A 56,262-nucleotide genomic window follows, 5' to 3' on the forward strand; every position below is an offset into this window, starting at 1 on the left:
CCGCCGCCCCGGTCGTCATGCCCCCGCCGATCGCCGCGAGCAGGACCACCTCGTCACGCTGGATCGGCGCGCGCTCGTGCTCGAGTCCGAGTGTCATCGGCACCGAGGCGGCGGCGGTGTTGCCGATCCGATCGCCGCTGACGGCGACCTTCTCCCGCGGGACGCCCATCTCGTCGGCCAGCGCCTCCACCAGCCGCACATTGCCCTGATGCAGCACGAACCGGTCGATCTCCCCGACGGTCACCCCGGCCTGATCGCACGCCTGCTGCACCGTTTTCGGGACCGTGGTCATCGCGTATTCCTTCACCGCGCGCCCGTTCATCACGAAGCGGTCCAAGCCCTCGTCCAGCGCCGCCTCGTCGATGGGACGCGCCGAACCGCCCGCGGGCACCTGCACGTATTCCGCCAGATCACCGGCGGAGGTCAGGCTGTGGCCGAGCAGCCCGTACCGGTCGGGCGTCCGGCCGATCACCGTCGCGCCGGCGCCGTCGCCGAACAACGGCACGGTCTTGCGGTCGCGGCGATCCATGATGCGCGAGTAGGTGTCCGCGCCGATGACGAGCGCCACCGCGCTGTCGTCGTGCTCGGGCAGCAGCCCGGTCGCGGCGATGAGCGCGTACAGGTAACCGCAGCAGACCGCGTTGACGTCGAACGCCGGAATCCCGTTGAGCCCCAACAGGTTCTGCACATGCGCGGCGGTCGCGGGCAGCGGCTTGTCGGGCGTGCTCGTCGCGACGACGAGGGCGTGCACCTGATCCGGGCTCAGCGCGAGGTTCGCCAGCGCGTTCCTGGCCGCCTCGGCGGCGAGATCGGAGGTGGTCTGCCCGGGCTCCGCGTAACGACGTGTGATCACCCCCGTGCGTTCGTGGATCCATTCTCGGTCGGTTTCACACCATCCCCCCACCTCGATATTGCCGACGATCCGCGGCGGCAACGCGGTTCCGGTGCCGAGTACACCAACGGACATTGTCTCTCCTTGATTGATACTCCCCTGAGAACGTCACCGTCTATCGGCGACATGAGTAACGATAAGAGAGGCGCAGTTACTAATCAACTCGTTTACAGGTAACGATGACGGGTATGGGGGCGTCGGCCGACGTTCCGGGTGAGCCCGAAAAACCTGCCTCACAAGGGATTTCATCGAAAGGCTGAGAGATTCCGAAGAAGCCGACTTTCGACGGCTCCGCGCGCACAGTCGGATTCACGGCCGGGCGCATGGCCTACGGCGAGAGATTCTGTGGCACAGGGGTTTCGGGGCTCGATCGGCATCACCGTCGGCGTTGATTGTCCGCACCGCCCCGGGAATTGCCGTGCGCCGCCGCGTCCTTTCGGGCTGAAACCCGTTCTGTGGAGATTCGGCGACGACCCGGTTCAAGGCCGGATGTGCGCGGAGGTCCTCATTCGGCGAGCGTGTTGTCGATGATGTCGTCCAGATCGTGCTCGGGCTGCCCGTAGCCGAAGATCGCGCGGAGGTACAGCGGTGCGACCAGTCGATCGAGCACCCGCGATAGGTCGGGGGTGTGCTCCCCGCGGGCGCGGGCCCGGTCGAGCATCTGCTCGATCAGTTCGGCGCGGGCCGCGGCGATGTCGGTGATCCGCTGAGCGCGGTCGGAGTCGGCGGCGGCGTCGGCGCGGGCGGCGACGGCCGCGTACACCAGCGAAAGCCCTTCGGGGGCAGCGAGTTCGGCGTTCATCCGCTCGGCCCAGCGCCGTAGATCGTGGCGGAGCGAACCGGTGTCGGGCAGGGGTTGCTCCTGGTTGAGCCGCGCGACGGCCACCGCCACGTCGAGCAGGAGATTGTCCAGGGTGCCCCAGCGCCGGTAGATCGTCGCTTCGTTGACGCCCGCGCGCTCGGCGACGTCGCGCCCGGTGAACCCGTCGCGACCGCGTTCCTCGAGCAGCGTGCGCACGGCTTCGTGCACCGCCGCACCGACGCGCGCGGTGCGGCCGCCGGGCCGGCGGGCCGGCCGTTCACCATGGGCATCGCCCGGCGACAGGTTCCGCGAAACCTTTGGGACAGGGCGGATTTCCGACGCACCCATGGGCTGATCACCGGGATCTGGGGCCTCGCTTTCGCGGGCCTCGCCGTCGCGTCGACCATCGTCCGGGTCGCCGAGCTCGGCGTCGCGGTCGGTCTGCCGGTGCGCCTGGTGGGCCTGGTGATCCCGTTCCTGCTCACCGTCCGTGCGGTGAAGGCGATCCGCGCCCGCACCGCGCCGACCGTATGACGGCTCGGACCGCACGATCGCCGCGATGCGACCGAAGACGTTGTGTCGCAGCGTGTTCGCCACAGCGGACGGTGTGTGGCGCCCGTCATCGGGGACGTTCGCCGATTTGACATCCGGCCGAGGGGGGATCAGCATTGCTGGGTCAGCACCTCGCTAGGTGAGGCTCCTGTACGAACACAGGCCACTGATCCGACGACGTCGAGAGACGCCCAGGGTTAGGACAGATCTCCCCGGACTAAGGGGTGATCCGAAGTGGCTTCCCGCAAGGGATTACGTCGTGCAGTGCCGAAGCTTTGACGAGAGGGGTGCCCGCTCGGACGGTCCGTTCGAGCCCCCCTTCGGTGTTCTGGCGTCGTATGTGGTGACGTGCGCGTCCTGGCGGCAAGGAGGTGAGGGACGACATGAACTCCGGCGATGGTCCGTATCCGAGTCCGGCTCGACAACACTCGTTCCCAGCTTGCTGCGGCACCGTGACCCCCTGACATCCCCGGCCGCGCGCCGTCGTCTGATCGCATCGGTGTGATGCGTGTCCTCGGGGTGCCTCGTCGTGCCCGGAATGCCTTGCAGCGGCTGATCTCTCACCCACCCGTACCTCGAATCGCTGTGCAGCGAGGCGAATGAAGAAGGGAGAGAACGGCGATGGCCTTCTTCTCCGGCGGCGCGATCCGCCGCGACACCACCACCGTCCCCGCACCCACGGCCCCGACGGGCGCGGTCATGGATTCCGCGCACGTCGGCGATATCGTCGGCGCGCTCGGCTCGATCGGCCGACACGACACCGTCGAGGGCCGTACCCGCCGGCAGAAGTTCCGGATGCTGCTCGCAGTCATCGGTCCGGGCCTTATCGTCATGGTCGGCGACAACGACGCCGGCGGCGTCGCCACCTATGCCCAGGCCGGGCAGAACTACGGCATGGCACTGATCTGGACGCTCGCACTGTTGATCCCGGTGCTCTACGTCAATCAGGAAATGGTCGTGCGGCTCGGCGCGGTCGCCGGGGTCGGGCACGCCCGGCTGATTTTCGATCGGTTCGGGAAGTTCTGGGGCGCGTTCAGCGTGGGCGACCTGTTCATCGTGAACGCGCTGACCATCGTCACCGAGTTCATCGGCGTCTCGATGGCGCTCGGCTATTTCGGTCTGCCCAAGGCGATTTCGGTGCCGTTGGCGGCGGTGCTGCTGTTCGCCGTGGTGGCGGGCGGCTCGTTCCGGCGCTGGGAGCGGTTCCTGTTCGGGCTCATCGCGATCAATGTCGTCATATTCCCGCTGGCGTTCCTGGTGCGTCCGCGGGCGGCGACGATCGGACACGGTCTGATCCCGTCGTTCCCGGGTGGGCTGAACTCGACGCTGCTGTTGTTGATCGTCGCCATCGTGGGCACCACCGTCGCTCCCTGGCAGCTGTTCTTCCAGCAGTCCAACATCGTCGACAAGCGCATCACCCCACGCTGGATCCGCTTCGAACGCATCGATCTGTGGGTGGGCATCGTCGTGGTCATGGCCGGAGCCATCGCGATCATGGCCGTGGCGGCGTCCGCGCCGATCGGGAGTTTCACCGACGCCGGCGCGGTCGCGCGGGGTCTGGGGGACACCATGGGGGAGGGCGCCGGAGCCCTGTTCGCCATCCTGCTGCTCGACGCCTCGCTGATCGGTGCGAACGCGGTCGGGCTGGCCACCACCTACGCTCTCGGCGACACTCTCGGCAAGCGGCACTCGCTGCATTGGAAGATCAGCGAGGCGCCCGCCTTCTACGCCGGTTACGCGACGCTGCTGACGCTGGCGGCGGCGGTGTCGTTCAGCCCCGACCACGTGCTGGGACTGCTCACCCAGGGCGTCCAGGCGCTCGCGGGGGTGCTGCTGCCCTCGGCCACGGTGTTCCTCGTGCTGCTCTGCAACGACAAGGCCGTGCTCGGGCCATGGGCGAACACCGTCAAGCAGAACATCATGGCCGGTGTCATCGTGTGGTCGCTGGTGCTGCTGTCGCTGGCCCTGACCGCCGCCACCTTCTTCCCCGAGCTGACCACGACGCAGTTGGAGATCGGCTTCGGTGTCGGGATCGGCGTCGGGCTGCTGGGCGGTGCGGTGATCGCTCTCGCCAAGCAGCGCGCCGACCGCCACGCGGCCCGGACGACCGCCGCCGAACTCGGCGGCCTGGACCCCGACCAGGTCGAGGAGCTCGACGCGACCCGGCTGTCACGGGCCGAGCGCAAGGCCATCCGCGACCGGGATCGCGACACCTGGCGCACCCCGGCCCTCGACACGCTCGAGCGCCCGGTGTTCTCGCCGTTGCGCACGGCGGGGATGGTCGCCCTGCGCGGCTATCTGCTCATCGCCGTGGTCCTGGTGGGTGTGCGGATCGTCCGATCCCTCACCGGCTGAACATGATTCGCGCCGAGGCCGTCCTCGGTGTCCGGTGCGGCGAGCCCGGACGCGATCGTCGACGCGGAGCGGTACCTCATGCGGGCGGTCGATCGCCGCGTCGCGGGATCCGTCGATCGCGTTCGGGCGGGTGGATACTTGCTGGCGTGGCTTGGGTTTCTGTTCCGTTGACCGTCGGCTCGGCGGTGACCTCGTGGCGGTGGGATCTGTCGACGCTCGTGGTGACCGCCGCGCTGGGTGGTGGGTACGGGGTGGCGCGAGTGCGGGGGCGGGCCGGGGTGCCGGGATGGCGGGTGGTCGTGTTCTCGGTGGTGGGGCTGGGGGTGTGGCTGATGGCCGGGATCGGGGTCGTGGGGGTGTATTCGGGGACCTTGTTCTGGGTGCGGGCCTTGCAGGTGGTGTTGCTGTTGTATGTGGTGCCGTTCGGGCTGGCCGCGGGGCGGCCGGTGACGGTGCTGCGCGCGGCGCTGGGGTCGGACGGGCGGGCGCGGCTGGACAGGGTCGTGAACTCCGCGCTCGCGCGGGCGGCGACCTATCCCCTCGTATCGTCGGTGGCGATCCTGGCCGCGCCGTGGCTGCTGTTCCTCACCCCGTGGTACGAACTGGTGCTGCGGAACGGGCTCGTCGACGCGGCGACTCGAATCATCCTGGTGGCCATCGGGTTCGGATACTTCTACTCCCGGTTGCAGATCGACCCGGTGCCGCGGCGTTATTCGCAGGGTGTGTCGTTGCTGATCACCATCGTCGAATCGCTCGCCGACGGCATCCTGGGTTTGGTGTTGTGGTTCGGGCCCCTGTGCGCGGCGGACTATTACCTCCAGATCGGCCGCGATTGGGGACCGGACCCGAGGCTGGATCAGATCATCGGCGCCGGGGTCCTATGGATCCTCGGTGACGTGCTGGGCTTGCCGTATCTGCTCACCCTGATGCGGTCCTGGGCCGCCGACGAACGCCGCGCGGCCCGCGACTCGGACGCCGAACTCGACGCGCTGGTCGGCAGTGATCCGCCCGGCGAGCAGCCGCTGCGGCAGGACGGATTGTGGTGGGAGAACGACCCCCAATTGCGGGCGCGGTTCCGCCGATGAGCCCGCACCGGATGAATTCGATTGCGCTGCTGGGTATTTCGGCTCTCGCGCTGGCCGCCTGCGGCACATCGAATCCCCACGCGACCGCGCACCCCACCCCGGCGCAACCGCCGCCGTCGATCCGGCTGGCCGAGTGCGCGGGAATGACCGCCGCGGACGTGGGCGCGGCGGCCGGGCTCGGCGCGGTCACCGCCGTCGCGAGCAACCCCCTGACGTGCCGGTGGGAACACGACCCCGCCGACGCGGTGACATTCAAATGGTTGCGCGGCAGCCCCATCGACGCCTATCGCACCGACCCCGGCCAGAGCCCCCGCGCACCCCTCGACGTGCGCGGGCACCGCGGCTATCGCTGGCAACAGGCCCACTCGTGCGAAGTCGCCGCGGAACTCGGCGCGGGCGAATTCCTCACCTGGACAATCGAATCCGCCCCCGACGCGACGACCGACCCGTGCGCGGGCGCGACGGCACTGGCGGCGGCCACCTTGGACAAGAGCTGACGCGATGACCCGGAAAACCTTCCTCACCCAGGCCGCCGCGGTGATCGTCGCGCTCACCTGCGTCGCGTGCGGCTCCGGCGGGCAGCCCGCGGCACCGCCCGCGCCGCCCCCCAACGGACTCGACGGCTGCGGACCCCTCTCGCCCGATCGGATCGCCGCCGCGGCCGGAATACGCCAGGCCCGGCAGCTGACCGCGCCGACCGTCTGCGCCTGGACGGGGGAGTCGACCCTCGCGGGCGGCGGCGCCGTCGACATCACCTACGGCTGGCTACGGAACAACTCGCTGCTGCTCGACCGCGACACCGCCGCCGCGCTCGGCTACCGCACCGAGAACACCGTCACCGCGAGTTTCGGCGGCTTCTACTGGCACGACCCGCGCGACCCCGGCGCGTGCGGTGTCTCGGCGGCCGACTCCGGAACGGTGACCTGGTGGATACGCCACCGCGATCACTCGCCCCGGCCCGATCCCTGCGCGGCGGCATGGCAATTGACCGCCGACACCGTCAAACTCGACGGCTGACCGATCTCGGCGGGGCGAGATTGTTCCTTCCCGCGAATGCGGCTCTGAGTGTCCGGTCACAAATATGTGACCGGCTTCGCGCTCGACCGGATCCGGTCGGGGCGACGAACCCGAACGCCGTGGAGCCGCGGCAATGCGGGTGAACGAGATCGCAAGTGGCAGAACCCGACACAACGACGTGGGGCGGGATCGGGCGAAGAACGACCACGGACGCCGGGCCGGGCGCTAGCGTGTAGGGCCTGCACATGGAAAGGACACCATGCACGCTCGTACCTGTGGTTCTGTCGTCGCAACCGCCATCCTCGGTGGCGCGCTGCTGGTGCAGGCCGCGTCGGCCTCCGCCGAGTCGCACACCGAGATGCCGACGCTGTCCGCGCAGTTCGACGGCGGCCTGTGCACGACGACCCTCAATGCCAAGGTCAATATCTTCGATGACAGCGACCAGGTCGCCCTCGGCTATCAGACCGCTGACATCGCGGGCACCGGCAGCGCCGGATGTGGATCGTCGCTGGTCGCGGTCGTCAACTGGCGCAATGTGGACAGTGGTGGGGTCGGCAGTGTGTCCCGGCGCGTGTTCCACAACGAGACCAACTCGATATCCTTCGCCCCCGGCCCGGGCCGGATCGCGATCGAGCTGACCACCCTCGGCGCCCATGTCCCCGACGCGTCCCGTGCCGAGGTGGTCATGCACGGCTGATCGCTGTCCGGGCCCGCGGTCACGTCCTCCTAGAAGGTGGCGGTCTCGAAGACCACCTCGTTGTTCTTGATGTGGTAGGTCTCGGTTCCGCTCCGGCCGTTCCCGAGATCGAAGGCGAGATAGACGTATTCGCCGATCGCCTCCTTGCGGGTGAAGGTCGGGGTGGCGGCGGTGTCGAAGGCGTCGGGGTTGTCGAGCAGACTCTTCAGGAAGGTCTTCATCGCGTTCTTGCCGACGAGGGGTTCGGGGGACAGCGTCGTGATGATGACGGTGTCCTCGGAATAGTCGGCGGCGATCGTGTCGACGTCGCCCGTGGCCATTGCCGCGATGTGCCGATCCACCACTGCCATCGACGCTTCGGCGATCTTGTCCATGAGTTCTCCTCTGTCCGTCACGGCTGAATCCGCGGCCGCGATGTCATGGAGTCTGCTGGGTTCCATCGGCGACGGATGTCCAGGAATCGGACACGGCCACCCGTCGGGTACCGGTTCGACGGCTCAGTGGAGAACTGGTCTGGGTGCGCTGAGTTCTCGTAGCGCGCCGAGGAACAGTTCGTCCATTCGGGGGCTCAGCTCGGCGAGGGTGGCCGCACCCGCGTAGCCGACCGGTCCGAAGACGCGTTCGAGCGCTTCGGTGTCGGGGCCGCCGCCGAGGGACAGGCACAGGCATCCGACACCGTCGCCGCGGAGTTCTTCGAGGGCCTTGCGGGCATCGGCTTCGGCGTATCGGCCTTCGTAGCCATCGTCGTAGGGGAACCCGTCCGACAGCACGAGCAGGAGCCGATTCGGTGTGCCCGCTTGGGTTTTGAGGATTTCTCCCGCGCCGCGGATGCCCGCGCCGAGACGCGTGTACCCGAAGGATTGGAGCTGATTGAGCCGGGCTCGCCCGACGGCGCCGAACCGCTGCCCGAACGTCTTGATCGCCGGGAGGTGCACCGCGTGACGGCCCTCGGAGCGGAAGGCGTAGACCGCGACCCGATCGCCGAGTTCTTCGAGGGTGACCGCGAGCGTGGCGGCGGCCCGGCGCTGGTGGTCGTGGACGGCGAGTCCGTCGGGGTCGGTGTCGGTGGCCGATCCGGAGGCGTCGAGCAGGATGAGGACACCGAGATCGCGGGCCAGCTTGCGGTGCTCACGATAGACGTGTTCGGGCGGCGAGTAACCGGAGCGCAGGTCGACGAACAGGTCGATGAGCGCCTCGAGATCGAGGTCCTCGCCGTCGGGGCGACCCCGAAAAGCCTTGGGCCCCAGACCGACCCGGGCCAGGCGTCGGGCCAGGACGTCGTCGGCCGCGACACCGGCGGCGGCGATGTCCGCGTCGGCGGTGAACGGAAAGTCGATCACCCGGCACCACCGCGGGCGGTATCGGCCTTGGTGGACATCCCATTCCGGATACAGGGCCCCGCCCACACCGACCGCGGCGCCCGGCTTGCCGTCGTCGGTGAACTGGATCCGGGTGGGCAGCGGCCGTGCCTGCGCTCCGATCACGCGCGCGCGGCGCACCGCCCGCACCGGCGCCTCGGCACCGGCGGGCCCGTCCCCGGCGGACCGTGTACTGCCGAACTGCTTGCGGAAGAAGTCCATCAGGATGCGTGAACCGAACAGCGGATTCTCGAACAGTTTCGCGATCTTGCTCTCCCCTGGCTGTTCTGCGTCGCCGTCGTCGGCTTCGGGCACGTCGAGGGGATCGAATTCCAGGCGCAACTCCCGGTCGGTGGGCCGGGTGCCCGCTCCGTCGGCCGATGCCACCAGCCGGGACGGTTTGATGACGCCGAACCAGTCCGGTGGATCGGCGACCGGGTTCCGGCCCCGAGCCACATCGAGCGAGTCGTCCGCAGTCGCGGTGCTCGGCTCATCGGCGGCCAGTTCGGCGACAAGGGGCACCAGCCGGGCGAGTTCGCCGAGCACCCTCCGCCCTTCGAGGGACAGGTAGCGGCGCGCGACCGCGGGCCGGGCCCGCAACGCCTCAACCCGGTGCGGCGCAAGGCTTCCCGCGCCGAGCAGCGCGGCCTGCACCAGCATTTCGCGGCGCTGCTCGGCGACGGACCCCGCCGTGACGAAGACGGCCTGCCCGTTGGTGTGCGCTGCCTGCCCGGCCGGTGCCGGGGCGACCTCGACGGCCCGACCGGCGAGGAAGGTGGCGAGCAGCCGGAACCGGTCGAGGCCGTGCGCGTCGGCCGTCATGATCGCGGCAGGACGGCGTCGACGAGTTCGCCGAGCGCGCGCACGACCTCGTGATCGTCCGACAGCGCCCGCACGATCGCGGACCGCGCGGCGCCGCGCAGACTCAGCCCTTCGGCGACCAGACCGGCGGCGAGGATCAGCATCCGGGTGGACGCCACCTCTCGCAGAGGTGACCCGTCCAGGGTGCGAACGGCGTTACCCAGCGTCACCAGCGCCCGCGCGGTGTCCTCGTCGACCCCGGCTTCGTAGGCGATCACCTCGGTCTCGATCTCGGCGGGCGGGAATCCGAGTTCGATGGCGACGAACCGCTGCCGGGTCGACTCCTTGAGGTTCTTCAGCACGCTCTGATAGCCCGGGTTGTAGGAGATCACGAGCTGGAATCCCGGCGCCGCGCGCAGCGTCGTGCCGAGTCGATCGACCGGGAGCTCGCGGCGGTGATCGGCCAGCGGATGGATGACCACCGTGGTGTCCTGACGCGCTTCCACCACCTCGTCCAGGTAGAAGATCGCGCCCGCCCGCACAGCGCGGGTCAGGGGACCGTCCACCCACACCGTCTCCCCGCCCTTCAGCAGGAACCGTCCCACCAGGTCCGCCGACGTCATATCCTCGTGTCCCGCGACAGTGATCAGCTCGCGGCCGAGTTCGGCGGCCATGGCCTCCACGAACCGTGTCTTCCCGCATCCGGTGGGACCTTTCAGCAAGACCGGCAGGCCGCGCCCCGCCGCGGCGCGGAAGACCTCCACCTCGTCGCCGACCGCTTTGTAGAACGGGGGCGCCGTCATCGGTTTCCCCGTTCGAACGGAACGATTTTCGGCAGCTCTTTCCCCTCGGGCAGCACGAGGTGTCCGTCGGGATCGATGTAGCCGGTGCCCTTGCCGGGTATCGGAAGCACCGGGTCCGGACACAGCCGCCCGGTCCCTTCGCCGCAGATGCCCATATCGAAGTACGACCGCTTCTGGATGTCCTCGGGCCAGGACTCCGCGTGCATGCCCAGCCACTGCGCGGGAACGTTGTAGAACACGAAGAAGAACATGCTGCACGCCGCGAAGATCGCCAGGAAACGCATGGTCTGCCGCTTCACGAATCCGCCCTGGATCCGTTCCAGCCCGCGTTCGACGAATGTCCGGCCCCGGTCGTCGGTGAAGTAGCGCAGCGCGCACAGGCCCGCCTGCACACCGCCCCACATCAACCCCTCGTACAGCGGCCACTGGTAGTAGGTGCCCGCGTTGATCGAAAGGGATTTGATGGCGCCGGGATAGGTGAACAGCCCCATCGGCATGAGGAACAGGCCCTCGATGACGAAGTCGAAGACGAACGTCCACGCGATGAGCACGCCGATCAACCCGTAGTTGTTGATCCTCGGCCGGAATGCCTTGGCGCGGCGCATGATCCAACAACCCAGGATCGTGCACAGCAGTACTCCGTAGGAGTAGCCGGGCGCGTTCATCAGGATCGGTTCGGCCATCATGTGACCCGGCTCCGCGTACGAGCGCCAGCCCGGGATGTACGGCACCCACGAGCCCATGTTCCACATCCACGTGTTGTAGGTGCTCCACGTGTTGAAGTAGTTCAGCAGCGGATCCTGGAACCACAGCAGCCCGCACGCCACCAGCAGCATCCCGTCGAGCGTGATGCGCCGCTCCCGCCGCCACGGCCGAACGATGAAGTAGTAGAGGCCGACCGGCAGGCCGACGATGATCACCACCGTCCATGTGATGAGCACCGCCTTCATCAACGTCGGCGGATCACTCGGCCCCGGCGGCACCCGCTCGAAATGCGGGCCCGTCACCCACCGGATCCACACGTACAGCTGAAAAGCCAGGATCAGGCCGCCGATCACCGCCCAGACCCGCACCGGGTTCGACTTCGACGGGGGCCGGGCGCCCAGCGCGGCCACCCGGGCGGCGGGTTCGGCGACAACGGGCACGGTCTTGCTGTCCGACGGTCCGCTCATGACACCGTCTCCTTCACGATCGTCGTGATGCAGCGCTCGCTGCCGACCCAGCCAATATACCCATGGGTATCTGGGTGACCAATCGTTTTCTCGGATTCCTTCGGTATGCTCGGGACATGGTTGAGCGGTGGACGGTGGAGCGGCGCCTCGAACACACCCGTTCGTTACTGCTGGACGCCGCGGAGGCGGTGTTCGCCGAAAAAGGTTTCATGTCAGCGACTCTCGACGACATCGCCCGCACGGCGGGCTACACCAAAGGCGCGATCTACAAGCACTTCTCCGCCAAGGAAGACCTCTTCCTAGCCGTGAACGACCGCTACTGGCGCCGCTACTTCGACACCTTCTCCGAGGTGATCGCCGCGGCCACCGAGGTCGGCGCGCACGAACTCGACGAGATCGCCCGCCGCTGGCGGCAACTCGGCGATGAGCGGGGCGCCGGGCAGGCCGCACTCGGCCACGAGTTCACCCTGTACCTGCTGCGCAACCCCGACGCGCGAGAACGAGTCGCGGCCAAGCGATCCGAGGTCGCCCGCGCGCTCGCCACCTTCGTCACCGAGGGCCTCGACCGCATCGGCGCCACGTTGTCGATCCCGGCCCTGACCTTCGCGCACGTCCTGATCGCCACCACCGACGCCGTCGAACTCGGCAGCCAGCTCGACGACCTCGACCTCTACCGGCCGATCCTCGAAATGTACGTCTCCGCAATCAAACTGCCGGACCGGTGAGCTAGGGCCGACCTGGCCGAACGGCAGCTGGTGCGGACTCCGTACCGCGATATACTGTGCCCCAACGGATCTCACGCGTTCGGCCGGGAGCCGGAGTTCGGGGAGGCGGTTGCGGTGAAGCGGGTGTTTTCCTTACTGGTCTTCGTCTGGTTGCTGGTGGGGTTGCTCTCCGCGGGGCAGCGCGGATATCTCACCTCGGTATCCGCCAGCTGCCGGGGATACTGGACCATCGTCTTGACCGTGGCGGCCGGTCCGGTGAACTACCTCGGTGTCCGTCCCTCGGTGTCCGGCTGCCACTTTCCCGATCCGACCCCGCCGTCGACGGGACGGTAGGGGTTACTTCTGCGGGGCGGGCGGGGGCTCGTTGATCGTGGTGAAGTACTGGATCGCGGCCATGATCGCGACGGGTGCGGTGATGAGCAGCTGGCCCGCGAGGGTGCCCAGGGCGCCGACCGCGATGATGCCGCCCAGGCAGCCGACGGCGGCCGCGGGGATGAACGCCCCGAACAGGCCGACGATGGCCGCGGCGGCGACCGTGGCGCCCGCGATACCGCCCAGCACGCATCCGACCGCGGCGCCGCCGATGCCGCCCACCAGCGAGCCGATCGTCGCGCCGGTGGTGATGGTCTGGAACATCCGGTTCCAGGCCGCCTGCTCACGGTCGTAGGGGGTCTTCCACGGGGCCGAGTCCTCGAAGGGGAGCGCGACGGGTTGATAGGTCGCGTGGGCGAGATCGAACCGCGGCGTGAGAGTGGCCGTGCGCCCGTGGATGTCGGCGGCGATCGGGAAGACGAAATCGTCGACGCGGAAGGACAATTGGGTTCCCGCCAGGACGGTGCCGTCCGGCGCCGCGATGGTGAACACCCCGTTGTCGGCGGACAGCGTTCCGGCGTCGGTGGTGACGGCCATGGCCGTGGGAGTGGTCTGCGCCTGGTAGTGGACCGGATCGGCCGACGCCGGATCCGCCGCCGCGGTACCCGCGGCTATTCCCACGATCGCCGCGACCGTGGCGGTGGTGCCGACGAATTTCCTCATCGTGATACTCCTTTGTACCGATCGGCCGACCGGTCTTCGCGCGCAAGGGATTTCGTCACGCGCCCGGCGGGCCGGTGTTCGATCCGAAGCCGGTTGTGCTGGATCACAGGGATGCTAGGAAGTCGCCGCCCCCGGCGGAACCGACGGTCCTGAACCGTAGGACGGGCCGGGCACGCCGACGAGACGGCGATCACAGCACTTGTGCCACTGAGTGGAACGCCGCGCGAGCCGCGCCACCCCCGCCGCCCACAGTGACACGTGTCAGTTCTCGCGCGGTTCGCGCGGCCTCTCGAAGGAGTTCCCCTTGGCCTCGACGACGACGCCACCGTCCCCCGGAAAACGACACCTCGCCGTTCTGGCGCTGGGGTCGGTGATCCTTTCCGTGGACGGGTACGACCTGTTCACCGTCGGCACGATCGGGCCCAGCTTGCTGCACGATCGCTCGTGGGGGGCCACGCCGTCGACCCTCGGCACACTGGGCAGCGTCACCGCGCTCGGTATGCCGTTCGGTTCCATCCTCGCCGGCTGGGCCGCCGATCGGTGGGGGCGGCGGCTGCCCCTGACGATCGTGATGGTGTGGATCTCGGCCGCCATGCTCGCCGCCGCGCTGGCGCCCGACCTCACGGCGCTGGGCCTGGCCCGATTCTGCACCGGCATCGGGATCGGCGCGCTGGCCCCGCTGGTCGGGGCGGCGGTCAGCGACGGGGCGCCGCCGCGGCGGCGGACCCTGCATCTGGCCATCGCGATGGGGTCCATCGGAATCGGCGGTACCGTGTCCGCGCTGCTGGGGCGAATCCTGTTGTCGCACGTGCATTTCCAGACGCTGTTCCTGATCGGCGCGCTGGCCGTCGTGCTGGCCCCGGTGATCTGGTGGGTGTTCCCCGCCGGGCTACCGCACCGCGACGACGAGCCGCGGCGGGTGCCCGCCCGTGAGTTGTTCACCGCGGACCGGCGCGGTCCGACGCTCCTGTTCTGGGTCGCGACCTTCGCCAGCATGGCCCTGGTGTACAGCACCACCGCCTGGCTGCCGACGGTGCTGGTCCGCAACGGATACAGCCTCAACTCCTCGCTGGAGTTCACGATCGTGTTCACCATCGGCGCGAGCGCGGGCGGGCTGCTCATGGCCGTGCCGTCCGATCGCGGGCACCTGAAGGGGGCGACGGTGTTCACCTTCGGCCTGGCCGCGGCCGCGCTGCTCGCGCTGAGCAGCAAGCAGCCGCACGCGGTGCTGCTGGTGGTCTCCGCGATGGCCGGGCTCGGCTCGCTGGGCTGTCAGAACATGATCATCTCGTACATGGCCCGCTACTATCCGCCTCGATTGCGCGGCACCGCACTGGGATTGGGGCTGGGGGTGGGGCGGCTCGGCTCGATCGTGGGACCGACGTATCTGTCGATCGCGACCTCGCTGAACGACTCCCCGCGGGCGGGTTTCGTCGCCTTCGTGGTGCCCGCGCTGCTGGGCGTCATCGTGGTGAGCTTCCTGCCCGCCACCCGCGGTCGTCCCGAACAATCCGCTCCCCCCGCCGTGGCCCCGATCGCCGTGGAACCGTTGTGACAGCGGCGATTTCGCGGACGAGCGCGGTCTCGGTGGCGCGCCCGGCGTTCGCGCCGGGCGGCTACCGCGGCCGCAACACCACCGCCGACCGCGCCCTGGACCTGTTGTCGCTGTTCACCGTCGACAAGCCGGTCTGGACGGCGAACGAGATCGCCGCCGCGCTCGGCGTGGCCCGTTCGACCGGATACCGGTACCTGCAGAGTCTGGTCGGTTCGGGCTTCGTCCAGGAGACCGACGGCGGATTTCGATTGGGCCACAAGATCTTCGAGCTGTACCGGGCCGCGCGGGCCGTCCCGGACCTGTCGGAGGTGGCCCTGCCGGTGATGCGGGCGCTGGCCGCGCGGTTCGAGGAGACGGTGGTGCTCACGCGGCGGTCGGGGCCGTGGGCGGTGTGCGTGGACACCGTCGAGTGGCGGCGACGGCCCCCCGTGTCCTACCGCGTCGGCGAGGTGCTGCCGATCAACGCCGGGGCGGCGGCGCAGGCGCTGCTGGCCTGGGCGGACCCCGACGAGCAGGCGGCGATCCTGCGGCGGGGGACCCTGCCGTCGTTCACCGCGCGCACCGTCACCGATCCCGCCGAACTGCGTAAACGCTTGGGCCGCATCCGCTCTCGTGGCGTCGCGGTGACCCACGGCGAACTCGACGAGCACATCGTCGGCGTGGCCGCGCCGATCCGCGACCGCGGCGGCGCCGTGCGCGCGGTGATCAGCCTCGCCGCCGCGGCCGGGCCGCGGACGCCCGCCGAATCGGCGCGCCTCGAGACCGCGGTGCGCGAGGCGGCGGCGGTCGTCGCGGCCCGGCTCGACGCCGACGCGCGGCGAGGTCAGTCCGACCAGCCCTTGCCCGCGTTCGCCGACGTCAGCTGGCGCGACACCGCGCGCGAGATCGCGATCACCGCCGGGCGCAGCGCGGCCGGTTCCACCCGGCCGGTGGGCGCGACGGCCGACAGCGCCGCGACCACGACGGAGCGGGCGCCGAAGACCGGCGCGGCGACCGATGTCATCGGTTCGGGGTAGGGGCGGCTCATGACCGCGATGCCGTCCTTGCGGACCCGTGCCAGGGTCCGCCGCAGATCCTCGGGGGAGAGGGTGTCGTGCTCGGGTTCCAGCCTCAGCTCTCCCCGCAGGATCGCCTCCTGCACCGCCGCGGGCGCGTTGGCGAGCAACGCCAGCCCGACGCCCGTGGCGTGCAACGGCATTCGCCCGCCCACCCGGAACATCACCCGGCCCGCGTCGTGAGCCGACAGTCGATCGATCAGCACCGCCTCGTATCCGTCGCGGACCGCCAGCAGCACATGTTGTCCGGTGGCCAGATGCAGATCCTCGAGGTACGGCAGGGCGATGCGGCGCAGCCGCTGACTGCGCGGGGCCATCGCGCCGATCTCGTAGAGCCGCAGTCCGATCACGTACTGCCCGTCGGGCGTGCGTTCCAGCGCGCCCAGCTCCACGAGCCGGGTCGCCAGGCGCAGCGCCGTGGATTTGGGCAGTCCGCTGCGCGCGCTCAGCGACGTCAGCGTGAGCCGTTCCTCGGCGGCGGTGAACGCCTCCAGGATTCGGAACGCGCGATCCAGCACCGGCTCCCCGCCGTTCTCACCCGCCACGGCCGTACCTCCGCCTGTGCCACTGAATGGAATCGACCGGGCGCGGTGCGATTCCCTTCCCCGACGATAGCGACACGGCCGGACCGCGTCCTCCGCGCCCCGGACGCGCACCGCGTCCGGCTCGGCGCGCCCTCGAATCCTCACTCGCACAAGGAGTTTCGACGCTCGTGACCACACATGTCCCCGTCCTCGTCGCCGGTGGCGGCCCGGTCGGGCTCGCGACCGCCCTGGAGCTCGCCCATCACGGGGTGCGCAGCCTCGTCGTGGAACCCCGCACGGAGGTGTCGTGGCTGCGCCCGCGCGCCAAGACCACCTCCGCCCGGACGATGGAGTTGTTCCGGCGCTGGGGGATCGCCGACGCGGTGCGCGCCGAGGCCCCGTTACCCGTGTCCTGGTCGGATCGGGTGGTGTTCACCACCGGCCTGCTGGGCCGCGAGATCACCTGGTTCGACCGGTGTTTCGGGCTCGACCTCGGCGGCGACGACCGCGCGGCCGAGGCGGGGCAGCAGATTCCGCAGCCCGTGCTCGAACAGGTACTCCGGGCGGAGGTGACCTCGAATCCGCTGACCACCCTGGCGACGGGCTGGACCCTGGCCGCCGTGGCCGAGGACCCGCACGGGGTGGCGGCGACGCTCACCGGCCCCGACACCGATGACCGCCGAGTGCGGGCCGACTATCTCGTCGGCGCGGACGGCGCGGCGAGCACCGTCCGGGCGGCGATCGGCGCGCGGTATGTCGGCAGCGCGGACGAACGACCCAATTACAACATCGTCTTCCGCGCTCCCGGTCTCGCCGAACAAGTTCCGCACGGTCCCGCGGTCCACTACTGGGTGCTCGGCGCGACGCAGCCGGGCATGCTCGGGCGGCTGGATCTGACCGACACCTGGTGGGCCATCGCGCAGGGCTTGTCCGCCGAGCGCGGCGACGCCGACCCGCTGCGCGTCGTGCGGAACCTGGTGGGCGCGGACATCGACGCCGAGATCCTGGCCACCGATCCGTGGACGGCCAAGATGCTGCTCGCCGACAGCTACGGCACCGACCGCGTCTTCCTCGCCGGGGACGCCGCGCACCTGAATCCGCCGTGGGGCGGCCACGGCTTCAACACCGGTATCGGCGACGCGGTCAACCTGGGCTGGAAACTCGCCGCCGTCGTGCACGGCTGGGCGCCGTCGACCCTGCTGAAAAGCTATGCCGCCGAACGCGAACCGATCGCGCGGCGCACCATCGCCGAGGCCGTCCGCAACATGGCCGTGCTGGGGCCCGAACTCGCCGATCCTCGACTGCACGGCAGCGCGGCCGAATTCGAGCTGGCCCGGCCGCTCGTGGCGCGGGCGGTCCAGGAGGCCAAGGACAGCGAGTTCCACAGTCTGGACCTGGTGCTGGACTACACCTATCGCGGCTCCCCGGTGCTCTGCGACAGCGGCGGACCCCGGCTGCCACACCGATGGCTGGGACCGGGGGATTCGCTCTACGACCATCTGGGCCCGGAGTTCACCCTCCTCGGCGACGCCCGCCATCCCCTGGTGCCGGAGTTCGCCGATGCCGCTGCCGCCCAAGGCATTCCGCTGACGGTGCTGCACCAGCCGGTGGGCGGACTCACCCTGGTGCGGCCCGACCAGCACGTGGCCTGGACGTCGGCGGACGGCGCGGACGCGGCCGCGGTGCTGCGCCGCGCCGTCGGCCACGCGGACCCGATCGACCCCTACGACGAGGAACCGAGATGACGAACGTCGACGAGCACCTGGAAGCCTTCCCGTTCGACCGGCCGCCCGTGGTGCTGCCCCGGCAGGAGGAACTGCTGCTGAGCGATCCGCTCCCGGCGGCCCGGAAACGGTATCGGGATCAACCGCCGCTCGAGGTGGTGCATTTCGACGCCGAATACGTCGAACGGGACTTCGCGCCGCCGCGCGGGGTGTACGAGAGCGACTTCCTGCGCGTGGAATGGCAGACCATGCACGGCCGTCAGCCCTTCTACCACCGCAACTGTGATGTCGACGAGCTGTCCTACGAGGTCACCGGCGAGCGGACCGTGCTCACCGAATGCGGCAGTGTGACAATGCGTCCCGGGGACTTCACCCGGATCCCGGTGGGCCGCGCGCACGACAACTACGGTCTGCGCGATATCCACGTCCTGTTCTACATCCCCGCGCCGGTGACCGAAACGGCTGTCGCGCACCGGGTTTCGGAATACCTGATGCCGCCGTTCGATGGCTGGGAACCGGCCACGGTCAACGAGATGATCACCGAATGCCTCGGCGGCGCCGGACACGACATCGTCATGGCACCGGCCGACGAGCGGACCCTGCTCGAACAGGCCACCCGCGACGCGGAGCGGATGGCCGTGCTGCGCCCGCCCCCGCACGCGCCCGGCACGACGTGGCTGTACTCGTCCTCGGACGTGCTGCTCGGGCGAACCTTCTTTGAGCGGTCCGCGGGCCGCGTCTATCGCCGGATCCGCAATGCCGAGGAGATCCACTATCAGCTCGCGGGCACCAGGACGCTGGTCACCCAGCGCGGCGTGGTCGAGCTCGAACCCGGCGACTTCGTCCGGATTCCGGTCGGGATCGCGTTCACCAGCATTCACGGCGAACCGAGCGCGCACCTCACCCTGGTGTCCGCCCGCCCGGTACCGCAGGTGGCGCCGGGCACCCGGCAGGCCGAACGACCGGTCCTCGCCCAGCTCGCGGCGCTGCGCGCGGCGGTGCGGGACTGAGCGCGAATTCCGCGCGGGCCGAGACCGATTCGCCCCGCGGCCATAGAATCGAGGGATGATCCGCCTCGGCGCGCACCGTTGTGCGGACCCGATGACCCGGCGCACGGCGTTCACCTTCCTCGTTCCGCACGGGTGGCGGGCGTCGTCGGAGGTGCGGTGGAACGGGCAGTCGCTGTTGAATCCCGTGACACCCACCGCGACCGCGCAGGCCCCCGACGGCAGCGCGTGGCTGGCGTTGTTCCCCAATGGCGCGTTCAGCTGGGTCGACGGCGGGCGGCGGGCCGAGGGGTCGATGGATTTCGGTGTGCCGATCCTGCGGCCCCGGCCCGCGGCGGAGATGGTGGCGACGGTGTTGTTTCCCTCGGTGCGGCCGGGCGTCGCGGATCTGCGGGTGGTGCGGGTCGAGGCCGAACCCGCGCCGCCGTGGCCGTCGCACCGGCAGCGGACGGTCGCGCCGGGCGACGACAGTGTGCGGGTGACCCTCGAATACACCATGGGCGGCCGGGCTTTTCGCGAGATCGTCGCCCTCGTGTCGCGGGTCGACGCGCCCACGCCGCTGCCGACGATGTGGGGTGTCGAGCAGCTGCGCTATTGGTTCACCTTCCCGGCCCTGTCCGTCGGTGCGGCGCTGGACCGGTGGGACGAGCACGCGCCGACCCTGGACGCCCTGCGCCGCACATTCCGTGTCGAGCCGGACTGGATCACCGCGCTGGAGACCGTGTTCCGGCAGCTGGCGGGCAATGCCCTGGATCAGCAGCAGGCGTGGTTCGCCGCGCAGCAGGCCGCGCACCGGGCGCAGGTGGCGTGGGGCGATCAGCTCGTGCAGCAGGGCCGGGAGCTCTCGGCCGCCGCCGACGCCGCTGTCGTCGGTGGCTGGGAGCAGCGCGAGCGGACCTACGACCGCGTCTACGACGACCAGTATCTGGCGACGATGGGCGTCGCGCGCTACGACGACCCCGCCCAGCCCGTGCCCGTCGAGTTGCCCTACGGCTACGACAGCGTGTGGAGCGACGGTCAGGGCGACTATGTGCTGTCGGAGGATCCGTCCTACGACCCCAATGTCGGCGCGGGGCCCGGACCGACATGGCAGCGGCTGCGCAAGGCCGACTGATCGGCGGGGGATTCGTCTCGGGTCCGGGTGTTCACCGCGACTCGTCGGGTGGTGGATTCCATGGCCCCAGTCCGGTCCGGAGGAGCCGGGCGGCGCGGTGGACGTCGGCGATCACCGCATCCGAAAGCTGTTGTGGGGGACAGTCTTCGAGAAGATGGCGATGCAGGCTGTCGCCTTGGACGCGCCACAGGCCGAGCAACGCGTGGGCGGCCAGGCGGGGTTCGGGGTCGGTCGGGGACAGGCCGACCCGGGCGGCGAGGGCGGTCGCGGCCGCGTCGGCGAAACGGTCCATCATGCTGCTCTGGTAGGCGCGCAGGGCCGGGGTGCCGCGCAGGAGTTCGCCGAAGCGCCGCAGTCGCGCGGCGGCCTCGCTGCCGCCGGTCGCGAATGTGGCTGTGAGACCGCGGATTTCCTGTTCGAGGATGCGGACGCAGGTGGCCACGGGGTCGTGATCGGGGTCGGCGAGGCCGTCGCGAATGGCGTCCACGGCGGTCTCCAGCCGGTCCAGAACCAGTGCCTCCTTGGCCGGGAAGTAGTTGAACACCGTCTTCTCCGAGACGCCGCACGCGGCGGCCACCTCGCACACCTTCACCGCGTCGAATCCGCGCTCGAGGAACAGGCGGGTCGCGGTGTCGGACAGTCGTTCCCGCGTCAGCCGCTTCTTGCGCTCGCGGACGCCCTCCTCGCGGGCAGTGTGACCTGGCATGGCACCAAGATTAGTACAGTCACTGAAAGTTTGGTGTTAGGATTTTTACAGTCAGTGAACTTTTCCGTTCCGAGGAGCTCGAATGAGCGACATCCACATCGTCCGCGACTACCCCTACTCCCCGATCCAGGTATGGCACGCGGTCACCGACCCGGACCTCGTTCCGTTGTGGACCAGCACCGGCCGAGGCGGCCGCCCGGTCGGCTTCCGGCCCGAGCCCGGAACCCGCTTCCGCTTCGTCGGGAAACCGACCCCGGGCTGGAACGGCGTGGTCGACTGCGAGGTCCTCGAGATCGACCCGCCCCGACTGTTCCGCTACACCTGGACCAGCGGCGAGGGCGGCCAACCCACCACGGTCACCTATCGGATCGAGCCGCACGGGGATGGCACCCGCTTCACCTACGAGCACACCGGCTACACCGGCTTCGGCGGTTTCCTGCTGTCCACGCTGCTGGGCCGGGTCCGCCGCCGGATGCTCTCGGTCGGCCTGCCCGCGGTATTGGCCGACCTCGACGCGGAGGGGCGTCTGCGGCCGGGGAGCACCCTGCGGCCGAAGGCGGTGTGAGGGCCGGGCCGCGGGGGGGGGGGGGCAGCGAACTGCCAGGGGTCGTTGCTGGGCGAGGACCCTCCTACTACCTCGATCCCGGAAACTTAACGGAGTCGGGCTTGCCGCGGTCGAGGCGGATCGCGTCGAGCAGCAACTGCCGCGCCTCGTCCTCCGACTTGTCGACGAGATCGAGGTACACCCGCGGGCCCAGCAATCCGGTCACATCGCAGCGTCGCACCATGACGGGTAGGAGCAGTCGGCTCTTGCCATCGGCGTCCTCGACGAACTTCGCTGTCCATTCGGCCTTCACCATCGGCCGGTCCCCGAGGTACGAGGGTGACAGCACCATGATCAAACGCGTTGCCCGGCGGCTGAATTCGTCCATCTGGACGACGAAGTTGGACCCGACGCCGATGTCCCATGCTTGGAGTCGGCACGAATGGCCTACCTTCTCCAAGGTATCGGCGATCCATTGCGCCCAGGCCGGGTCGGCATCGTCGTTGGCGTAGCTTATGAAGAAGTCCCACGGTGGTGCCATCGCTGGATTTTAGCGATGCAATGGATAGGAAACTCCAGGAGGCGCGGGCCTGTGCATGTCCTCGTCGTGTACGACTGGCGCGACACCGAGCAGAACAAGAAGGGGCTCTGGCTCGAGAGCTACCTGCGGTCGACAGGATATACCCCGCGCGAGTGGAACCGGGTGGGCGGCAACTGGATCGCCGAACTCGACGAGGCGACGGCGAAGTTCCGAGATCCGTGCTTCCTCGTCTTCACCCCCGGCGCCGATGCGGCGACTCCCGTCGCCGCCTCCTGGCACGCGATTCTCGCGGCGGGCGACGACCGGCTCGTCATCCCGGTGTGTTTCGGCGGGGCGCGTGTTCCCTCGCTTCTGGGTTCCCGGGTCCACGTCGAAATCGCCAGCGACGAGGGCAGTGTGGACGCCTCGGCCATTCTGAGCGCGGCGTTGGCGAAGGCCGGATTACAGGCTCCGATTCGCGCGGACACCACGACGGGCGGCCTCGATCCGCTGGCGATCGATCCCACCGGCGACCTGCCGCGGTTGCGTCGTCTCACCGACCTCGCGCTCCGGGATGCCGGGACCGTCGGGGAGCGGGTTTTCACCTGGGCGGTGAATTCCACCGGGCCTCGGCTGTATGTCAGCCGCGATGTGCAGGACGAAGTCGTGGCACGGCTGCGGGAACAGCGCCTGGTCGTGGTGAGTGGCGCGGCGGGCGCGGGTAAGACGAGCCTGTTGTGGGGCGTCGCTCAGGAGTTGTTGTCCGGCAACAACAATCAGGTGTTCTTTCTGCGGGCTTCGATGCTCACCGAGCGGGCCGGCCGGCCGCCGCTGATGACGGTGGATCGTATCCGTAACGCGGTGCGGGAGAGCCGGAAACTCGGTGCGCCCATCTTCCTGCTGATCGACACCGGGGACGTTCTCGTCAGCGATGACGAAGGCTATCTGACCCTCATGGACGTCATCGACATCATCGCCGCGGGCGGCGGCTCCACGCTGGTCGCGTCGCGCCCGATCGAGGCGAAACGGATCTCGGGTGGGGCGATCGAGCGACTGACTCTCGGTTCCTACGCGATGACGCCCGAAACGCCCGGGTTGCTCTCGGAATTCGAGCGAGCCGTCGCGTCGCATGCCATGGCCTACTGCCGCATGCCCGGCGACACCTCGGAACTCGCCGAACAGATCAGTTCGGCCGCTGTTCGCGAGCAGCCGCTCGGCGTCCTCGCGCAGCGTCCGCTGACCTTGCGGATGCTGTTCGAGTTGTACGCCCCCGCAATGGTTCCCAGCACCATCGACGCCACCGAACTCATGGAGCGGTTCTGGCATGACCGGGTGTTCCGGGACCGCCGGATATGGGCGACGTCCGCTGAGGAAAGCCGGGATTCCGATTTGACCGGCACGGCGATGCGGATCGCTCACCAGATGATCCGGACCGGTGTCCCCGAGGTTGTCGTGGCCGACATTCCCACACGAACGCCCGCCGACCGCGGATTGCTGGATGCGGAGGTGGAACAGCTGTGCTCGCGCGGGGTGGGACAACGGGGGGAGTTCGGGACATTCGCCTTCTTCCACCAAACCTTCTTCGAATTCGCCGCCGCCAAAGACCTACTCGCTCGGGAGGTTTCGCCGATGCCGATACTCGCGAAGCGGGTGCGCGAGTCACCGGACGACGCCGTTCTGCTGGCGATTCTGGAACAGACCTGGATCTGCGCCTATCGGTCCCCCGATCCTCATCGCAGCGCGGCCAGCGGCCTCACGACGGAGGTGCTGGCGGCGAACGACGACGACCGGCCGAACTCGCCGTTCGGCCTGCGGCGGTGCGCGATCGTGGTCGGCGCGCAGTCGGCCCTCGACACCGTGACTCGCACGGTGCTCGGCGACGCTTTGGGGCGTGAGCCCGACCCGGTCGTCGTGCGCGACTATCTCGCACTGCTGCCACGTCCGGGCAGACCCTGGACCGACGCGGACACGGCCCTGCTGCTTCGGTGCTGGGCGCGCGGGGATTCGAGTTGGCATTCGGCGGTGGATGTCCTGCGCAGGGTCGCGGCGGCCGAACCGGATCACGCGCTCGCCGCTGCCGAGACGACCGCGCGCCGCGCACTACCGGTCTCCCTGACGAGCGCAGACGCACTGCTACACAAGCAAACCCGCGATCTGTTGGCGATGCTGCTGCACGGGCACACCGGCCCGGTGTTGCGACTGTTGCGGCGGGCGGTGGACACGGATCCCACGGGGATGCGCAGGGTGGCCGTCCTGGAGAAGGTCTACGGAATGCTCGACGCGGAGTCGGATTCGCCCGCGGAGATCGTCGACTGGGTCCGGACCGTCACACCCAGCCAGCGCGCGACCTCCGTTCTGGTAGGCAAGGCGGCCCGGTTGTATCGACGCGCCGTGCTGGCCGTGCTGGACACCTCTCCGGGCGCCGACGTCGCGGACGACCTCTTGGAGCGGTTCGAGGCGGACCTCGACATCATCGAGGCGTCCCAGGGACATCCGCCGGTCCACGCCGCGGCGGCCTGCTGGGGTCTGGTGTCGGCGCTCGGAAGTGCTTCGGTGGCAGACGATTACGCCGCGCTGACGGACAGAGCGCTGGAAACTCTGCTGCGGTACGAGTCGCCGCGAGTTCACGAGCAGATCCACCACGGTTGGCTCGTCGACCTGGTGAACACGAGCGCGGCGACCCGGCGGTGGGTCGCCGACCGGTTGATCGCGGGATTGCCCGCGAGCCACAGCATTCCGACCGGCGGGACGCGGCGGTGGGCCGATTCGATGCGGCGTACCCTCGAACGCGCCGACATCGAACGCGCAGCGTTGGCCGTGATCGTCGAGTCCGTCGTCGACACGCCCTCGGAGCAATGGGACGTTTCGCGGGTCTGGACCGATCCGGATCTCCTGCTACGTCTGCTGTTGCCGAGCGCGTGTGCGGACCTGCGAGGGGCACGCGAGACCTTGGCGGCGATCGTCGCGGACTCTCTGCCCACGACGGCGGCTCAGAACCGAATTCTCGCCCAGCAGGCGCAACGGTTGCGACCGGCCGACGCCGCGGACGAGATGGTCGTCGAAATGCTCGTCCGGCGCACCGAATACGAGGAGCTGAAGCAGCTCTGCACGACAGCGCCGCCGCCCACCTGGAATTCCCACACCGCCGCGGTGGCTGTCTCGTCGGCACTCACCGACACGCTGTCGCACAAGCAGAAGGTTCGCCGTTCCGCCGCGAAGTTCCTCGCTTGTGCGACCGAGGCGGGGATTGCCCCGTTTCCGCCCTGGGACGCCATCGCGCGCTGCCTGAGCACGAGTACGGATGCGGTGGTCCGCGCCGACCTGGCCCAGATCGGCCACCATGCTGTGAACAATGGTGTGTTCGCGCCGGGGCCGCTGATCGGGTATCTGCGCACCCGCCTGGCACCGGCATTGGACACGGGAAGCGTGGGAGAGGACCACGAGATTCGCGTCATGCGGCGTTTGCAGGTGAGTCTGCTCGCGATGCACGGCACAGCATCGGATCGAGCCGAGATGATCGATCTGGCGTTCCTCCCCGACACCGAGACCAGCGCCATCGCCGGGCTGGCGGGATTGTTCGTGCCCAAGAATCGGCCCGGTGGCCCCGCTCCGATCGACCTCAGCGCCGATGTCCTCATCGAGGTCGGTCGACGACTCGCGGGCAACACCACCAGGGCCCCTCGCGACATCGCGGGCGCGTGGAAGAGTATTTTCGGCCAACTGCTCCACCAGGTCGACGAAGCGACCCTGCTTCGCATCATCTCGGCCATCCCCGCGATGGCTTCTCCCTACGCGGTCAACATCATTCATCGCCTCCCGGATCTCGACAGTGCGGAGATCGCACGCGGACTGGCCGAGATCGACGCGCAACCCTTGTCCGCGGAAGTGCGGCGGGCGGTCGAGTTCTATCGGAGGAGAGGGAATCTGCCCGCCGCGGGATGGCCGGAACTCGATCGTGACCTCGCCGAGTTCGGCAACGCCTAGGACCGACGCTCGGGACAGGACGGCAGCGCGGGCGTCGTTCTCGCGCGCGCAGTGGCGAGTCAGTGCATAATATTTAATGCTTAGACCGCCGCCTGCGGTGGTCTCGCGTCCCTGGCACGACATTGGAGTCCCATGGCAGCATCGAAGTCCGTCCGACGGGTCTGGGCGCTGGACGCCCCGACGCTCACCGTCGACTGCGGCATCCTCATGCTCGGCACCGGCGGTGCGCAGGAGACCATTCCGTCGCCGACGTTCCTGATCGAGCACGACGAGGGGCTGCTGGTCTTCGACTCCGGGTTGGCCACCCTCGGGGCGGGCGATCCGGCCGCGGCCTACGGGGAGATGGCGGCGGCGTTCCGGATCGAGTTCCCCGAGGCGTACCGGCTCGACCGGCAGATCGAGGCCCTCGGTTACACCGTCCGCGATGTCCGCCGAATCGTGTTGTCGCACATGCACTTCGACCACACCGGTGGACTCGATCTGTTCCCGCACGCGCAGGGCTTCATCGGTGCGGGCGAGCTGCGCTACGCCAGGACCCCCTCGAACCTGGATGCCGCCTTCTTCCGGGAGGACGACATCGCGGCGGCGCAGCGGATCGCCTGGAACGAGGTGCCCGCGGGCTACGACCACGACCTGTTCGGCGACGGCAGCGTCACCCTGCTGTCGCTGCACGGGCACACCCCCGGCACGCTGGGTCTGAAACTGCGCATGCCCGACGAGAGCACGCTCGTCCTCACCAGCGACGCCGCCCACAAGTGGGACAACATAGACCTGACCATCGGCATGCCGTTCGATGTCGACCGCCCGAACAAGAACAGCGCCCTGCAGAAGATCAAACTGCTGGCCACCCAGCCCGGAACCACGATCTGGATCAGCCACGACCCGTCGGACTGGGCGGAACTGCGCGCCGGGGGCTCGGAGATCACCAGCGCCGCGACGCTGCGCCGCGCCGCCGAGGTCAGCTAGGGCTCTCGTCCCAGAAACCCTGGGCCTCCAGTGCGCGGATGGAGGCCTCGGCGCCCGCCATGAAGTGGTGTTCCATCGCTCGGCGGGCTGCGGCGGGGGAGCGGGATCGCAAGGCGGACAACAACTCTCGGTGTTCGGTGTCGGCGTCGGCGGCCAGTCGGGCGTGGGATTCGTAGAGGCCCAGGGGGAGGGGGGTGCCGAGCATGCGCAGGACGGTGGTCATGCGGGGGGACTGGGCGGCGTGGTTGATCAGGCTGTGGAAGCGGAAGGCCGCCTGGTCGCGTTGCCGCTCGGTGGTGGCGTGTTCCATGGCGTCGGCGAGGGTCTCGAGTTCGGCCAGGGCCGACTCGGAGAGGGTTTCGGCCGCGCGTTCGGCCGCGCGGCCGGAGATGACCGCGAGCATCCAGTAGTGGTCCTCGACATCGCGTTTGGACAGCGGGACGACGAACGCGCCGCGCCGGGGGATCAGTTCGACGATGCCCTCCCCGACGAGGGCGGACAGGGCCTCGCGGACGGGGATCTTGCTCATGCCGAGTTCCGCGCCGAGGGCGTCGGGATCGATCCTGGCTCCCGCCTTCAGTTCGCGGGCGAAGATCCGGCGCCGAATCTCGTCCATGGCAACCTGTTTCAGGCTGGCGGGAAGCGTCACGGTCCGCGGCGGGGCGGTGTCGTCGTCTGCCATGGGACCGGGGTACCTCCACGCGGTGGTTCGGTGGGACCGCGAGGCTCCCGCGCGGTCGGGGGATCCAGTATATCGACTACGGTATCCCGACTTCTCGGCGTGCATAGGATTCTGTATACTAAATATGATTCCACTCACGAAGGGAAGTCAGCGTGGACACCATCGATCGCCCCGAGGCGGGCCCGACCGTCGCGTCGGTGCTCCGGCGTGGATACCTCGACTACGCGGATCTTCCCGCGGTCGTGGAGACGTCGGGGGAGACGGTGACCTATCGCGAGCTGGGCTCGCGGGCGCGTCGGCTGGTGTCCGGTCTCCGCGCGCTCGGTGCGGGGAAGGGTGATCGGGTCGTCGTGCTGACCGGGAATCGGTCGGAATGCTTCACCATCGATCACGCGCTGGCGATCGGCGGCTTCGTGCGGGTGGCCCTGAGCTATCGCCTGCATCCCGTCGAGGTGGCCGAGATCGTCCGCGACGCGGGCGCGCGCGTCGTCATCGTCGACGGCGAGCGGGCGGCGGATGTGGCCACCGCGCTGGACCCCTTCGACGGTGTCGTCGTGACTCTGGACGACCCGCCGGTTCCCGGCGGAGTGCCGTTCGGTTCGCTGTTCGCGGAGGACGAGGCGGACGATGTCGAGATCCGCCCCGACGATCTGGCCTGGATGCCCTACACCTCCGGAACCAGCGGCAGGCCGAAGGGCGTCATGCACACCCATCGCAGCCTGCTCGCGATCCTGCGCAACATCCTGGTGGAGGTGCCGGGGGCGAGCAGTTCGGATGTGCTCGTGCACGTCGCGCCGCTGACCCATCTCAGCGGCTACGCCATGATGGCCTACTTCCTGCGCGGCGCCCGGCATCTGGCGTTGGGGCGGTTCGATCCCGCCGAGTACATCGATGTCGTCACCGCGCACCGGGCCACGGTGCTGCCGCTGGTTCCGACCATGATCAATATGCTGCTGCCCGCGCTGGAGAGCGTGGCGCACGACTTCTCCCGCGTGCACACCGTGCTCTACGGCGGGTCGCCGATCGCGCCGGATCGCCTGGCGCGCGCGATCCGAGCGTTCGGCCCGGTGTTCGTGCAGTCCTACGGGTTGACCGAAATGCCGTACAACACGTGGCTTTCCCAGCCGGATCATCTGTTCGATCCCGAGGGCGGGGTGCCCGAGCGGCTGGCGTCGGCGGGCCGGGTGAGCCCGTTCGTGGAGATTCGGCTCATGGCCGCCGAGGACGAACCGGCCGCGCCCGGCGAACCGGGGGAGATCCAGGTGCGCGGCGACGCCGCCATGGCGGGCTACTGGAATCTGCCCGAGGAGACCGCCGCGACGATCCTCGACGGCGGCTGGATCGCGACCGGTGACATCGGGCGGATGTCGGACGGCTTCCTGCACGTGGTCGATCGCAAGAAGGACATGATCGTCTCGGGCGGGTTCAACGTCTACCCGACCGAGGTCGAGAACGCGATCTACACGCTGCCCGGGGTGTCCGAGGTCGCGGTGGTCGGCATCCCGGACGAGCGGTGGGGCGAGACCGTGCACGCGGTGATCGCGGTGCGCGACGGATACGAGGTCACCGCCGAACAGGTCGACGCCGCCTGCCTGGCCGCCATCGCCGCCTACAAGCGCCCCCGCTCGGTCGAGTTCGTCGCCGAACTGCCGAAGACCGGGACCGGCAAGATCCTCAGACGCGAACTGCGGCAACGGTTCTGGGCTGGGCGGGATCGATCGGTCAACGGCTAGAACCGATTTCGAGGAGAAGAGTTCCCATGACGCGCGATTCCAGCGCACTCGGCCGCGAGGCGTACGACGCGCTCGTTCGTGACGCGGTGCGCGAGGCCAATGTCCCGACCCTGCTCATGGTGTTGGTGCACCTGACCGGCGACCGCCGCTGGCTGGCCGATCCGTACCGGCCCACCCGCGGCCGCGGTCTGGACGAGAACGATTCCGGCGGCCTGCCCGAATCCGTGCAGGACGAGATCCGCTCGGCCGCCGCCGCGGCCATCTCCCGGTGGCACGCCGGACAGCCCGTGGCGCTGCCCGAACCGGACGAGCGGTTGCTGACCGACATGTTGTCGGTCTCGATCGGCGAGCCGGTGCCGCCGGAGTATGGGCCGATGATCGCCGACGATCTGCACGCCGCCCTCGGCGCGACGACCCGGGCGCGCGACGTCCCCGCCGCGCCGCCCGGATTCTCCGCCATCGTGATCGGCGCCGGGATCTCCGGAATGCTTGCCGCGCACCGGCTTCGGGAGATCGGCGTCGACTGCACCGTGCTCGAGCGCGGGCCGCGCGTCGGCGGGACCTGGTGGCACAACCGGTATCCCGGCTGCGGCGTCGACGTGCCGAGTCATCTGTACTCGTTCTCGACGGTCGATTTCGATTGGCCGCACTACTACGCCAGCCGCGACGAGATCCACGCGTATCTCGAGCGGGTCACCACCGATTGGGATATCCGGGACGCCATCAGGTTCTCCACCGAGGTGACCGCGGCGCGCTGGGACGAGGGCGCGCGGCTCTGGACGGTGGAGACCGTGGCCGCCGACGGCACCCGGGCGGAGTTGCGGGCGAACATCGTCATCAGCGGCGTGGGCGCGTTCGGCCGACCCAAACTTCCCGACATTCCGGGCCTGGACCGGTTCGCGGGGCAGTGGTGCCATACCGCGCGGTGGCCGGAGGGTCTGGATCTGGCGGGTAAGCGGGTCGGTGTGATCGGCAACGGCGCGAGCGCGATGCAGGTCGTGCCCGCCATCGCCGAAACCGCCCAAAGCTTGACGGTGTTCCAGCGTTCCGCGCACTGGGTCGCGCCGTTCGAGAAGTTCCGCGCGGCGGTGCCGGAGTCGGTGCGGTTCCTGTTGCGGGAGGTGCCGCTGTATCGGTCGTGGTATCGGCAACGGTTGGCGTGGGTGCTCAACGACACCCTCTACGAGTCCTTCCAGAAGGATCCGGACTGGCCGCATCCCGAGCGGTCGATCAACGCGATCAACGACGGGCATCGCCGGTTCTTCACCCGCTACCTCGAATCCCAGCTCGCGGGGCGTCCGGATCTGATCGAGCGGGTCACCCCGACCTACCCGCCGTTCGGCAAGCGCATCCTGCTCGACAACGGCTGGTACCGGACATTGCGCCGCGACGATGTCGAACTGGTCACCGACTCCATCACCGAGATCACCGCCGACGGGATCCGGGTGGGGTCCGGCCGGGTCGTCGACCTCGATGTGATCGTCTTCGCCACCGGTTTCGACGTGGTGAACTTCCTGTCGTCGTTCGAGCTGACCGGGCGGTCGGGGCGCACGCTGCGAGAGGTGTGGGGCGCCGACGACGCCCGCGCCTATCTCGGCACCACGGTGCCGGACTTCCCGAATCTGTTCGCGCTCTACGGCCCCAACACCCAGGCCGGGCACGGCGGCAGTCTGATCTTCTATCTGGAATGCCAAATGCGGTACATCACAAGCCTTTTGGCGAAGATGTTCGCCGCGGGCGCGACGGTCGCCGAATGCCGACCCGAGGTCAACGACGCCTACAACGACGCGGTCGACGCCGCCCACGAACGGATGATCTGGAGTCATCCGGGCTTCTCCACCTACTACCGCAACTCCCGCGGTCGGGTGGTGGTCGCCAATCCGTGGCGGGTCGTCGATTGGTGGCGGCTGACCAAGGAGGCCGACCTGTCCGATTACCGGCTCGGCAGCGCTGTCGAGGAACCCGCGGAGGCGACACTGTGACGAACCGTTTCGACGAGACCATCGCCCTGGTGAACGCGGCAGCGGGCGCCGGGATCGGCGCCGCGGTCGCCCGTCGACTGCTCGCCGAGGGCGCCACGGTGGTGATCACCGACCGTAACCCGAAGCGGCTGAACGGCTTTCACGCGCGGCTGCGGGAGGAGTATCCCGCCGAGCGGGTCTCGGCCAGCGTGGTCGACGCCGCCGACGAAGACCAGGTGAACGAGCTGTTCACGCGCGTGGCCGAGACCTACGGCCGCCTCGATGTGCTCATCAACAGCGTGGGGCTGAACCAGCTCTCGCCGTTCCCGCAGACCACACGCGAGAGCTGGGACACCGTGCTGCACACCTCGCTGACCTCGCACTTCCTCCACGCCCGCGCCGCCTGGCCGCTGCTTCGGCGCTCGGGCGCGCCCGCGATCGTCAATGTCTCCTCGCTCGCGTCGGAGTCGCCCGCGCCGTTCGGCGAGGTGGCCTACGCGTCGGCCAAGGCGGGTGTGCTCGGCCTGACCCGGGCCCTCGCCGTCGAGGGCGCGGCGTGCGGAATTCGCGCGAATGCCGTTGTGCCGGGCCTGATCTGGAACGAACGGCTCACCGCGGGCGTCGCCCCGGAGTACGTCGACGCCTACCGCTCCAAGCGGTCGTTCGATCGGGACGGCGAGCCGGACGAGGTGGCGGATGTGATCTTGTTCCTCGCCTCGGCGGCGAGCCGGAACGTCACCGGGCAGGCGATCAAGGTCGGCGCTTGACCTGACGGTATTTCGTATACTATCTATAGTGCTCTAGGTTGCACGCGGTGAAAGGCGGGCAGGCGTGGCGGATTTCGACGGAGAGGTCGCCCTCGTGACGGGCGCGGCGGGTGCCATCGGCGGCGCGATCTGCCGGGCCCTGCGTGCCGCGGGGGCCGTGGTGGCGCTGACCGATATCGACGCGCGGGCCCTGGAGCGCACGGCCGCCGAACTCGGCGACGAGGTCGAGATCTTCCCGGCGGATCTCACCGACGACGCGCAGACCGAGGCGCTCCCGGCGCGCGTGCGAAAACGATTCGGCCGGTTGGACATTCTGGTGAACAACGCGGGCGCGCGGCAGATCGCGCCGATGCTCGACATCGAGCCCGCGGTCTGGCGGCACACGCTGGAGGTGGATCTCGTCGCGCCGTTCGTCCTGTCCCGGGCGGCGATTCCCGGCATGATCGAGCAGGGCCGGGGGAAGATCGTCAATATCGCGTCGATGGCCGGGCTCGCGGCCTTTCGCGATCGGGCGGCCTACAGCGCGGCGAAGGCCGGGCTGATCATGCTCACCAAGGTGACCGCGGTGGAATGCGGCGGGCGCGGAATCTGGTGCAACGCCGTCGCGCCCGGCGTGGTGGAGACGCCGATGACCTCGTCCTTCTTCGAATCGGACGAGATGACGGCTTCGATCCGGGCGAACACTCCCATGGGCCGCTGGTGTCGCCCCGACGAAATCGCCTCGCCCGTGGTGTTTCTCAGCAGCGCGGCCTCCGACTTCGTCAATGGAACCGTCGTACCCGTCGACGGCGGCTGGACCGCCGGGTACGTCGGAGCGGAACTGTCGCCACGACCGATCGGAGCGGACAATGGTCGATGAGAGCAGACTGGCGGAACTGTCGGCCAAGCAGGCCGTCGCGGATCTCCTGCTGACGTACTGTCGCGGAATCGACAGGTGCGACGCCGAATTGGTGAAACAGGCGTTCTGGCCCGACGCCTACGACAATCACGGGGCCGACGCGGGACCGGCGTGGGAATTCGCCGACCGGATCGTCGCCTCGAAGCTGGCGGGGACGGAGTGGACGACGCACGCGGTCACCAACCACCTCGTCGAGGTCGACGGCGATGTCGCGTTCTCCGAGGCGATCGTGCTGACGTTCCAGAAGCAAACTGGCAGTGCCGAGATCAACGTCTTCTGCGGCCGATACGTCGATCGGGTCGAATGTCGCGACGGCAGCTGGCGGATCGCCTACCGGCAGATGATCCACGACTGGAGCGGTTCGACGGTGCTCGCGCCGTGGGCACTGTCGAGCGTGGCCAGCGGAGCCTTCGAACAGGGGGCGCGCGGCGCCGACGATTTCGTCACCGGATCCGGTCGGCGACGACTGCTGAACGACGAACTGCCGAGGATCTGATATGGGAACGAAGGCGCGCGCGGCGGTGCAGGTCGCCGATCGCCGATACGAGATCGAGGAATTCGACCTGCCCGTGATCGGGCCGGACGCGGCGCTGCTGCGGGTGGACGCGTGCGGGATGTGCGGCAGCGACGTCGAGCAGTACGACGGCGGGTTCGCCGCGTTGGGCGTCGGCTACCCGCTCATTCCCGGCCACGAGCCGGTCGGCACGATCGCCGAGATCGGTTCCGAGGCCGCGCGGCGCTGGGGCGTGCGCGCGGGCGACCGGGTCGCCGTCGAGCCCGTCCTCGGGTGCGGGTACTGCCGCGCCTGCCTGGTCGGGGACTACCGCCGCTGCCGCAGCGTGCGGCCCGGGGCCGCGCTGAACGCGTACGGCTACCTGCCGACCGCCGTCGCGCCCGGGTTGTGGGGCGGGTACGCCGAATACATGTACCTCGAGCCGCGCACGGTGGTGCACCGTCTCAGCGCCGATCTGCCGCTCGAACTCGCGGCCATGTATCAGCCCATGGCCGCCGGAATCCGTTGGGCCGCACACGATTCCGGGCTCAAGGCCGGGGACACGGTGGTCGTGCTCGGCTGCGGGCAGCGCGGTCTGACCGGCGTCGTCGCCGCCCGCGAGGCGGGCGCCGGGCGGATCATCGTCACCGGTCTGGCGAAGGACGCGCACAAACTCGACCTCGCGCGGCAGTTCGGCGCCGATCACACCATCGTCGCGGACGAGGACGACACCGTCGCCGCGGTCGCCGAATTCACCGGTGGGACAGGCGCGGACGTCGTGGTGGACGTGACCGCAGTATCGACGCGGCCGATCGTGGACGCGGTCGAGATCGCGAAGCCCGGCGCCACGATCGTGCTGGCCGGGGTGAAGGGGTCGGGCGCCACGGTGGCGGGTCTGGTGCCGGACAAGATCGTCGCCAAGGAGCTGACCCTGAAAGGCTTGTGGTCCCAGGACATTCGGGCGTTCGAACCCGCGCTGCGCCTGATCGAATCCCGCAAGTACCCGCTCGAGCGGCTGCACACCCACACCTTCGGCCTCGACGAGGTCGCCACCGCCGTCGAAACCCTCGCCGGACGCGTCCCGGGCGAGGACGCCGTGCACGTCATGATCGCCCCGCACCTCACCTGACGGACGTCCGCCGCGTTCTCCGGCGGATGTGGTTGTGTCCCAAGGGAACTCGACGAGCGCATTGTTGCCCTCCGGGGCGTCGCCGCGCGCTTCGAGCAGCCGGAGCCGCGACACGCCAGTGCGGTCCTGTCCATCAGGATCGCTCTTTCGGGACGGGGCCGACGTCCTGCACTGTGATCCCAGCCGCCCACGGCGGCGTGGCGTAGGCGATGACGAGGGGGATCACATGAGGACGACGAAGGCGGTGCGGATCTTCGAACACGGCGGACCCGAGCGCCTGATCTACGACGAGTATCCCCTCGATCCGGTCGGTCCGACCGATGTGCTCGTCGCGGTGCATTCGGCGTCGGTCTCGGGGTGGGATCTGCGCTACCGGACCGGTGAGGTGCAGGGTGTTCAGCTACCCGGGCGGCGCGCGCTGCCCCTGCCGCAGCAGCTGGGGCGGGAGGCGTCGGGGACGGTGGTGGCGGTCGGGTCGCAGGTCACGACCCTGCGGCCCGGACAGCCGGTCGTGGGCGTCGTGCATCCGGAGAATCCCCGCGCGGAGGAGACCTACCGGGGTCTGGGCAATCTCTCCACCGGTATCGATATCCCCGGTCACGCGGGGCTGGGCTCGTACGCGCAGTACCTGGTGCGCGATCAGTACCTGTGGTTGCCGCTGCCCGAGCACGTGGATCTCGAACAGGCGGCGGTGACGTTGTGGCCCTACGCGACCTCCCATCGGGTGGTCCGGGATCGCCTGAATGTGGCGCTGGGACAGACGGTTCTGGTGTGCGGGGCGTCGGGTGGCATGGGGGAGGCGACGATTCGGCTCGCCCGGCTGGCGGGCGCCCGGGTCGCGGCCACGACGCGACACCCGGAGAAGGCCGCCGCGCTGCACGCGCTCGGCGCGGAGGAGGTCGTCGTCACCGACGATCTCGAGGCGGCGGTCCGGCGGGTCCGGGAGTGGAGCGGCGGGCGGGGTGTCGACCACGCGGTCGACTACACCGGAAACGCCGAGCTGTTCCGGTTCGCCGTCGACAGCCTGGCCCTGGGCGGGCGCATCTGCCCGGCGGCCGGAGCCCAGCGCGGCGGCGGGGCGTTTCCCCTGTCGATGCACGATTTCACGCGGCTGGAGATGACCGCGGTCGGGGTACGCGGGGCCAGGCATCAGGACGCGCTCATCGTGCTCGATCTGTTGGCCCGCGGGCTGATCGGCATCACCGTGGCCGCCCGGTTCCCGCTCTCGCGGGCCGCCGACGCCCACACCTTATTGGAGACCGCCACCGACCTCGTGGGCCGGGTGGTCCTGTACCCGGATCGCTGACAGGAACGGGAAACCCATGTCGATACACGTTCCCGATCTGGACCGGCGTCGCCTCCTAACCCGGGCGGTGGGCGGCGTCGGATTGGCCGCGCTGTCCGGTTCGGTCCTCGCCGCGTGCGGCGCCAGCTCCGATCAGCATGCCGCGCCGCCCCGCCCGACCGGCCCGTCGGAATTCATCACCCTCGGCACCGGGGCGGGGCCGTCGGCGCAGACCGGGCGAGCGCAGCCCGCGAATCTGCTGCGTTCCGGCGACCATCATCTCCTCGTGGATCTGGGCGACGGGATCGTCGATCAGCTGGAGAAGGTCGACATCGGATTGAACGTGGTCGGTTCGGCTTTCGTGAGCCACCTGCATTTCGATCATGTCGCCGGACTGTTCGGCGTGCTCAGTCGCCGATATCAGATGGGTATGTTCAAACCGCTCACGATCTACGGTCCCCCCGGCATCGCGTCATTCGTCACCACACTGCTCGACGCGGTCGGCCGATTCGCCCCCGCCGATGTGCGGCTCCGAGCGGGCGCCGCGCCGTCGAACGGATTGACGGTCACCGAGATTCACGACGGAGAGCGCGTCACGGTGGAAGGAATTCCCGTCACGGCCGCCGCCAATTCGCACTACGCGTCGGTCGCGGGCAATCCGGCCTCGGCGGGTGAACTGTCCCTGGCGTTCCGGTTCGATCTCCCCGATCGGTCCATCGTGTACACCGGGGACACCGGCCCCAGCGCGAACGTCGAAAAGCTCGCCAGGGGAGCCGATCTGCTCGTCAGCGAGATCGCCGACGTCGCGACCGCCGTCGACGGCCTCCGAGGCCAGCGCCCCGACATCTCCGCCACCGAATTAACGCAGTTCGAAAACCACATGCGCCTGGACCACCTCGCATCCGAGGACGTGGGCAGCCTCGCCCAGCGCGCCGAGGTGAAATCCGTTGTCCTGACCCACAATGCGGTCCCCGCGGCCGAGCAGGGAGCTGCCCGGCAGGCCATCACGACCCACTTCTCGGGCAGTGTTCGATTCGCCGACGATCTGAATCGGTTCTGAGTTACCCCACAGGATCGTGCAGGCTGTAGCCGACGCCGCGCACGGTGTGGATGGTGGTGGTCCCGAACGGGGCGTCGATCTTGCGGCGCAGGTATCCGATGTAGACCTCGACGACGTTGTCGTCGCCGTCGTAGTGCGTGTCCCAAACCGCTTGCAGGATCTCGGTTTTGGTGACGACGGTGTTCTTGTGGCGCATCAGGAATTCCAGGACGCCGTATTCGCGGGGGGTGAGGCGCAGCACGGTGCCGCCTCGGATGACCCGTCGCTGGGCGGGGTCCAGGCGGAGGTCTCCGGCGGTGAGGATCGGAGGGCGTTCGGGTGCGCCGCGGCGGGCGAGGGCGCGCAGGCGGGCTTGCAGGACGACGAAGGAGAACGGTTTGGTGAGGTAGTCGTCGGCGCCGAGATCGAAGGCGTCGGCCTGGTCGTATTCGCCGTCCTTGGCCGAGAGCATGAGCACCGGCGTCCACACCTGGCGTCGCCGCAGGTCCCGGACGATCTCGTAGCCGTTGCGGCCGGGGAGCATGATGTCGAGGATCAGCACGTCGAACGGGTGGGTGGTGGCCAGTTCGAGGCCGGTGGGTCCGTCGTGGGCCAGTTCGACCACGAAGCCCTCCGCGACCAGCCCGCGTCGCAGGGTGTGCGCGAAACGGATCTCGTCGTCGACCAGCAGTATCCGCATTCCGCGATTACATCGCATCGGCGCGGTCGGGGTGACTCCGAGGGTGTCCGGCGGCGGCCAGCAGAATGGTCCCGAGGTGCCCGATTCCGGGACCCGTCGCCACCCGTTCCCGAAGGAGTCCCGTGCCCTGGATCCGATCCGCGTGGCATCCGCGCCGGTGGGGGTTGCGGGTGCGGTCGGCGTTGATCGTGGCGGTGGTCGTGGCGACGAGCCTGATCGTCGCCACCGTGTCGCTGACGCTGGTGCTCTACCGGTCGCTGATCACGACGTCCGACGATGCCGCGACCACCCGGATCGAGCAGATCGGTGAGCAGTTGAACGCCCAGCCGGTCGCCGCACTGGATCCCACGGTGCTGGCCACCGACGCCCGTGTCGCGGCGGTGCAGATCCTCGACGCGGGCGGGGCGGTGGTGCGGGGTCCGGGGCGGCCGCTGACCGCGGCGCGCCCACCCGCCGGATCGGTCGCGCACGATCTGCCGGGCGTCGACGACAGCGAAACACGGCTCAGCGCGGCCACCTTCGTCACCGCGCACGGTCCGTACACGGTGATCGTGGCGATGGACGACGACGAGATCGAGGACACCGTCGAACTCGTCGCCGCGCTCGTGGCGATCGGCGGCCCGCTGATCGTGGCGGTCGCGGCCGGAACCGCGTATGTGATGACGGGGCGTTCGCTGCGCTCGGTCGAGCGGATCCGCGCCCGGGTAGCCACGATCGGCGGAAGTGGTCTGGCTGAGCGGGTGCCGGTGCCGGTGCCGCGCGATGAGATCGCGGCGCTGGCGCACACGATGAACGACATGCTCGCCCGGCTCGAGGCGGGCCGCGCGGCCCAGCGCCGCTTCGTCGCCGACGCCTCCCACGAACTGCGCAGCCCGCTGACGACCATCACCACCGGCCTCGAGCTCGGCGTGGCCCGCCCGGACATGCTCGACACCGCGCTCGTGCGCGACACCCTGCTGCCCGAGGCCGCGCGGATGCAACACCTCATCGACGATCTGCTGCTCCTCGCGCAAGCCGACGAACACGGACTTCCCGTGCGCCGCACCGATGTGGACCTCGACCATCTGCTCACCGGTGAGGCCGACCGCATCCGCGGCGACACCGGTCTGCGGGTCACCTGCACGACCCGCCCGGTGCGCGTCACCGCCGATCCCCGCCAGATCTCGCGGGCCGTGCGCAACATCCTCGACAACGCCGCCCGCTTCGCCGAGACCGGCATCGATATCTTGTTGACCGCCGACGAGCACAGCGCGCACCTCACCATCACCGACGACGGCCCCGGCATCCCCACCGAGGCCCGCGACCGCGTGTTCGATCGCTTCTACCGGGTGCAGACCGACCGCGCCCGCGACACCGGTGGTTTCGGGCTCGGCCTGGCCATCGTCGCCGAGATCCTCACCGCCCACGACGGCCGTATCCGGCTCGGCGACGCCGCTCCGCACGGCACCACGGTGACCATCGACCTGCCCCGCTAGAACGCTCTCAGCGTGTCCTCAGCGAGGTTCTGCCACGGTGGCCCGATGACCGACGAATCCGCCACCACCCTGAGGGAGATACCACCGATGACGCGTGTCGCGACGGCGATGCGGCGGATACGCGTGTGGTGGGCACTGCTCGTGGTGTGTGCGGCCGCGCTGATCGTGAGCGTGGTCGGCCACACCGGCGCCACCGTCGTCGACGAGCCGGTGTTGAATTGGGTTGTCGCGCATCGCTGTTCGGGAGTGACAACGGCGGCGAAGGCGGTCTCGGACGTGGGTGGCACCTCGGCGATGCTCACCCTCGCCGTCCTCGCCGGGGCGCTGCTGGTGTGGCGGCGGCAGTGGGCCGCGGCCGTGACCGTGGCGGTCGCCACGGCCGGTGCCGGAGCGCTCGTCGTCTCGACGAAACACCTGATCGGACGAGCCCGGCCGCCGGTGGCCGACCATCTCGTGGTGGAGACCAATCCGGCGTTCCCCTCGGGGCACAGCCTCGGCTCGATCGTCGTGGTGGGTGTGGTGACCGGTATCGGCCTGTGCTGGGTGCGACGGCGTGCCGTTCGCGTCGCGGTGATCACCGTGGCCGTGACATTCGTTGTCGCCGTGGGGCTTTCGCGGCTTTACCTCGGTGTCCACTGGCCGACGGATATCGCGGGCGGGTGGGCGCTGGGCGGGGTGTGGCTGAGTGCGTGCCTGGCCGTCTTTCGCGACACGACACGTCAGGAATCCGGCTAGGCGTGTGCACATCGGGCGTCATCGCGCAACTTCTGGCTCACAACGTTCGTTCAGGGTTTTGTCGTTAGCCTGCGCGCGTGACACACCATGAGGCAGAAGCCGTTTCGCCGCCGCGGCCGCGTGCGACAAAGGTTCCCGAGATCACCGCGCTGTTCTGGGCGATCAAGATCCTGTCGACGGGGATGGGAGAGACCTTCTCCGACTTCCTGGTCAACACCGTGCCGCCCGTCGCGGCGGTCGGCGGGGGAGCGGTCCTGCTGATCGTCTGCCTGTGGCGGCAGCTCCGCGCCCCCGCGTATCGGGTGTGGACCTATTGGACCGCCGTGGTGGCCGTGAGCATCGTGGGCACGATGGCCGCCGACATCGTCGACTTCGTGGTCGGAATCCCGTTGCCCGCCTCGACCCTCACCTTCGCGGCGCTGCTCGCGGCAACCCTCCTTCTGTGGTACCGCAGCGAGGGCACGCTGTCGATCCACAGCATCACAACCCGTCGGCGCGAGAGCTTCTACTGGGCCACGGTGATGATCACCTTCGCGCTCGGCACCGTCGCCGGTGACCTCACCGCGGCGACGCTCCGCCTGGGATACCTCCCGTCCGCGATCCTGTTCGCCGTCGCCTTCATCGCCCCCGGACTCGCCCACCGCTGGCTCGGCCTGGGCGCGGTCGCCGCGTTCTGGTCGGCCTACATCGTGACCCGGCCGCTGGGGGCGTCGGTAACCGACTGGCTGGCGTCATCGCGCGCGGACGGCCTCGGATTGGGCACCGGGTGGGTCTCGCTGGCCGTCAGCGTTCCGATGATCGCGGGTATCGCGGTATTGGCCCGGCGTGCGCGCGAAGACGACCTGGCACCGTACGCGGTGAACTCGAGGTAGCTCTGATCCGCTGGCGCGCAGGGAGATTCGCGATGACCGCGACATCCCGTTGCGTCGGCCGTCGATCACCGCCGGACCAGGAACCCCGGGGGTGGCGGCGGCACGCTGAGGTACGCTTCGACGACGGGCCGCCTCCCGGTCGCGACCATCACTCTCGAGTTGGGAGGGAACGGTTCGACCAGATGATGGAGGGGGAGTACATGGAATTGGGTTTGCATTACTGGAACTTCGCGATCCCGGCGGCGTCGGATCTGATCACACCCACGTTGGCCGAGACCGCGCGGGTGGCCGAGCAGGCGGGTTTCGCGCAGTTCACGGTGTTGGACCACTTTTTCCAGATGGAGCATCGCGCACCGGCGGACGATCCGATGCTCGAGGGGTACACCACGTTGGGCTATGTCGCCGCGGTGACCGAACGGATGCGGTTGGGCGTGATGGTGACCGGCGTCGTGCATCGGCACCCGGGATTGCTGGCGAAAATTGTGACCACGCTGGATGTGTTGTCATCGGGGCGGGCGCAGCTCGGTCTCGGCACCTCGTGGTACGAGCGCGAACAACGCGGGCTCGGCATTCCTGTAGTGCCTGTTTCGGAGCGCTTCGAGCGGCTGGAGGAGGCATTGCAGATCTGTCTCCAGATGTGGAGCGACAACAATGGGCCGTACCAGGGAAAGCATTACCAGTTGGCCGAGACTCTGTGCGTACCGGGTCCGGTCACCCGGCCGCACCCACCCATCATGGTGGGCGGCACCGGCGAACGGAAGACGTTGCCGCTGGTCGCGCGTTACGCGGACGCGTGCAATCTGGCCGCTTCGGATGTCGCCGAGGTGACGCACAAGCTCGGGGTATTGCGGGCGCTTTGTGAGAAGGAGGGTCGCGACTACGACGGCATCCGGAAGACGGCCATATATCACTATCCGGTTCTCGATGACGCCGATAAATTCCTCGAGGAAGCGGACGAGTACGCCGCTATCGGCATCACAGAGCTCGATCTCATGCCTGATCGACATCCCGTCGAGTTTGTCGAGAAACTGAGCGAGTATGTAATACCCCGTATTGCCGAAATTTGACTCGATATTTCCCGCTCGGGCGAGGATGTGGCCTCGTCCCCGAGGTCGAACACGTCAGGGCTGCAAGAAACTTCAGGCTGTCACCTGTGCGCACAGAGCGCCGAGCCGACGATCTGGATCGTTTCTGATCGGGTAACCGACCACCGGCCGCGCGGTGACCGCCTCGACCGCGTGAAACACGCACCGGCAGAGCGTAATTGACCCTGCGGTTTGTTTGCGGATTGCCGGGTGGGGCGGACGGAGTCGGCGCACACTGCCATCGAAGGGGGATTCATCGGATCGCAAGGCAGCGCAATGACCTCCAATGACCAGTTCGACATTCCCCCCGCCCCGGGCGAGGACGTGGCCGCCGTCCCGGAACCCGAGCACGTCAAACACGCCAGGGCCGCGAAACTCCAAGTGGTCTACGACAATTGCGTGCGGAAGGGCCGGGACCGGGCCGCCCGCATGGACGCGGTCGCCAAGGCCGCGGGCGCGCGCACCGACGCGCAGATCAAGGCGCTGGCCGACCGGCGGGCGCTGTTCGAGAAGTTTTACCGTTCGGCGATGGTGGACTGGCCCAAATCGAGGACGGGACGGGCCATGCGCACGACGTGGAGTGCGGCGACCGAGGATTCCTCCGAATACCTCGCGACGCCGATCCCGGACGAGGGCGCCGTTCTGCTGTGGAACGCCGAGCGCGAGGCGGGGGAGAAGCTCAGCCATTCCGATGTCCTGTTCCATCAATACCGGTTGGCCGCCTCCGACGACGCCACGGACAAGGACGTCACCGACTATGTGCTGCCGCTGCTGAACTACCTGTGGACCGAGAACGCGGGCGCCGGTGAGGCGACCGACCTCTACCAGTACATGGCCCTGCTCAACCCCGCGCGCGACGGCACGGTCGCGGTGGGTCCGCGCCTGTGGGGCAGCTGCGACTACTACGCGCTGCTCGGCGCCACCAACGGCGCCGCACCCACCTATCTGGTCCTGGACCACTGCGTGGACCTGGGCATCACCGGGATCTCGCAGATCGACGTCGGCGCGCTCACCGACATCACCTACCGGTTCACCCGCGACTGACACGGCTCCGGCGCCTCGTCGCCGCGCCCTGACGGCACCCCTTGCCTGATTGTGGACCGATGGTATACAACTGGTACACGCGCTCGTCGTGATCGGGTTCACACCCGATGCGGGGGGCGGGGGCGGCTCGGTGGTTGCGCCAACAGCCACCGAGCCAGGCAGCACCATCCATCGCCCGTTCGGAATGTCTACGTGCAGGTAGACGTGGGCCGGTGGATCGTCAGGTAGCGACGAATCGACGAGGAGTCGACATGGCAACCGCCAGAAGCAAATCTACCAACCGGCGAACGCATACGAGTTTGCCGGTCGTCGCCGGATCCAGTCTCGCGGGCACCGCAGTGGAGTGGTACGACTTCTTCCTCTACGGCACCGCCGCCGCGCTGGTGTTCAACAAATTGTTCTTCCCCTCGGCGGATCCGCTGGTCGGCACGATGTTGGCCTTTGCCACGTATGCCGTCGGCTTCGTCGCGCGGCCGCTGGGCGCGGCCGTTCTGGGGCATTTCGGCGACCGGGAGGGCCGCCGGGCGACGCTGATCGCGAGCCTGCTGCTGATGGGCGTGTCGACCTTCCTCATCGCGCTGCTGCCGACCTACGCCACGATCGGCATCGCCGCCCCGCTGCTGCTGGTGCTGTTGCGTCTGGTGCAGGGCTTCGCGCTCGGCGGCGAATGGGGCGGGGCGGTGCTGCTGGTCTCCGAACACGGTGACTCCCGGCGGCGGGCCTTCTGGGCGGCGTGGCCGAATCTCGGTCCGCCCCTGGGCAATCTGCTCGCCGCCGGTGCGCTGGCGCTGCTGGGCGCGGTGCTGTCCGAGGACGCGTTCCTGTCGTGGGGGTGGCGGATCGCGTTCGCGATGTCGGCGCTGCTGGTCGTGATCGGACTGGTGTTGCGGCTGTATGTCGCCGAGACCCCGCTGTTCGAACAGACCCGGACCGCCCCGCGCCCGGAGCGGATGCCGCTGAGCGCCGCGGTGCGCGGGTACTGGCGGCAGATCCTGCTGGCGGCGTGCACCCGGTTCGGCGAGAACGCGGGGTTCTACATCTTCTCGCTGTTCGTCATCACCTACCTCACGCAGATCCTCGGCCTGCCGCGCAGCACCGGCCTGAACGCGGTGATGATCGGCATGGCGGTGGCCCTGGTCGCGATCCCGCTGTTCGCGCTGCTGGCCGACCGGATCGGACGCAGACCCATCTACATCGGCGCCTCGATCGCGACGATCGTGTGGGCGTTCGCGTTCTTCGCGCTGCTCGACACCGCCGCCACCGGCGCGATCGTCGTCGCGGTGGCCGTCGGCCTCGTGGTCTTCGCCGCCTACAGCGCGGTGATCGGGACCTTCTTCTCCGAGCTGTTCCCGACCGAGGTGCGGTATTCGGGAGTGTCGCTGGCCTACAACCTGGCCTCGGTGCTGGCCGGATCGCTGGCCCCGATCATCGCCATCGCGCTGTACGACCACTTCGGCACGGGCCGGGCCATCGCGGTCTACCTGGCCGTCATGGGCGCGGTGTCGCTGGTCGCCGCCCTGCTGGCCCGGGAGACCCGCGCGGTGGACCTCGCCGATGTGCGCGAGCAAGTGACTCAGGCCGACCCCGCAGTCGCCGTTCAGTAAGTAGCCACCCAGGAAAGGGCATCTCTCATGACGACATCGAAGACCAGCGCGGCCTCCGCACCGGAGCTGGCCTACGAATGGCTGAAGAACACCATTCTCACCCTGCCTCGCGATGAAGAGATGTTCCTGTCCGAGGCCCAGGTCGCCGCCGCCTCGGGCACCTCGCGTACCCCCGTCCGCGAGGCCCTGCTGCGGCTCGAGGCCGAGGGTTTCGTCCGGCGGGTACCGCACAAGGGCGCCTACATCCCGGCGTTGACGGACAAGGACGTCGACGACGTGATGCAGGCCCGGCGGGTCGTGGAGGAATGGTCGATCGCCCAGGTGGCCGCGAATCCCGGCGGGGTTCCCGATCGGCTGCGCGATCTGATCGCCGACCAGGAGGCCGACACCGATCCGGTCGAATTCATCGCCCACGACCTGGAGTTCCACACCACGGTCATCCGCGCGGCGGGCAACCAGGTGATGCACGAGTTCTACCGATCCCTGCGCGACCGCCAGATGCGGATGGGCGTGCGGATCCTGCTCTCCGACGAACAGCGCAAGAAACAGGTCCTCATCGAACACGCGGCCATCCGCGACGCGCTGGCCGCCCGCGATACCGAGGCCGCCATCCACGCGGTGCGCGAACACCTCGACACCACGCTGTCCGCGCTCAAACAACCCCGATTCTGACCCACCGACCACCGAGGAAGATCGATGAAAGTCGCCCTGGCGCAGATCGCCAGCCCCGACGCCGAAACCCCGGCACACCGGCTCGAACGGGTACGCCGGACGCTGACCGACCTCAGCGCCGACGCCGACCTGATCGTGCTGCCCGAGCTGTGGCGCGTCGGCTACAACCACTTCGACGACTACGAGACCACCGGCGAGACCCTCGACGGTCCCACCCTCCAGGTGCTGCGCACCGTGGCCCGCGACCGGGGCTGTCACGTGCACGTCGGCAGCATCGTCGAGCGAACCGGCGACGGCCGCCTGCGCAACACTGCCGTGCTCGTCGATCCGCAGGGCCGAATCCTCCACCGCTACAGCAAGATTCACGTCTTCGGCTACCGCTCCGAAGAGGCGCGGCTGCTGCTGCCCGGGCAACGCATCGAGGTCGCCGACACCGCGTTCGGTCCGACCGCCGCGACCACCTGCTACGACCTCCGCTTCCCCGGACTGTGGACCGAACTCGTCGGCGCGGGCGCCGAGATCGTCATCGTGCCCGCCGCGTGGCCGAAGGCCCGGCTCGCGCACTGGCGGCTGCTCACCGCCGCCCGCGCGGTCGACAACCAGGTCGTCGTCATCGCCTGCAACGCGGTCGGAACGCACGGCGGGGTGGAGTTGGCGGGCCACAGCCGGGTCGTCGACCCGTGGGGCGAGGTGCTCGCCGAGGCCGACGCCGCCGAAGGTTGGACGCTCGTCGAGATCGACCCGGCCGTGGTCGGGCGCACCCGGGCGGAGTTTCCGGTCCTGGCCGACCGGCTCGACGACTACGGGGTGCTGGCTCCGGGACGGGTGCTGTCATGACCGAAGCGATCACCGACCTCGCGAGCTGCACCGTCCTCGACTCCGGCGAGATCCTGCGCTTCGCCGGCGCGCGAGCGCTGGTCGCCGGCTACACCGGCCGCGACGAGGCCGCCGTGCGGCACCACATCGCCGAACTGGCCGCCATCGGCGTCGCGCCGCCGGAGAACGTGCCGATGCTGTATCCCGTCGCCACCGCGACCGTCACCACCGCGGCCGCCACCCCGGTTCCCAGCGCGGACACCTCCGGCGAGGTGGAACCGGTCCTCCTGCGCCACCGCGGCCGCTACTTCCTCGGTGTCGGCTCCGACCACACCGACCGCGCGCTCGAGACCGTCGACATCGGCGAGTCGAAACGGGCCTGCGCCAAACCCCTCGGGGCGACCGTCGTCGAGATCGGCGACTGGGCTCGCTTCGACTGGGACGCCTGCCGCGCCCGCAGCTGGGTGGACGGGCGGCTCTACCAGGACGGCACGCTCGCGGCCCTGCGCGCGCCGGGCGATCTGCTCGCCGTGGTAGCCGAGCGGATCGGCGACGACGGGGGCGACCTGGTCTGCTTCGCCGGAACCCTGCCGCTGCTCGACGGCCGGTTCACCCCCGGCCACCGCTGGGACCTCGAACTCGTACTGCCCGACGGGCGCGCCCTGACCCACACCTACACCACCCTCGAAGGAGTTCCACATGCGTACGGGAGCTGAGTATCTGGCCTCGTTGAACGACGGGCGCGTGGTGCTCGTCGACGGCGAACGGGTCGGCGACGTGACCACGCACCCCGCGTTCGCGCCGGTCGCGCACACCATCGCCGAACTGTTCGACCTGGCCGCCGATCCCGCCAACGGGATGCAGTACACCGCGCCGGAGATCGGCGGGACCGCCAACCGGGTCTTCGGCATCCCGCGCAGCGCCGAGGAACTGCGCGCCCGCCGCGAGGCGATCGCGACCTGGGCCCGGCACACGCACGGCTGGGTCGGCCGCAGCCCCGACCACGTCGGCACGTTCCTCGCCGCCTTCGCCGCGCACCCGGAGGTCTTCGCCGGCGGCGCCCGCGACCTGTCCGCCAATGTCACCGCCTTCCACCGGCGGCTGCTCGCGGAGAACCTGTACGTCTCCTACGCGATCATTCCGCCGCAGGTGTCGCGCGCGACCACCGCGTCGGGGTGGGAGGGGGAGTTCCTCCAGGTCGGGGTCGTCCGCGAGACCGAGGAAGGGCTCGTCGTGCGCGGCTCGCAGATGCTGGCCACCGGCGCGGCCATCGCCGACGAGATCCTGGTGTCCTGCATCAAACCGCTGGGACCCGACGATCAGGGCTTCGCGGTGTCGTTCGTCGTCCCGGCGAACGCCGCCGGTCTGAAGCTCTACTGCCGCCGCCCCTACGCCCCGGCCGCGACGAGCGGTTTCGACTATCCGCTGACCAGCCGCTACGACGAACCCGACGCCCTGGTGGTGTTCGACGACGTCCTCATCCCGTGGGACCGCGTCTTCGTCGACCGCGACACCGCCGGGGTGCGGCGGCAGTTCTTCGACACCGGGGCGCACGCCCTCGGGAACTGGCAGGCGCAGATCCGCTTCGCCACCAAACTGCGGTTCATCGCGGGCGTGGCCCGGCGCGTCACCCAGGTCAACGGCGTCGACAAGATCCCCAGCGTCCAGGAGAAGCTCGGTGAACTCGCCGCGCTCGTCTCGGGGGTCGAATCGGCGGTGCTGGCCGCCGAATACACCGCGACCGCCGACGAGTCGGGGCAGTGGGTGCCCGGCAAGCGCGCGCTGTACGGCTCGATGGGCTTGCAGTCGGAGATCTACCCGCGCGTGCTGGCGATCCTGCGCGACCTGGTCGGCGGGGGAGTGCTCCAATTGCCTTCCAGCGTAACCGATCTCACCAGCCCGGTGACCTCCGCCGACATCACCCACTACGTGCAGTCGCCGGGTGTGCCGTCGGAGGAGCGGGTCAAACTGTTCAAACTGGCCTGGGACATCATCGGTTCCGAGTTCGCGGGCAGGCATCAGCAGTACGAACTGTTCTACGCGGGCGCGCCGTTCGTGGTGAAGGGCGCCTACACCTACCGCAACTACGGCTACGAGGAGCCGCTGCACGAGGTGGAGCGGTTCCTCGCCTCCTACAAGCCCGAAACCGTCTGAGAGGCGATTCCCCATGGCCAAGCCCGAATTCGAGTTCTTCCCCGTCACCGACGTCGAGTACACGGTCTGTCCCGGTGGCGACCCCGCCATCACCGAACGCATCCTGGCGCGCGATCCGGAGGGCAACGTCGCGACCCGCATCCTGCGCTACGAGCCCGGCGCCGACTCCACCCCGATGGGCGTGCAGAAGCACGACTTCTGGGAGGAGGTCTACATCCTCGAGGGATCGTTCACCGACCTCACCCTCGGCGAGACCTTCACCGCGGGCATGTACGCCTGCCGCCCGCCCGGGATGCCGCACGGTCCGTGGCGCACCGACGAGGGCGTCGTCACGTTCGAAGTCCGCTACCACAGCAGGTAGGACCGCGCGATGACATTACCCGCCTTCCACTGCCCGACACCGTCGGATATGCGACGGAGCATGGGCCGCTTCACCACCGGCGTGGCGATCGTGAGCGCCGACGACGGGACCGGCAATCCCTGCGCGATGACGATCAGCTCCCTGACCTCGGTGAGCCTCGAACCGCCGATCCTGCTGGTCTCGCTCACCCACGGCAGCCGCACCACCGACGCCGTCGACGCCACTGGAACCTTCGCCGTCTCGATCCTCGGCGCCCGCCAGGAAGCGGTGGCCCGGCGGTTCGCCACCCGCGGCGGCGCCCGATTCGAGGGCATCCCGGTCGATTTCGGCCGATCGGGACTCCCGCTGATCCCGGATGCCTTGGCGCAGTTGGAATGTCGCGTGCACACCGCCCACGACATCGGCGACCACCGCGTGTTCTACGGCGAGGTCACCGATATGCGGTGGCGCGACGGCACGGGGCTGGCCTTCTATTCGGGCCGATTCGGCGACTTCCACGACTTCGGTCACGACGAATTGCCTTGGTGGTATTGATCATTCGGCCGCGAGTTCGCGCAGCCGTATGATTCTCGCGGGAATCGGGTACTCGCACGACCGCGACGGTATCCGGCGCTGGAGGTCACTCGCCGCCCGACGCGAGGCGACACGCGCGCTCTGGGAACGCGCGGCCCCGCACCTTCGGCCAATACATTGACGTGGTGACCGATACCGGAACGCGGGAACAGCGGGTGTGGGCGACGCTGGACTTCCTGACCGGGTTGGCGGCGGCGATGATCGAATCCGGATACGCCACCGATGCCACGCATGGGACCGTCACCGCGTGCGCGGCCGCGATGGGGTTGGAGCCGGTGACCTTCGCGGGGGCGGGTCGCATGGTCACCGTGGAGTACGTCTTCGCGGATCGGCGGGCGGCCACCCGGACGCGGGTCGCGGCGACGTTGGACAGTTTCGACTGCGATCGGATGAAGCGGTTGAAGAACGTGGCGCGCGCGGTGGTGACCGAAGGGCTGGATCCCGGTGCGGCACAGGCGCGTTTGGCCGCGGCCGAACTCGGGCCGCCGCCGTGGCCGTGGTGGTTCCTGCCGTTCGGGGGCGCGTTGTTGTCGCTGTGCATCGCCTTGCAGGTCGGCGGGTCCGTCGCCGCCGCGTGCGCCGCCGCCGTGGCATTGCCGCCGGTGTGGGCGCTGGGGCGCGGGTTGGGCATGATCGCGGTGCCGCGGTTGTACGCGACCGCCCTACAGACCGTGCTCGCCGGTGCGCTCGGCGTCGGTGCGCACCTGATCGGGGTGATCGCTGTCAGTGAGGCCGCGGTGGTGATCGCCACGGTGTGGGTGTTGCTGGTGCCCATGCCGCAATTGGTGGCCACGGCCGCGGACGCGGTCAACGCCGACACCGTCACCGCGACCGCGCGGGCGGCGTCGAGCCTGCTCGCCGTGGGCGGGATGGTGCTGGGCGGGGCGCTCGTGGTGACCATGGTGGAGCGTGCCGCGCTGCGCCCGGTCGACCCGCACCTGCCGGTTCTCCCGGTCTGGCTCGCGGTGCTCTTCTCGGTTTTGGGCGCGGTGGGGAACGCCGTATTCAACAGCGGCGCAAAGGATCTGCTCATACCGGCCGCCGTCGCGGGCCTGTTCACCGCGACCACGAACCAGTGCCTGATCCACCTCGCGCACGTCTCGCCGGACTGGTCGGGCTCGGTCGCGGCGGTCGTCCTCGGATTCGCCGCGGCCGCCACCGCCGAACGGCTGCGGGTGCCGATGTCGGCGCTGATCCTCGTCGGGATCACCGGCGCGCTGCTCCCCGGCCTGGTGCTCTACCAGGGCCTGGTGATCGAACTGTTCCACGACTCGGGACTCGGATACTTCGTGCGCGGCTTCGCGATCTGCGTGGGACTCGGCGTCGGGGCGGCTCTGGGCGTGCTCGCTTTCGTGCTGGTCCGTCGCCGCCCGTGAAGACGCCGACATCGAAACGGGTGGCCCGCACGAAAGTCAGTGGTCTTCTTGATGTTTCGCGTGCGCGAGCGACAGCGCGAGACTCTCTTGACCATTGTCGAGCAGATATCCCAGGATGAGGGCGCGAAACGCCTGGTAGGACGCCTTGTCGTCGATCGTGCCGACCGCCAACTGGTCGAGGGCCAGGCCGTGGGCCAGGGCCGTCAGGGCCGGTGCCGCGGCTTCGGCCTCGGGGGCGCCCACGGCGCGCACCACGGCTCGGGCGACCGCCCAGGACGATTCGAGCGCGTCGTGGACCGAATCGCGGAACTCGGGATGGCGGGCGGCGTGCAGCAGCGACTCGACGTGGGCGAGCCAGTTCGGCAGCCGTGGCCGGTTGGCGGCCGCGAGCGTGCGGCCCATCTCGTCGGCCGACATCGTGCCGGTGGCCACCTCGTCGGCCAGGGCGGTCTGGGCGTCCCGCTCCCGGGCCATGAACGTGCGCAGCGCCTCGCGCGGAAGATCGTCGATCGAGGAGAAGAAGTAGCTGACCGTCGCCAGCGGCAGTCCGGCCCGTTCCGTCACCGAACGATGCGTCACCGCGGCCATGCCCTGCTCGGCGACGATCTCGACGGTCGCCTGTAGCAGGGCATCTCGGCGGGCCTGGGCGCTGGGGCCGTGCCGTCGAGCGTTCATGGGCCGATCCTAACCGGAGGTCCGGGGGCGCCTCTTGACAGAGTCTGGAAGGATTTCTAGATTCTCTGGAAAATATTCCAGACTTTTTGAGGTGCTCATGCCGCGGGTCCACGCCTTCCTCGACGACGCCCTCGCCGACCACGACGCCGTCGAACTCGCCCGCCGGGTCGCCGCGCGCGAGGCCGACCCCGCCGAGCTGGCGGCCGCGGCCCGCGAACGGACCCGCCGGGTGGACGACACGCTGTGCGCGGTGGCGGCGACCTACGAACTCCCGCGGTTCGCGCCCGACGGCCCGCTCACCGGTGTGCCGACCTACCTCAAGGACAATGTCGATCTGGCCGGACTGCCGACGGGGAACGGCAGCGCCGCCTTCGCCGCGCGGGCGGCCCGGCGGGACGGGCGGGTCGCGCGTCAGGTCCTGGCCACGGGCGTGACGGTGCTCGGCAAAACCCGCATGTGCGAATTCGGACTCACCCCGAGCACCGAGTTCGGGGCGGCGGAACCGGTCCGAAACCCTTGGGACACAGCGTATTCGGCGGGCGGGTCCTCCGGCGGCGCGGCGGCCCTGGTCGCGTCGGGGGCGGTTCCGCTCGCCCACGGCAACGACGGCGGTGGTTCCATCCGCATTCCCGCCGCGTGCGCGGGCCTGGTCGGACTCAAGACGAGCCGGGGTCGACTGGTCGACGACGAATCGACCCGCTTGCTGCCCATCAATATCGTCTCCGAGGGTGTCCTGACGCGCACCGTCCGGGACAGCGCCGCCTTCCTCGCCGCCGCCGAGCGCTACCGCCGCAACCCCGCGTTGGCGCCGATCGGCGACGTCGAGGGACCGTCGAAGCGGCGCTTGCGGATCGGACTGCTGACCGACAGCCCCACCGGGGCGACCATCGATGCGTCCACTCGGGCCGCCGTCGAGGCCACCGCGCGGATCCTGGCCGCCCACGGGCACCTCGTCGAGCCCACCACCGCCCCGGCGACCAGCACGTTCGTCGACGATTTCGCCTTGTACTGGGCGCTTTTGGCGGATGTCCTCCTCTCGACGGGCAGGCTCGGTTTCGGAAGCTCGTGGCGCGTCGACGACACCGAGGCCGCGACGCGCGGCCTCCGCGCCCACCACCGGCGATCCCTGCGCCGAACCCCCGCGGCGCTGCGTCGCCTCCGCCGATTCCGGCACACCTACGACGAGTGGCTGACCCGGCAAGACATCATCCTGAGCCCGGTCGTCGCCCACCCGGCCCCCGAACTCGGATTCCTCTCTCCCGCAGTCCCTTTCGACGAACTGTTCCGACGAATGACCACCTTCGTCTCCTTCACCCCGGTCAACAACGTCGCGGGCTCACCCGCCATCTCCCTCCCCGCCGGACTGTCCCCCCAGGGCCTCCCGCTCGCGATCCACCTGTCCGCCGCCCACGGTGACGAACGCACCCTCCTCGAACTCGCTTACCTGCTGGAAGCCGAACAGCCGTTTCCGCGGCTCGATGCGACACGGTGACCGGTAGGGCGAGCGATCGCGCTCGGTAGATTGCGCGGCGTGCGTGTTGATTCACCGTCGGAGGCGCCGGACGGGGGTTGGTCGGTCGGCGTCCACGACGCCCGGCCCTCCGAGTTGGTCCGGGCATTCGACCCCGACCTGCCGTATGTCGTGATCGAAGGGCATTCCCCGATGACTCCCGGCTGGCATGCCCATCCGATCGCGTTGAGCGGTGACCCGGAGTCGGTGCGGACCAGGACCGTCCGGTGCGTCCGCTTCGACCTGTGCGTCGGTCCGCGGGAAGCCATCGACGCGGGGCCCGAACTGGATCGGAGCGATCAGGGGTGGCTCTATGCGTGGCAGGTTCCCCGCAAACCGCCGGAGCACCTGACGCTCAGTCGCAAGCACGGCCCCGCGCGACGGGCGGCCATGCGTGGTGTCGGAGTCACGCTCCTCATCGAGCTACCGCATCGGGGCGAAACCGCGGTCCTGTGGAGCCCCGACCGGGCTCGGCTCGATACCGCGTTGCGTCGACTCGATCGCTAGCCGAATGCCCAGGCCGCGTTCGACTGCCGAAGGATACGGCGGGTTGGGCGCGGGAATCGGCCATGTCCTTGATTGTTGCCGCAGCAACAGAATACTGTTGCTGTAGCAACAACCAGGGAGGCGTCATGATGTACTCGTTCACCGAATCCGCCGTCATCCGAGGCGATCTCGACGCGATCTGGGCGGTGGCCACCGATGTGGCGCGGTGGCCGGAGTGGGATCCGCACGAGCAGAAGGCTCGGATCGATGGGCCCTTCGAGGCGGGCACCTCGGGGTGGGTGAAACCGAAAGGGGCTCCGGCGGGGGCGTTCACGGTGACGGCGGTGGAGCCGAAGCGGTCGTGGACCAGTGAGGCCGGGATTCCGTTCGGGAAACTGCGCGGGCACCGGACCTATGAGGCGCTCGGCGATGGCACCGTTCGCGTCGCCGAACGGGTCGAGATCCACGGTCCGTTCGGCCCGCTGTTCCACCTGATCTGGGAGAAGGCCATGCGGGCCGATATGCCCCGCACCTTCGCGGCCCTGGAGGCCGAGGCAGCCCGCCGTGCCTGACCAGCCGCGCGGCCCGTTGGAGAGCCCCGGCTTCTGGCTCCACCACGCCGCCCTGGAATGGCGGGCCACCCTCGAACGCAATCTTCGGCCGCTCGCCCTGACCCCGACCCAGTTCAACCTGCTGGCCTCCATCGGCTGGCTCGCCCGCCACCACGGCCCGCCCACCCAGCAGCAGGCCGCCGATATGGCGGGCACCGATCGCACCATGGCCTCGCGCGTGATCCGCACCCTCGAGGACCGCAACCTCCTCCGCCGCAACCCCGATCCCGCCGACGCCCGCACCGTTCGCCTCGAAGTGACCTCGGAGGGCGCCGATCTGGCCCGGCGCGCCGTCCGGATCGCCGTGGCCACCGACACCGAACTCTTCGGCCCCCACGCCGCCGCCCTGCGAGACCGGCTGCGGCCCATCGCCGTTCACCGTATCCAGGGCTACCCCGGCTGACGGTGGAACCCGCGAGGCCGATGAATTCGTCTCCGCTCCTCCGTCACCATCTCGGAACTACGAACTCGGAGGTTTGCTCTCGTGCCGGACGTCATCTCTCGCGACGAACTGTGGGCGCTCATCCACACCGAAAGGTCGGCCCTGGCCGAGGACCTCGCCGGACTGACCGAACCCCAGTGGGCCGCACGGTCGTTGTGCGGGGAGTGGACGGTGGAGGAGGTCGTCGCCCATCTCACCGCGGGTGCGAGCAACGGCCGCGTCCGCTGGCTGCTCAGCGTCGCCAGGGCCCGGTTCGACTTCGACGCGCACAACGCCCGGCAGGTGACCGTGCACCGGGGCGCGACTGCGGCGGAGACCCTGGACCGGTTCCGGGCCGTGGTCGGCAGCACCGTCGCCCCGTCGGGGCATACCGCGGCATGGCTGGGGGAGGTGGTCGTCCACGGTCAGGACATTCGCCGTCCGCTCGGGCTGACGCGCGAACCCGCGCTCGAGGCCACCACCGCGGTCGCGCGCTTCTTCGCGAGCCGGGATTTCACCGTCGCGAGCAAACGCGCGATCGACGGTCTCCGCCTGGCGGCGACCGACGGTCCCTTCGCCACCGGAACCGGCCCCCTGGTCACGGGACCGACGCTCGCCCTGACCATGGCGATGGCCGGTCGCCGCGCCTACTGCGACGACCTCACCGGCCCCGGTCTGCCCACCCTGCGGGAACGCCTCTGAGACCCGTTGTCCGACCGGGTGATCCGCGGTCGCGGTGAGTAAGGGGCGGCGTCCCCGGGCTCGATGGCAGACCGACCTCGAGCGAGCGGGCTGCGTTCGGCGTGCCGGTGCCGGACAATGGCGTTGCATCCCACGCCCGGAGGAATTCATGAATACCCGCCCCGCACTGATGGTTTCGATCGCGCTGCTGGTCCTGGTCGGCGGCTGCGGCCAGCAGTCGGCGCAACGGCTCGCCCGGCCGCCCGCGACCGCGCAGGCCGGACCAGCGCTGATCGATGCCGCCCCGGTCCCGGTCGGACCCGGCCCCTCGGGGACCTACACCGTTCAGCCGCAGCCCGCGCCCGGTAGCTGCCACTCCCGCACCGCGAGCAACGGACAGCCGCTCCCCGATCCCGCCTGCACCCCCGGCGCCACCAATCCCGCGGTGACACAGGACAATATCGACAGCACCATCTGCCGCGGCGGCTACACCTCCTCCATCCGCCCGCCCGCCTCGATCACCGACCGGGAGAAGGACGCCAACGCCAAGTCCTACGGTTACACCGGCAACCTCCACGACGCCGAATACGACCACCTCATCTCCCTCGAACTCGGCGGCGACCCCAACGACCCCCGCAACCTCTGGGTCGAACCCCCCTCCCCGGGCCACAAACCCGGCAGCGGCCCGAACAACCCCAAGGACACCGTCGAGAACCAACTCCACGAACTGATCTGCAAACACACGGTCGGGCTCGGCGACGCCCAGAGCGCCATCGCCGCGGACTGGACCACCGCCCTCGCCCGGCTCGGCCATCCCAATGGCAAGTAGTCACCGAAAAGCGTTGCGCCGCCGACGTATTCAGCGCGTCCGCAGCGGGATCAGCGTCGAGAGCGTGAGCACGATCAGCAGGACGGCGTAGCAGGTCGCCGTGGTGGTCAGGCTGATGTGGGTCGCGACGACGCCCGCGGTGACGGCCGGGATGCAGAAGGCGAGGTAACTGAGGACGTAGAAGGCGGCGACGAGTTTGCCGCGTTCGGTCGGCGGCGCGAGCGGGAAGACGGTGCGGGTGATGCCCTGGAAGCTGGCCCCGAAACCGATCCCGGCGATCACCGTTCCGGTGAAAAGCAGTGTTGGCGAACCGCTTTGGATGGCCGCGACGGTGACCGCGATCCCGATCGCCAGCGCGGCCGCCGCCGCGCGCATCACCCGGTCGGCCGCGACCCCGCGCAGCAGCCAGATCGCGGCCGCGCCCACCCCGGCCAGCGTGAACACCAGGAGCCCACCGAGCAGGATCGAGGTCGAGCCGGTGACCGCGCGGACCAGGCTCGGGCCGAGGGACAGGTAGAAGCCGCTCAACGCCCACGCCGCGATGTCGAGCAGGGCGGTGGCGGCGAACGCGGTGCGCGCGGGGGCCGGGACGCCGACCCTCG

56 protein-coding genes, 1 pseudogene and 1 riboswitch (2 of these 58 running past the window's edge) are annotated in these 56,262 nt (G+C 69.4%); of the genes and pseudogenes, 43 read left to right on the forward strand and 14 right to left on the reverse strand.

The window, feature by feature from the left end:
- Together ACWDSJ_RS01735 and ACWDSJ_RS01740 are read right to left on the reverse strand one after the other, a co-directional pair.
- Nucleotides 1-967, reverse strand: the 5' portion of a protein-coding gene (locus ACWDSJ_RS01735) for a 3-oxoacyl-ACP synthase III family protein (RefSeq protein ID WP_450028758.1). 17 nt of this gene lie to the left of the window's left edge; only the first 967 of its 984 coding nucleotides appear in the window; it begins with the start codon at nt 965-967; its stop codon lies off the left edge, out of view.
- Nucleotides 968-1,397: 430 nt separating this feature from the next.
- Nucleotides 1,398-1,922 carry a TetR/AcrR family transcriptional regulator gene (locus tag ACWDSJ_RS01740; protein WP_450028759.1) on the reverse strand — a complete coding sequence of 175 codons (525 nt, stop codon included), beginning with the start codon at nt 1,920-1,922 and terminating at the stop codon, nt 1,398-1,400.
- Here ACWDSJ_RS01740 and ACWDSJ_RS01745 point away from each other — a divergent pair.
- From ACWDSJ_RS01745 to ACWDSJ_RS01770, 6 genes are all read left to right on the forward strand, one after another.
- On the forward strand, nt 1,917-2,228 hold the full coding sequence (locus tag ACWDSJ_RS01745) for a hypothetical protein (RefSeq protein ID WP_450028760.1): 312 nt from the start codon (nt 1,917-1,919) through the stop codon (nt 2,226-2,228). The two genes, ACWDSJ_RS01740 and ACWDSJ_RS01745, sit on opposite strands and share 6 nt — an antisense overlap.
- 142 nt (nt 2,229-2,370) lie before the next feature.
- Nucleotides 2,371-2,540: riboswitch (M-box (ykoK) riboswitch) on the forward strand.
- 327 nt (nt 2,541-2,867) lie between these two features.
- The gene (locus tag ACWDSJ_RS01750) at nt 2,868-4,601 is read left to right on the forward strand and encodes an NRAMP family divalent metal transporter (RefSeq protein ID WP_450028761.1); all 1,734 of its coding nucleotides are present in this window, start codon (nt 2,868-2,870) and stop codon (nt 4,599-4,601) included.
- Between the two features lie 146 nt (nt 4,602-4,747).
- A complete protein-coding gene (locus ACWDSJ_RS01755) occupies nt 4,748-5,686 on the forward strand; it encodes a cytochrome c oxidase assembly protein (RefSeq protein WP_450028762.1) in 939 nt (312 codons plus the stop codon).
- Nucleotides 5,687-5,697: 11 nt separating this feature from the next.
- Entirely contained in the window at nt 5,698-6,183 is a 486-nt protein-coding gene (locus tag ACWDSJ_RS01760) for a DUF3558 family protein (protein WP_450028763.1), read from the forward strand.
- A gap of 4 nt (nt 6,184-6,187) precedes the next feature.
- Nucleotides 6,188-6,703: a DUF3558 family protein gene (locus tag ACWDSJ_RS01765; RefSeq protein ID WP_450028764.1), complete on the forward strand. Its 516-nt coding sequence runs from the start codon at nt 6,188-6,190 to the stop codon at nt 6,701-6,703.
- A 259-nt stretch (nt 6,704-6,962) separates the two neighbouring features.
- Nucleotides 6,963-7,400: a hypothetical protein gene (locus ACWDSJ_RS01770; RefSeq protein WP_450028765.1), complete on the forward strand. Its 438-nt coding sequence runs from the start codon at nt 6,963-6,965 to the stop codon at nt 7,398-7,400.
- A 29-nt stretch (nt 7,401-7,429) separates the two neighbouring features.
- On the opposite strand, the gene ACWDSJ_RS01775 is transcribed toward ACWDSJ_RS01770, so the two are convergent.
- From ACWDSJ_RS01775 to ACWDSJ_RS01790, 4 genes are all read right to left on the reverse strand, one after another.
- On the reverse strand, nt 7,430-7,795 hold the full coding sequence (locus ACWDSJ_RS01775) for a nuclear transport factor 2 family protein (RefSeq protein WP_450028766.1): 366 nt from the start codon (nt 7,793-7,795) through the stop codon (nt 7,430-7,432).
- Between the two features lie 102 nt (nt 7,796-7,897).
- Nucleotides 7,898-9,580, reverse strand: a complete 1,683-nt coding sequence (locus ACWDSJ_RS01780) for a VWA domain-containing protein (protein ID WP_450028767.1) — start codon at nt 9,578-9,580, stop codon at nt 7,898-7,900.
- The gene (locus tag ACWDSJ_RS01785) at nt 9,577-10,362 is read right to left on the reverse strand and encodes an AAA family ATPase (protein WP_450028768.1); all 786 of its coding nucleotides are present in this window, start codon (nt 10,360-10,362) and stop codon (nt 9,577-9,579) included. Before ACWDSJ_RS01785 ends, ACWDSJ_RS01780 begins: the two co-directional genes overlap by 4 nt.
- Complete coding sequence (locus ACWDSJ_RS01790; RefSeq protein ID WP_450028769.1) at nt 10,359-11,534, reverse strand: spirocyclase AveC family protein; 1,176 nt, start codon at nt 11,532-11,534, stop codon at nt 10,359-10,361. The genes ACWDSJ_RS01785 and ACWDSJ_RS01790 overlap by 4 nt, the downstream gene beginning before the upstream one ends.
- Before the next feature lie 116 nt (nt 11,535-11,650).
- Between ACWDSJ_RS01790 and ACWDSJ_RS01795 the strand changes: the two genes are divergently transcribed.
- Together ACWDSJ_RS01795 and ACWDSJ_RS01800 are read left to right on the forward strand one after the other, a co-directional pair.
- Entirely contained in the window at nt 11,651-12,259 is a 609-nt protein-coding gene (locus ACWDSJ_RS01795; protein ID WP_450028770.1) for a TetR/AcrR family transcriptional regulator, read from the forward strand.
- A gap of 123 nt (nt 12,260-12,382) precedes the next feature.
- The gene (locus tag ACWDSJ_RS01800) at nt 12,383-12,592 is read left to right on the forward strand and encodes a hypothetical protein (RefSeq protein WP_450028771.1); all 210 of its coding nucleotides are present in this window, start codon (nt 12,383-12,385) and stop codon (nt 12,590-12,592) included.
- A 3-nt stretch (nt 12,593-12,595) separates the two neighbouring features.
- Here the strand turns inward: ACWDSJ_RS01800 and ACWDSJ_RS01805 are convergent, their stop codons facing one another.
- Nucleotides 12,596-13,294: a hypothetical protein gene (locus ACWDSJ_RS01805; RefSeq protein WP_450028772.1), complete on the reverse strand. Its 699-nt coding sequence runs from the start codon at nt 13,292-13,294 to the stop codon at nt 12,596-12,598.
- 304 nt (nt 13,295-13,598) lie between these two features.
- On the opposite strand from ACWDSJ_RS01805, the gene ACWDSJ_RS01810 reads away from it, so the two are divergent.
- On the forward strand, nt 13,599-14,849 hold the full coding sequence (locus ACWDSJ_RS01810; protein ID WP_450028773.1) for an MFS transporter: 1,251 nt from the start codon (nt 13,599-13,601) through the stop codon (nt 14,847-14,849).
- A gap of 32 nt (nt 14,850-14,881) precedes the next feature.
- A pseudogene (locus ACWDSJ_RS01815) lies at nt 14,882-15,625 on the forward strand (IclR family transcriptional regulator); the annotation flags it as partial.
- 47 nt (nt 15,626-15,672) lie between these two features.
- On the opposite strand, the gene ACWDSJ_RS01820 reads toward ACWDSJ_RS01815, so the two are convergent.
- On the reverse strand, nt 15,673-16,449 hold the full coding sequence (locus ACWDSJ_RS01820; RefSeq protein ID WP_450028774.1) for an IclR family transcriptional regulator: 777 nt from the start codon (nt 16,447-16,449) through the stop codon (nt 15,673-15,675).
- A gap of 167 nt (nt 16,450-16,616) precedes the next feature.
- Here ACWDSJ_RS01820 and ACWDSJ_RS01825 point away from each other — a divergent pair, with 167 nt between their 5' ends.
- From ACWDSJ_RS01825 to ACWDSJ_RS01835, 3 genes are read left to right on the forward strand one after another with little or no spacing between them, the layout of a single operon-like run.
- Complete coding sequence (locus tag ACWDSJ_RS01825; protein WP_450028775.1) at nt 16,617-18,173, forward strand: FAD-dependent monooxygenase; 1,557 nt, start codon at nt 16,617-16,619, stop codon at nt 18,171-18,173.
- Nucleotides 18,170-19,162, forward strand: a complete 993-nt coding sequence (locus ACWDSJ_RS01830; RefSeq protein ID WP_450028776.1) for a hypothetical protein — start codon at nt 18,170-18,172, stop codon at nt 19,160-19,162. Before ACWDSJ_RS01825 ends, ACWDSJ_RS01830 begins: the two co-directional genes overlap by 4 nt.
- A gap of 55 nt (nt 19,163-19,217) precedes the next feature.
- Nucleotides 19,218-20,273: a hypothetical protein gene (locus tag ACWDSJ_RS01835; protein WP_450028777.1), complete on the forward strand. Its 1,056-nt coding sequence runs from the start codon at nt 19,218-19,220 to the stop codon at nt 20,271-20,273.
- Nucleotides 20,274-20,304: 31 nt separating this feature from the next.
- On the opposite strand, the gene ACWDSJ_RS01840 is transcribed toward ACWDSJ_RS01835, so the two are convergent.
- Nucleotides 20,305-20,979: a TetR family transcriptional regulator gene (locus ACWDSJ_RS01840; protein ID WP_450028778.1), complete on the reverse strand. Its 675-nt coding sequence runs from the start codon at nt 20,977-20,979 to the stop codon at nt 20,305-20,307.
- An 82-nt stretch (nt 20,980-21,061) separates the two neighbouring features.
- Here ACWDSJ_RS01840 and ACWDSJ_RS01845 point away from each other — a divergent pair, with 82 nt between their 5' ends.
- Nucleotides 21,062-21,544 (forward strand): SRPBCC family protein, encoded by a 483-nt coding sequence (locus ACWDSJ_RS01845; RefSeq protein WP_450028779.1) that lies wholly within the window; start codon nt 21,062-21,064, stop codon nt 21,542-21,544.
- Between the two features lie 67 nt (nt 21,545-21,611).
- On the opposite strand, the gene ACWDSJ_RS01850 is transcribed toward ACWDSJ_RS01845, so the two are convergent.
- On the reverse strand, nt 21,612-22,064 hold the full coding sequence (locus ACWDSJ_RS01850) for a toll/interleukin-1 receptor domain-containing protein (RefSeq protein ID WP_450028780.1): 453 nt from the start codon (nt 22,062-22,064) through the stop codon (nt 21,612-21,614).
- Here ACWDSJ_RS01850 and ACWDSJ_RS01855 point away from each other — a divergent pair.
- Nucleotides 21,966-26,027: an NACHT domain-containing protein gene (locus ACWDSJ_RS01855; protein WP_450029026.1), complete on the forward strand. Its 4,062-nt coding sequence runs from the start codon at nt 21,966-21,968 to the stop codon at nt 26,025-26,027. The two genes, ACWDSJ_RS01850 and ACWDSJ_RS01855, sit on opposite strands and share 99 nt — an antisense overlap.
- Nucleotides 26,028-26,159: 132 nt before the next feature.
- On the forward strand, nt 26,160-26,993 hold the full coding sequence (locus ACWDSJ_RS01860) for an N-acyl homoserine lactonase family protein (protein ID WP_450028781.1): 834 nt from the start codon (nt 26,160-26,162) through the stop codon (nt 26,991-26,993).
- Here ACWDSJ_RS01860 and ACWDSJ_RS01865 read toward each other — a convergent pair.
- Nucleotides 26,986-27,675, reverse strand: a complete 690-nt coding sequence (locus tag ACWDSJ_RS01865; protein WP_450028782.1) for a GntR family transcriptional regulator — start codon at nt 27,673-27,675, stop codon at nt 26,986-26,988. The two genes, ACWDSJ_RS01860 and ACWDSJ_RS01865, sit on opposite strands and share 8 nt — an antisense overlap.
- Nucleotides 27,676-27,827: 152 nt before the next feature.
- Here ACWDSJ_RS01865 and ACWDSJ_RS01870 point away from each other — a divergent pair, with 152 nt between their 5' ends.
- The 8 genes from ACWDSJ_RS01870 (at nt 27,828) to ACWDSJ_RS01905 (ending at nt 37,001) form a co-directional block, all read left to right on the forward strand.
- Nucleotides 27,828-29,408 carry an AMP-binding protein gene (locus ACWDSJ_RS01870; protein WP_450028783.1) on the forward strand — a complete coding sequence of 527 codons (1,581 nt, stop codon included), beginning with the start codon at nt 27,828-27,830 and terminating at the stop codon, nt 29,406-29,408.
- Between the two features lie 26 nt (nt 29,409-29,434).
- Entirely contained in the window at nt 29,435-31,390 is a 1,956-nt protein-coding gene (locus ACWDSJ_RS01875) for a flavin-containing monooxygenase (RefSeq protein WP_450028784.1), read from the forward strand.
- Nucleotides 31,387-32,136, forward strand: a complete 750-nt coding sequence (locus ACWDSJ_RS01880) for an SDR family NAD(P)-dependent oxidoreductase (protein WP_450028785.1) — start codon at nt 31,387-31,389, stop codon at nt 32,134-32,136. The genes ACWDSJ_RS01875 and ACWDSJ_RS01880 overlap by 4 nt, the downstream gene beginning before the upstream one ends.
- Before the next feature lie 64 nt (nt 32,137-32,200).
- Nucleotides 32,201-32,995 carry an SDR family NAD(P)-dependent oxidoreductase gene (locus tag ACWDSJ_RS01885; protein ID WP_450028786.1) on the forward strand — a complete coding sequence of 265 codons (795 nt, stop codon included), beginning with the start codon at nt 32,201-32,203 and terminating at the stop codon, nt 32,993-32,995.
- Nucleotides 32,985-33,530, forward strand: coding sequence for a nuclear transport factor 2 family protein (locus tag ACWDSJ_RS01890; RefSeq protein ID WP_450028787.1), 546 nt, complete (start codon nt 32,985-32,987; stop codon nt 33,528-33,530). Before ACWDSJ_RS01885 ends, ACWDSJ_RS01890 begins: the two co-directional genes overlap by 11 nt.
- 1 nt (nt 33,531) lies before the next feature.
- Complete coding sequence (locus ACWDSJ_RS01895; RefSeq protein ID WP_450028788.1) at nt 33,532-34,656, forward strand: zinc-dependent alcohol dehydrogenase; 1,125 nt, start codon at nt 33,532-33,534, stop codon at nt 34,654-34,656.
- 226 nt (nt 34,657-34,882) lie between these two features.
- Nucleotides 34,883-35,962 carry a quinone oxidoreductase family protein gene (locus tag ACWDSJ_RS01900; protein WP_450028789.1) on the forward strand — a complete coding sequence of 360 codons (1,080 nt, stop codon included), beginning with the start codon at nt 34,883-34,885 and terminating at the stop codon, nt 35,960-35,962.
- A 16-nt stretch (nt 35,963-35,978) separates the two neighbouring features.
- Nucleotides 35,979-37,001, forward strand: coding sequence for an MBL fold metallo-hydrolase (locus ACWDSJ_RS01905; protein ID WP_450028790.1), 1,023 nt, complete (start codon nt 35,979-35,981; stop codon nt 36,999-37,001).
- A 1-nt stretch (nt 37,002) separates the two neighbouring features.
- Here the strand turns inward: ACWDSJ_RS01905 and ACWDSJ_RS01910 are convergent, their stop codons facing one another.
- Nucleotides 37,003-37,680: a response regulator transcription factor gene (locus ACWDSJ_RS01910; RefSeq protein ID WP_450028791.1), complete on the reverse strand. Its 678-nt coding sequence runs from the start codon at nt 37,678-37,680 to the stop codon at nt 37,003-37,005.
- A 122-nt stretch (nt 37,681-37,802) separates the two neighbouring features.
- Between ACWDSJ_RS01910 and ACWDSJ_RS01915 the strand changes: the two genes are divergently transcribed.
- The 13 genes from ACWDSJ_RS01915 (at nt 37,803) to ACWDSJ_RS01975 (ending at nt 50,447) form a co-directional block, all read left to right on the forward strand.
- Complete coding sequence (locus ACWDSJ_RS01915) at nt 37,803-39,155, forward strand: ATP-binding protein (protein WP_450028792.1); 1,353 nt, start codon at nt 37,803-37,805, stop codon at nt 39,153-39,155.
- A 45-nt stretch (nt 39,156-39,200) separates the two neighbouring features.
- Complete coding sequence (locus ACWDSJ_RS01920) at nt 39,201-39,890, forward strand: phosphatase PAP2 family protein (RefSeq protein ID WP_450028793.1); 690 nt, start codon at nt 39,201-39,203, stop codon at nt 39,888-39,890.
- 77 nt (nt 39,891-39,967) lie between these two features.
- On the forward strand, nt 39,968-40,762 hold the full coding sequence (locus ACWDSJ_RS01925; RefSeq protein WP_450028794.1) for a COG4705 family protein: 795 nt from the start codon (nt 39,968-39,970) through the stop codon (nt 40,760-40,762).
- Nucleotides 40,763-40,962: 200 nt separating this feature from the next.
- On the forward strand, nt 40,963-41,829 hold the full coding sequence (locus ACWDSJ_RS01930) for an LLM class F420-dependent oxidoreductase (protein WP_450029017.1): 867 nt from the start codon (nt 40,963-40,965) through the stop codon (nt 41,827-41,829).
- A gap of 294 nt (nt 41,830-42,123) precedes the next feature.
- Nucleotides 42,124-42,891, forward strand: a complete 768-nt coding sequence (locus ACWDSJ_RS01935) for a hypothetical protein (RefSeq protein ID WP_387357607.1) — start codon at nt 42,124-42,126, stop codon at nt 42,889-42,891.
- Between the two features lie 251 nt (nt 42,892-43,142).
- A complete protein-coding gene (locus ACWDSJ_RS01940; protein WP_450028795.1) occupies nt 43,143-44,495 on the forward strand; it encodes an MFS transporter in 1,353 nt (450 codons plus the stop codon).
- A gap of 27 nt (nt 44,496-44,522) precedes the next feature.
- Nucleotides 44,523-45,167, forward strand: a complete 645-nt coding sequence (locus tag ACWDSJ_RS01945; RefSeq protein WP_450028796.1) for a GntR family transcriptional regulator — start codon at nt 44,523-44,525, stop codon at nt 45,165-45,167.
- A 24-nt stretch (nt 45,168-45,191) separates the two neighbouring features.
- Nucleotides 45,192-46,004, forward strand: coding sequence for a carbon-nitrogen family hydrolase (locus ACWDSJ_RS01950; RefSeq protein ID WP_450028797.1), 813 nt, complete (start codon nt 45,192-45,194; stop codon nt 46,002-46,004).
- On the forward strand, nt 46,001-46,699 hold the full coding sequence (locus ACWDSJ_RS01955) for a DUF2848 family protein (RefSeq protein ID WP_450028798.1): 699 nt from the start codon (nt 46,001-46,003) through the stop codon (nt 46,697-46,699). The genes ACWDSJ_RS01950 and ACWDSJ_RS01955 overlap by 4 nt, the downstream gene beginning before the upstream one ends.
- Nucleotides 46,683-48,137, forward strand: coding sequence for a 4-hydroxyphenylacetate 3-hydroxylase family protein (locus ACWDSJ_RS01960; RefSeq protein WP_450028799.1), 1,455 nt, complete (start codon nt 46,683-46,685; stop codon nt 48,135-48,137). The genes ACWDSJ_RS01955 and ACWDSJ_RS01960 overlap by 17 nt, the downstream gene beginning before the upstream one ends.
- A gap of 13 nt (nt 48,138-48,150) precedes the next feature.
- Entirely contained in the window at nt 48,151-48,498 is a 348-nt protein-coding gene (locus ACWDSJ_RS01965; protein ID WP_450028800.1) for a cupin domain-containing protein, read from the forward strand.
- 48 nt (nt 48,499-48,546) lie between these two features.
- A complete protein-coding gene (locus ACWDSJ_RS01970; protein WP_450028801.1) occupies nt 48,547-49,032 on the forward strand; it encodes a flavin reductase family protein in 486 nt (161 codons plus the stop codon).
- A 164-nt stretch (nt 49,033-49,196) separates the two neighbouring features.
- Nucleotides 49,197-50,447, forward strand: coding sequence for a threonine/serine exporter family protein (locus ACWDSJ_RS01975; protein WP_450028802.1), 1,251 nt, complete (start codon nt 49,197-49,199; stop codon nt 50,445-50,447).
- A gap of 36 nt (nt 50,448-50,483) precedes the next feature.
- Here the strand turns inward: ACWDSJ_RS01975 and ACWDSJ_RS01980 are convergent, their stop codons facing one another.
- Nucleotides 50,484-51,122, reverse strand: coding sequence for a TetR/AcrR family transcriptional regulator (locus ACWDSJ_RS01980; protein ID WP_450028803.1), 639 nt, complete (start codon nt 51,120-51,122; stop codon nt 50,484-50,486).
- Between the two features lie 97 nt (nt 51,123-51,219).
- Between ACWDSJ_RS01980 and ACWDSJ_RS01985 the strand changes: the two genes are divergently transcribed.
- From ACWDSJ_RS01985 to ACWDSJ_RS02010, 6 genes are all read left to right on the forward strand, one after another.
- Nucleotides 51,220-52,614 (forward strand): amidase, encoded by a 1,395-nt coding sequence (locus tag ACWDSJ_RS01985; protein WP_450029018.1) that lies wholly within the window; start codon nt 51,220-51,222, stop codon nt 52,612-52,614.
- Nucleotides 52,615-52,653: 39 nt separating this feature from the next.
- The gene (locus ACWDSJ_RS01990) at nt 52,654-53,139 is read left to right on the forward strand and encodes a hypothetical protein (RefSeq protein WP_450028804.1); all 486 of its coding nucleotides are present in this window, start codon (nt 52,654-52,656) and stop codon (nt 53,137-53,139) included.
- 125 nt (nt 53,140-53,264) lie between these two features.
- Nucleotides 53,265-53,690: an SRPBCC family protein gene (locus tag ACWDSJ_RS01995; protein WP_387357621.1), complete on the forward strand. Its 426-nt coding sequence runs from the start codon at nt 53,265-53,267 to the stop codon at nt 53,688-53,690.
- On the forward strand, nt 53,683-54,132 hold the full coding sequence (locus tag ACWDSJ_RS02000; protein WP_450028805.1) for a MarR family winged helix-turn-helix transcriptional regulator: 450 nt from the start codon (nt 53,683-53,685) through the stop codon (nt 54,130-54,132). Before ACWDSJ_RS01995 ends, ACWDSJ_RS02000 begins: the two co-directional genes overlap by 8 nt.
- 81 nt (nt 54,133-54,213) lie before the next feature.
- Entirely contained in the window at nt 54,214-54,852 is a 639-nt protein-coding gene (locus ACWDSJ_RS02005; RefSeq protein ID WP_450028806.1) for a maleylpyruvate isomerase family mycothiol-dependent enzyme, read from the forward strand.
- A gap of 148 nt (nt 54,853-55,000) precedes the next feature.
- A complete protein-coding gene (locus tag ACWDSJ_RS02010; protein ID WP_450028807.1) occupies nt 55,001-55,660 on the forward strand; it encodes a hypothetical protein in 660 nt (219 codons plus the stop codon).
- A 30-nt stretch (nt 55,661-55,690) separates the two neighbouring features.
- Here ACWDSJ_RS02010 and ACWDSJ_RS02015 read toward each other — a convergent pair whose 3' ends face one another.
- A protein-coding gene (locus ACWDSJ_RS02015) for an MFS transporter (protein ID WP_450028808.1) crosses the window boundary here: on the reverse strand, nt 55,691-56,262 show its final stretch. The gene runs 604 nt beyond the window's last position; only the last 572 of its 1,176 coding nucleotides appear in the window; the start codon falls outside the window, past its right edge; it ends in the stop codon at nt 55,691-55,693.

This window comes from Nocardia sp. NPDC003482, assembly GCF_053588115.1.

Coding starts and splice junctions, on each gene's coding strand:
- ACWDSJ_RS01785 (WP_450028768.1), bottom strand. CDS start 10,362: ATGACGGCGCCCCCGTTCTACAAAGCGGTCGGCGACGAGGTGGAGGTC.
- ACWDSJ_RS01805 (WP_450028772.1), bottom strand. CDS start 13,294: ATGAGGAAATTCGTCGGCACCACCGCCACGGTCGCGGCGATCGTGGGA.
- ACWDSJ_RS01750 (WP_450028761.1), top strand. CDS start 2,868: ATGGCCTTCTTCTCCGGCGGCGCGATCCGCCGCGACACCACCACCGTC.
- ACWDSJ_RS01920 (WP_450028793.1), top strand. CDS start 39,201: ATGACCGACGAATCCGCCACCACCCTGAGGGAGATACCACCGATGACG.
- ACWDSJ_RS01855 (WP_450029026.1), top strand. CDS start 21,966: ATGGCCTACCTTCTCCAAGGTATCGGCGATCCATTGCGCCCAGGCCGG.
- ACWDSJ_RS01940 (WP_450028795.1), top strand. CDS start 43,143: ATGGCAACCGCCAGAAGCAAATCTACCAACCGGCGAACGCATACGAGT.
- ACWDSJ_RS01910 (WP_450028791.1), bottom strand. CDS start 37,680: ATGCGGATACTGCTGGTCGACGACGAGATCCGTTTCGCGCACACCCTG.
- ACWDSJ_RS01905 (WP_450028790.1), top strand. CDS start 35,979: ATGTCGATACACGTTCCCGATCTGGACCGGCGTCGCCTCCTAACCCGG.
- ACWDSJ_RS01875 (WP_450028784.1), top strand. CDS start 29,435: ATGACGCGCGATTCCAGCGCACTCGGCCGCGAGGCGTACGACGCGCTC.
- ACWDSJ_RS01900 (WP_450028789.1), top strand. CDS start 34,883: ATGAGGACGACGAAGGCGGTGCGGATCTTCGAACACGGCGGACCCGAG.
- ACWDSJ_RS01895 (WP_450028788.1), top strand. CDS start 33,532: ATGGGAACGAAGGCGCGCGCGGCGGTGCAGGTCGCCGATCGCCGATAC.
- ACWDSJ_RS01950 (WP_450028797.1), top strand. CDS start 45,192: ATGAAAGTCGCCCTGGCGCAGATCGCCAGCCCCGACGCCGAAACCCCG.
- ACWDSJ_RS01760 (WP_450028763.1), top strand. CDS start 5,698: ATGAATTCGATTGCGCTGCTGGGTATTTCGGCTCTCGCGCTGGCCGCC.
- ACWDSJ_RS01795 (WP_450028770.1), top strand. CDS start 11,651: ATGGTTGAGCGGTGGACGGTGGAGCGGCGCCTCGAACACACCCGTTCG.
- ACWDSJ_RS01985 (WP_450029018.1), top strand. CDS start 51,220: ATGCCGCGGGTCCACGCCTTCCTCGACGACGCCCTCGCCGACCACGAC.
- ACWDSJ_RS01860 (WP_450028781.1), top strand. CDS start 26,160: ATGGCAGCATCGAAGTCCGTCCGACGGGTCTGGGCGCTGGACGCCCCG.
- ACWDSJ_RS01965 (WP_450028800.1), top strand. CDS start 48,151: ATGGCCAAGCCCGAATTCGAGTTCTTCCCCGTCACCGACGTCGAGTAC.
- ACWDSJ_RS01945 (WP_450028796.1), top strand. CDS start 44,523: ATGACGACATCGAAGACCAGCGCGGCCTCCGCACCGGAGCTGGCCTAC.
- ACWDSJ_RS01890 (WP_450028787.1), top strand. CDS start 32,985: ATGGTCGATGAGAGCAGACTGGCGGAACTGTCGGCCAAGCAGGCCGTC.
- ACWDSJ_RS01840 (WP_450028778.1), bottom strand. CDS start 20,979: ATGCCAGGTCACACTGCCCGCGAGGAGGGCGTCCGCGAGCGCAAGAAG.
- ACWDSJ_RS01970 (WP_450028801.1), top strand. CDS start 48,547: ATGCGACGGAGCATGGGCCGCTTCACCACCGGCGTGGCGATCGTGAGC.
- ACWDSJ_RS01765 (WP_450028764.1), top strand. CDS start 6,188: ATGACCCGGAAAACCTTCCTCACCCAGGCCGCCGCGGTGATCGTCGCG.
- ACWDSJ_RS01955 (WP_450028798.1), top strand. CDS start 46,001: ATGACCGAAGCGATCACCGACCTCGCGAGCTGCACCGTCCTCGACTCC.
- ACWDSJ_RS01850 (WP_450028780.1), bottom strand. CDS start 22,064: ATGGCACCACCGTGGGACTTCTTCATAAGCTACGCCAACGACGATGCC.
- ACWDSJ_RS01980 (WP_450028803.1), bottom strand. CDS start 51,122: ATGAACGCTCGACGGCACGGCCCCAGCGCCCAGGCCCGCCGAGATGCC.
- ACWDSJ_RS01845 (WP_450028779.1), top strand. CDS start 21,062: ATGAGCGACATCCACATCGTCCGCGACTACCCCTACTCCCCGATCCAG.
- ACWDSJ_RS01935 (WP_387357607.1), top strand. CDS start 42,124: ATGACCTCCAATGACCAGTTCGACATTCCCCCCGCCCCGGGCGAGGAC.
- ACWDSJ_RS01830 (WP_450028776.1), top strand. CDS start 18,170: ATGACGAACGTCGACGAGCACCTGGAAGCCTTCCCGTTCGACCGGCCG.
- ACWDSJ_RS01865 (WP_450028782.1), bottom strand. CDS start 27,675: ATGGCAGACGACGACACCGCCCCGCCGCGGACCGTGACGCTTCCCGCC.
- ACWDSJ_RS01770 (WP_450028765.1), top strand. CDS start 6,963: ATGCACGCTCGTACCTGTGGTTCTGTCGTCGCAACCGCCATCCTCGGT.
- ACWDSJ_RS01995 (WP_387357621.1), top strand. CDS start 53,265: ATGATGTACTCGTTCACCGAATCCGCCGTCATCCGAGGCGATCTCGAC.
- ACWDSJ_RS02010 (WP_450028807.1), top strand. CDS start 55,001: ATGAATACCCGCCCCGCACTGATGGTTTCGATCGCGCTGCTGGTCCTG.
- ACWDSJ_RS01930 (WP_450029017.1), top strand. CDS start 40,963: ATGGAATTGGGTTTGCATTACTGGAACTTCGCGATCCCGGCGGCGTCG.
- ACWDSJ_RS01835 (WP_450028777.1), top strand. CDS start 19,218: ATGATCCGCCTCGGCGCGCACCGTTGTGCGGACCCGATGACCCGGCGC.
- ACWDSJ_RS01780 (WP_450028767.1), bottom strand. CDS start 9,580: ATGACGGCCGACGCGCACGGCCTCGACCGGTTCCGGCTGCTCGCCACC.
- ACWDSJ_RS01790 (WP_450028769.1), bottom strand. CDS start 11,534: ATGAGCGGACCGTCGGACAGCAAGACCGTGCCCGTTGTCGCCGAACCC.
- ACWDSJ_RS01960 (WP_450028799.1), top strand. CDS start 46,683: ATGCGTACGGGAGCTGAGTATCTGGCCTCGTTGAACGACGGGCGCGTG.